At 60.4% G+C, this 56,882-nt stretch carries 50 protein-coding genes and 1 riboswitch; of the genes, 24 read left to right on the top strand and 26 right to left on the bottom strand.

Features of this window, described 5'->3' with window-relative positions; all coding sequences use genetic code 11:
• Positions 1-5 precede the first annotated feature (5 nt).
• The 9 genes from TQ39_RS10305 to TQ39_RS10265 form a co-directional block, all read right to left on the bottom strand.
• Positions 6-1,379 carry a V-type ATP synthase subunit B gene (locus TQ39_RS10305; RefSeq protein ID WP_050005495.1) on the bottom strand — a complete coding sequence of 458 codons (1,374 nt, stop codon included), beginning with the start codon at positions 1,377-1,379 and terminating at the stop codon, positions 6-8.
• Between the two features lie 20 nt (positions 1,380-1,399).
• On the bottom strand, positions 1,400-3,172 hold the full coding sequence (locus TQ39_RS10300) for a V-type ATP synthase subunit A (RefSeq protein ID WP_009324545.1): 1,773 nt from the start codon (positions 3,170-3,172) through the stop codon (positions 1,400-1,402).
• A 112-nt stretch (positions 3,173-3,284) separates the two neighbouring features.
• Entirely contained in the window at positions 3,285-3,902 is a 618-nt protein-coding gene (locus tag TQ39_RS10295) for a V-type ATP synthase subunit E family protein (RefSeq protein WP_009324544.1), read from the bottom strand.
• 10 nt (positions 3,903-3,912) lie between these two features.
• A complete protein-coding gene (locus tag TQ39_RS10290; RefSeq protein WP_009324543.1) occupies positions 3,913-4,221 on the bottom strand; it encodes a V-type ATP synthase subunit F in 309 nt (102 codons plus the stop codon).
• A gap of 3 nt (positions 4,222-4,224) precedes the next feature.
• Positions 4,225-4,569: an ATP synthase subunit C gene (locus TQ39_RS10285; protein WP_009324542.1), complete on the bottom strand. Its 345-nt coding sequence runs from the start codon at positions 4,567-4,569 to the stop codon at positions 4,225-4,227.
• A 266-nt stretch (positions 4,570-4,835) separates the two neighbouring features.
• Complete coding sequence (locus tag TQ39_RS10280) at positions 4,836-6,788, bottom strand: V-type ATP synthase subunit I (RefSeq protein WP_050005465.1); 1,953 nt, start codon at positions 6,786-6,788, stop codon at positions 4,836-4,838.
• A gap of 86 nt (positions 6,789-6,874) precedes the next feature.
• On the bottom strand, positions 6,875-7,927 hold the full coding sequence (locus tag TQ39_RS10275) for a V-type ATPase subunit (protein WP_050005464.1): 1,053 nt from the start codon (positions 7,925-7,927) through the stop codon (positions 6,875-6,877).
• Positions 7,928-7,963: 36 nt separating this feature from the next.
• The gene (locus TQ39_RS10270; protein WP_050005463.1) at positions 7,964-8,278 is read right to left on the bottom strand and encodes a hypothetical protein; all 315 of its coding nucleotides are present in this window, start codon (positions 8,276-8,278) and stop codon (positions 7,964-7,966) included.
• Between the two features lie 358 nt (positions 8,279-8,636).
• The gene (locus TQ39_RS10265) at positions 8,637-9,329 is read right to left on the bottom strand and encodes a hypothetical protein (RefSeq protein ID WP_050005462.1); all 693 of its coding nucleotides are present in this window, start codon (positions 9,327-9,329) and stop codon (positions 8,637-8,639) included.
• A 217-nt stretch (positions 9,330-9,546) separates the two neighbouring features.
• Between TQ39_RS10265 and TQ39_RS10255 the strand changes: the two genes are divergently transcribed.
• Positions 9,547-10,050 (top strand): hypothetical protein, encoded by a 504-nt coding sequence (locus TQ39_RS10255; protein WP_009324537.1) that lies wholly within the window; start codon positions 9,547-9,549, stop codon positions 10,048-10,050.
• Between the two features lie 61 nt (positions 10,051-10,111).
• On the opposite strand, the gene TQ39_RS10250 is transcribed toward TQ39_RS10255, so the two are convergent.
• The gene (locus TQ39_RS10250; protein WP_158555353.1) at positions 10,112-10,984 is read right to left on the bottom strand and encodes a phosphatase PAP2 family protein; all 873 of its coding nucleotides are present in this window, start codon (positions 10,982-10,984) and stop codon (positions 10,112-10,114) included.
• A gap of 164 nt (positions 10,985-11,148) precedes the next feature.
• Between TQ39_RS10250 and TQ39_RS10245 the strand changes: the two genes are divergently transcribed.
• Positions 11,149-12,162: an aldo/keto reductase gene (locus TQ39_RS10245; protein ID WP_050005459.1), complete on the top strand. Its 1,014-nt coding sequence runs from the start codon at positions 11,149-11,151 to the stop codon at positions 12,160-12,162.
• An 80-nt stretch (positions 12,163-12,242) separates the two neighbouring features.
• On the opposite strand, the gene TQ39_RS20295 is transcribed toward TQ39_RS10245, so the two are convergent.
• Positions 12,243-12,995, bottom strand: coding sequence for a CRISPR-associated endonuclease Cas3'' (locus TQ39_RS20295; protein ID WP_156146266.1), 753 nt, complete (start codon positions 12,993-12,995; stop codon positions 12,243-12,245).
• 300 nt (positions 12,996-13,295) lie between these two features.
• Complete coding sequence (locus TQ39_RS10235) at positions 13,296-13,550, bottom strand: sporulation transcriptional regulator SpoIIID (RefSeq protein WP_050005457.1); 255 nt, start codon at positions 13,548-13,550, stop codon at positions 13,296-13,298.
• 347 nt (positions 13,551-13,897) lie between these two features.
• Here TQ39_RS10235 and TQ39_RS10230 point away from each other — a divergent pair, with 347 nt between their 5' ends.
• From TQ39_RS10230 to TQ39_RS10190, 10 genes are all read left to right on the top strand, one after another.
• Complete coding sequence (locus TQ39_RS10230) at positions 13,898-15,574, top strand: hypothetical protein (protein ID WP_050005456.1); 1,677 nt, start codon at positions 13,898-13,900, stop codon at positions 15,572-15,574.
• 215 nt (positions 15,575-15,789) lie between these two features.
• Positions 15,790-15,959, top strand: a riboswitch (Lysine riboswitch).
• A gap of 128 nt (positions 15,960-16,087) precedes the next feature.
• Positions 16,088-17,860 (top strand): Na+/H+ antiporter NhaC family protein, encoded by a 1,773-nt coding sequence (locus TQ39_RS10225; protein WP_050005455.1) that lies wholly within the window; start codon positions 16,088-16,090, stop codon positions 17,858-17,860.
• Between the two features lie 255 nt (positions 17,861-18,115).
• Positions 18,116-19,486 (top strand): carboxylesterase/lipase family protein, encoded by a 1,371-nt coding sequence (locus tag TQ39_RS10220; protein WP_050005454.1) that lies wholly within the window; start codon positions 18,116-18,118, stop codon positions 19,484-19,486.
• Between the two features lie 21 nt (positions 19,487-19,507).
• Positions 19,508-20,536, top strand: coding sequence for an NAD(P)/FAD-dependent oxidoreductase (locus TQ39_RS10215; RefSeq protein ID WP_009324529.1), 1,029 nt, complete (start codon positions 19,508-19,510; stop codon positions 20,534-20,536).
• A 160-nt stretch (positions 20,537-20,696) separates the two neighbouring features.
• Positions 20,697-22,979, top strand: coding sequence for a glycoside hydrolase family 3 C-terminal domain-containing protein (locus TQ39_RS10210; RefSeq protein ID WP_050005494.1), 2,283 nt, complete (start codon positions 20,697-20,699; stop codon positions 22,977-22,979).
• Between the two features lie 320 nt (positions 22,980-23,299).
• Positions 23,300-23,452: a FeoB-associated Cys-rich membrane protein gene (locus tag TQ39_RS20870; RefSeq protein ID WP_117460374.1), complete on the top strand. Its 153-nt coding sequence runs from the start codon at positions 23,300-23,302 to the stop codon at positions 23,450-23,452.
• Positions 23,453-23,481: 29 nt separating this feature from the next.
• Complete coding sequence (locus tag TQ39_RS10205; protein ID WP_040910326.1) at positions 23,482-23,844, top strand: metal-dependent transcriptional regulator; 363 nt, start codon at positions 23,482-23,484, stop codon at positions 23,842-23,844.
• A gap of 116 nt (positions 23,845-23,960) precedes the next feature.
• Positions 23,961-24,587, top strand: a complete 627-nt coding sequence (locus tag TQ39_RS10200) for an HdeD family acid-resistance protein (RefSeq protein WP_009324526.1) — start codon at positions 23,961-23,963, stop codon at positions 24,585-24,587.
• A gap of 298 nt (positions 24,588-24,885) precedes the next feature.
• A complete protein-coding gene (locus TQ39_RS10195) occupies positions 24,886-25,656 on the top strand; it encodes an HAD-IIB family hydrolase (protein WP_050005453.1) in 771 nt (256 codons plus the stop codon).
• A gap of 208 nt (positions 25,657-25,864) precedes the next feature.
• Positions 25,865-27,634, top strand: a complete 1,770-nt coding sequence (locus TQ39_RS10190; protein ID WP_009324523.1) for a glycoside hydrolase family 3 protein — start codon at positions 25,865-25,867, stop codon at positions 27,632-27,634.
• 555 nt (positions 27,635-28,189) lie between these two features.
• Here the strand turns inward: TQ39_RS10190 and TQ39_RS10185 are convergent.
• Positions 28,190-29,443: a hypothetical protein gene (locus TQ39_RS10185; RefSeq protein ID WP_009324521.1), complete on the bottom strand. Its 1,254-nt coding sequence runs from the start codon at positions 29,441-29,443 to the stop codon at positions 28,190-28,192.
• Positions 29,444-29,892: 449 nt separating this feature from the next.
• Here TQ39_RS10185 and TQ39_RS10180 point away from each other — a divergent pair, with 449 nt between their 5' ends.
• Entirely contained in the window at positions 29,893-31,200 is a 1,308-nt protein-coding gene (locus TQ39_RS10180; RefSeq protein ID WP_050005452.1) for an alpha-amylase family glycosyl hydrolase, read from the top strand.
• A 115-nt stretch (positions 31,201-31,315) separates the two neighbouring features.
• Here TQ39_RS10180 and TQ39_RS10175 read toward each other — a convergent pair whose 3' ends face one another.
• The 8 genes from TQ39_RS10175 to TQ39_RS10140 form a co-directional block, all read right to left on the bottom strand.
• Positions 31,316-32,401, bottom strand: a complete 1,086-nt coding sequence (locus tag TQ39_RS10175; protein WP_242853483.1) for a DMT family transporter — start codon at positions 32,399-32,401, stop codon at positions 31,316-31,318.
• An 11-nt stretch (positions 32,402-32,412) separates the two neighbouring features.
• Entirely contained in the window at positions 32,413-33,765 is a 1,353-nt protein-coding gene (locus TQ39_RS10170; RefSeq protein WP_050005451.1) for an amidohydrolase family protein, read from the bottom strand.
• The gene (locus tag TQ39_RS10165) at positions 33,758-34,621 is read right to left on the bottom strand and encodes a nucleotide-binding protein (RefSeq protein ID WP_050005450.1); all 864 of its coding nucleotides are present in this window, start codon (positions 34,619-34,621) and stop codon (positions 33,758-33,760) included. The genes TQ39_RS10170 and TQ39_RS10165 overlap by 8 nt, the downstream gene beginning before the upstream one ends.
• Positions 34,621-35,922 (bottom strand): amidohydrolase, encoded by a 1,302-nt coding sequence (locus TQ39_RS10160; protein WP_050005449.1) that lies wholly within the window; start codon positions 35,920-35,922, stop codon positions 34,621-34,623. The genes TQ39_RS10165 and TQ39_RS10160 overlap by 1 nt, the downstream gene beginning before the upstream one ends.
• Before the next feature lie 104 nt (positions 35,923-36,026).
• Complete coding sequence (locus tag TQ39_RS10155; RefSeq protein ID WP_050005448.1) at positions 36,027-37,139, bottom strand: polyamine ABC transporter substrate-binding protein; 1,113 nt, start codon at positions 37,137-37,139, stop codon at positions 36,027-36,029.
• A 40-nt stretch (positions 37,140-37,179) separates the two neighbouring features.
• On the bottom strand, positions 37,180-38,022 hold the full coding sequence (locus TQ39_RS10150) for an ABC transporter permease (protein WP_009324506.1): 843 nt from the start codon (positions 38,020-38,022) through the stop codon (positions 37,180-37,182).
• Positions 38,019-38,786 (bottom strand): ABC transporter permease, encoded by a 768-nt coding sequence (locus TQ39_RS10145; RefSeq protein ID WP_242853484.1) that lies wholly within the window; start codon positions 38,784-38,786, stop codon positions 38,019-38,021. Before TQ39_RS10145 ends, TQ39_RS10150 begins: the two co-directional genes overlap by 4 nt.
• A gap of 109 nt (positions 38,787-38,895) precedes the next feature.
• Positions 38,896-39,981 carry an ABC transporter ATP-binding protein gene (locus tag TQ39_RS10140; protein WP_009324502.1) on the bottom strand — a complete coding sequence of 362 codons (1,086 nt, stop codon included), beginning with the start codon at positions 39,979-39,981 and terminating at the stop codon, positions 38,896-38,898.
• A gap of 590 nt (positions 39,982-40,571) precedes the next feature.
• Between TQ39_RS10140 and TQ39_RS10130 the strand changes: the two genes are divergently transcribed.
• From TQ39_RS10130 to TQ39_RS10105, 6 genes are all read left to right on the top strand, one after another.
• On the top strand, positions 40,572-41,108 hold the full coding sequence (locus TQ39_RS10130) for a PglD-related sugar-binding protein (RefSeq protein WP_050005446.1): 537 nt from the start codon (positions 40,572-40,574) through the stop codon (positions 41,106-41,108).
• A complete protein-coding gene (locus tag TQ39_RS10125; protein ID WP_050005445.1) occupies positions 41,101-42,723 on the top strand; it encodes a phosphotransferase in 1,623 nt (540 codons plus the stop codon). The genes TQ39_RS10130 and TQ39_RS10125 overlap by 8 nt, the downstream gene beginning before the upstream one ends.
• A gap of 18 nt (positions 42,724-42,741) precedes the next feature.
• On the top strand, positions 42,742-44,010 hold the full coding sequence (locus TQ39_RS10120; protein WP_050005444.1) for an O-acetylhomoserine aminocarboxypropyltransferase/cysteine synthase family protein: 1,269 nt from the start codon (positions 42,742-42,744) through the stop codon (positions 44,008-44,010).
• 147 nt (positions 44,011-44,157) lie between these two features.
• Positions 44,158-44,667, top strand: coding sequence for an RNA polymerase sigma factor (locus tag TQ39_RS10115; RefSeq protein WP_050005443.1), 510 nt, complete (start codon positions 44,158-44,160; stop codon positions 44,665-44,667).
• The gene (locus TQ39_RS10110) at positions 44,664-45,242 is read left to right on the top strand and encodes a zf-HC2 domain-containing protein (RefSeq protein WP_050005442.1); all 579 of its coding nucleotides are present in this window, start codon (positions 44,664-44,666) and stop codon (positions 45,240-45,242) included. The genes TQ39_RS10115 and TQ39_RS10110 overlap by 4 nt, the downstream gene beginning before the upstream one ends.
• Positions 45,220-46,167, top strand: a complete 948-nt coding sequence (locus TQ39_RS10105) for a hypothetical protein (protein WP_050005441.1) — start codon at positions 45,220-45,222, stop codon at positions 46,165-46,167. Before TQ39_RS10110 ends, TQ39_RS10105 begins: the two co-directional genes overlap by 23 nt.
• Positions 46,168-46,234: 67 nt before the next feature.
• Here TQ39_RS10105 and TQ39_RS10100 read toward each other — a convergent pair whose 3' ends face one another.
• Positions 46,235-47,134 (bottom strand): LysR family transcriptional regulator, encoded by a 900-nt coding sequence (locus TQ39_RS10100; protein WP_069955732.1) that lies wholly within the window; start codon positions 47,132-47,134, stop codon positions 46,235-46,237.
• A gap of 104 nt (positions 47,135-47,238) precedes the next feature.
• On the opposite strand from TQ39_RS10100, the gene TQ39_RS10095 reads away from it, so the two are divergent.
• Both TQ39_RS10095 and TQ39_RS10090 read left to right on the top strand, forming a co-directional pair.
• On the top strand, positions 47,239-47,829 hold the full coding sequence (locus TQ39_RS10095; protein ID WP_009324492.1) for a chromate transporter: 591 nt from the start codon (positions 47,239-47,241) through the stop codon (positions 47,827-47,829).
• Positions 47,826-48,521, top strand: coding sequence for a chromate transporter (locus tag TQ39_RS10090; protein ID WP_420865183.1), 696 nt, complete (start codon positions 47,826-47,828; stop codon positions 48,519-48,521). Before TQ39_RS10095 ends, TQ39_RS10090 begins: the two co-directional genes overlap by 4 nt.
• 142 nt (positions 48,522-48,663) lie before the next feature.
• On the opposite strand, the gene TQ39_RS10085 is transcribed toward TQ39_RS10090, so the two are convergent.
• Positions 48,664-49,578 carry a LysR family transcriptional regulator gene (locus TQ39_RS10085; protein ID WP_009324488.1) on the bottom strand — a complete coding sequence of 305 codons (915 nt, stop codon included), beginning with the start codon at positions 49,576-49,578 and terminating at the stop codon, positions 48,664-48,666.
• Between the two features lie 200 nt (positions 49,579-49,778).
• On the opposite strand from TQ39_RS10085, the gene TQ39_RS10080 reads away from it, so the two are divergent.
• The 3 genes from TQ39_RS10080 to gltA all read left to right on the top strand — a co-directional run bounded on the left by TQ39_RS10080 (position 49,779) and on the right by gltA (position 53,412).
• Positions 49,779-50,990 carry an iron-containing alcohol dehydrogenase gene (locus tag TQ39_RS10080; protein ID WP_009324487.1) on the top strand — a complete coding sequence of 404 codons (1,212 nt, stop codon included), beginning with the start codon at positions 49,779-49,781 and terminating at the stop codon, positions 50,988-50,990.
• 179 nt (positions 50,991-51,169) lie between these two features.
• Positions 51,170-52,012, top strand: coding sequence for a sulfide/dihydroorotate dehydrogenase-like FAD/NAD-binding protein (locus TQ39_RS10075; protein WP_009324486.1), 843 nt, complete (start codon positions 51,170-51,172; stop codon positions 52,010-52,012).
• 2 nt (positions 52,013-52,014) lie between these two features.
• Entirely contained in the window at positions 52,015-53,412 is a 1,398-nt protein-coding gene (gene gltA / locus TQ39_RS10070; RefSeq protein WP_009324485.1) for an NADPH-dependent glutamate synthase, read from the top strand.
• A gap of 89 nt (positions 53,413-53,501) precedes the next feature.
• On the opposite strand, the gene TQ39_RS10065 is transcribed toward gltA, so the two are convergent.
• The 3 genes from TQ39_RS10065 to TQ39_RS20290 all read right to left on the bottom strand — a co-directional run bounded on the left by TQ39_RS10065 (position 53,502) and on the right by TQ39_RS20290 (position 56,739).
• On the bottom strand, positions 53,502-53,870 hold the full coding sequence (locus TQ39_RS10065; RefSeq protein ID WP_050005440.1) for a DUF2500 domain-containing protein: 369 nt from the start codon (positions 53,868-53,870) through the stop codon (positions 53,502-53,504).
• Positions 53,871-53,912: 42 nt separating this feature from the next.
• Positions 53,913-54,701 carry a sugar phosphate isomerase/epimerase family protein gene (locus TQ39_RS10060; protein ID WP_050005439.1) on the bottom strand — a complete coding sequence of 263 codons (789 nt, stop codon included), beginning with the start codon at positions 54,699-54,701 and terminating at the stop codon, positions 53,913-53,915.
• A gap of 139 nt (positions 54,702-54,840) precedes the next feature.
• On the bottom strand, positions 54,841-56,739 hold the full coding sequence (locus TQ39_RS20290) for a type I phosphomannose isomerase catalytic subunit (protein ID WP_082052199.1): 1,899 nt from the start codon (positions 56,737-56,739) through the stop codon (positions 54,841-54,843).
• Between the last annotated feature and the right edge of the window lie 143 nt (positions 56,740-56,882).

Here is a 56,882-nt window from a genome sequence, read left to right as displayed (position 1 = left end):
CCGGCTCAATGCTTGCGGTAATGCTGTTCCAGCACGGCTTCGTCCACACGGTCCAGCTCCTCGCGGGGCAGGATGGAGAGCAGGCGCCAGCCAAGGTCCAGGCTCTGGTCGATGGTGCGGTCCTCATTGGGGCCCTGGCCCAGAAATTCCTTTTCGAAGTGGGCGCCGAAATCCAGATACAGTTTATCGGTCTCGCCAAGCTCCTCTTCGCCGATGACGCTGGCCAGGTCCCGCGCGTCGTTTACCTTGGCGTAGCTGGCGAACAGCTGGTTGGAAACGTCCGCGTGATCGGTACGGGTGTAGCCTTCGCCGATGCCGTCCTTCATCAGGCGGGACAGGCTGGGCAGAACACTGATGGGCGGATAAACGCCCTGCTGGTCCAGGTAGCGGTCCAGCACGATCTGCCCTTCGGTGATATAGCCTGTCAAATCGGGGATGGGGTGTGTGATATCGTCGTTGGGCATCGTCAGAATGGGAATCTGCGTTACGCTGCCCTCCCGCCCCTCGATAACGCCCGCGCGCTCGTACAGGCTGGCGAGGTCGGAATAAAGATAGCCCGGATAGCCCTTGCGGCCCGGGATCTCGCCCTTGGAGGATGAGAATTCGCGCAGCGCTTCGGCGTAGCTGGTCATATCCGTCATCACCACGAGGATATGCATGCCCTGCTCGAAGGCGAGGTATTCGGCCGCTGTCAGCGCGCAGCGCGGCGTGAGGATGCGCTCTACGATGGGGTCGGACGAGAGGTTCAAAAACATTGTAACACGGGACAGCGCGCCGGATTCTTCAAAGCTGCGGCGGAAATATTCCGCCACGTCCTTGGTCACGCCCATGGCGCAGAACACCACGCCGAAGTTGGCACCCTCATCCTCACTCAGCTTGGCCTGCCGCACGATCTGCGCGGCAAGCTTGTTGTGGCTCATGCCGCTGCCGGAGAAGATGGGCAGCTTCTGGCCGCGGATCAGCGTAATAAGGCTGTCGATGGAAGAAATACCCGTGCGGATGTAGTTGCGCGGATAACTGCGGGAGACAGGGTTGATGGCGCTGCCGTTGATATCCTCGAAGTGCTCGGCGTAAACAGGGCCGAGGCCGTCGATGGGTTCGCCCGCGCCGTTGAAAATGCGGCCCACGATCTCGGGCGCGAGCGCCAGGCGCATGGGGCTGCCCGTAAAGCGGCTGGCCGTGCCTGAAAGCGTCATGCCGCTGGTGCCCGCAAACACCTGGATGACGGCGCGCTCGCCTTCCAACGCCGCGATGCGGCCCAGGCGCGTGCCGGTGGCGGTTTTCATCTCCACCATTTCCTCGAAGCCGACGCCTTTTACGCCGTCCACCGCGACAAGCGGGCCGTTGATGTCAGAAAGGCCCAAATATTCCATTGCCATATGCAAACGCTCCTTTCCGTTCAGCCCGCCGCAGGGGTCTGCTTTGCAAGCAGCTGCGCGCACATATCGTCCAGCTCCTTGTTGTACTCGCCGAACATTTCCGGCTTGTCGTTGGGAATCTCATACTTTACCTTTACCAGCTTGTCGAACAGCCCCGCTTCGGCCATGGCACTGACGGGAACGCCCTTGTCCACCAGCTCCACGGCGCGGTCATACAGGTGGAGAATGGCCTCCATCATCCACATCTGTTTGTCCAGCGGCACATAGGTGTCGTTTTTGTGGAAAGCGTTCTGCTGCAGAAAGCCCGTCCGGATGACGCGCGCCGTCTCAATGACGACCTTCTGGCTGTCGGGCAGCACATCCGAGCCGATGAGCTTGACGATCTCCATCAGCTTGTTTTCCTCGCTGAGCAGGCCCAGGATGCGGCCGCGCATGGTGCAGAACTTTTCACCCAGATGCTCGGTGTAGTAGGGGTCCAGGTCTTCGTAATATTCGCTGTAGCTCATGGTCCAGTTGATGGCGGGGTAATGGCGCGCGTAGGCGAGGCTTTTGTCCAGCGCCAGAAAGCAGCGCACAAAACGCTTGGTGTTCTGGGTGACGGGCTCCGAAAAATCGCTGCCCTGGGGCGAGACCGCGCCGATGATGGACACGCTGCCCGCCGCGCCGGAAAGGGACTGCACGCAGCCCGCGCGTTCATAGAACGCGGCCAAGCGGCTGGGCAGGTAGGCGGGGAAGCCCTCTTCGGCGGGCATCTCCTCCAGACGGCCGGAGATCTCGCGCAGCGCTTCTGCCCAGCGGGACGTGGAATCCGCCATCATGGCCACGTCGTAGCCCATGTCGCGGTAGTATTCCGCCAGCGTGATGCCCGTGTAGATGGACGCCTCGCGTGCGGCCACGGGCATATTGCTGGTATTAGCGATGAGCACCGTGCGCTCCGTCATGGGCTTGCCGCTTTTGGGGTCGATCAGCTCGCGGAATTCGTTCAGCACCTGCGTCATCTCGTTGCCGCGCTCGCCGCAGCCCACATAGATGATGATGTCCGCGTCGCTCCACTTGGCAAGCTGGTGCTGCGTCATCGTCTTGCCGGTGCCGAAGCCGCCGGGAATGGCGGCCGTGCCGCCCTTTGCAATGGGAAACAGCGTGTCGATGACGCGCTGGCCCGTGATGAGCGGACGGCCGATGGGCTCCCGCGCGGCCACGGGACGGGGCGTGCGGATGGGCCACTTTTGTGCCAGACAAACGGTCTTTTCCTCACCGGAGGCCGTCGTTATCTTACAGATGGGGTCCGTCACGGTATATTGGCCGTTTTCAGCGGCCCAGGTAACGACGCCGGAAATATCCGGGGGCACCATGCTTTTGTGGGTGATGATGCTGGTCTCCGGGCAGGTTGCGACGACGGTGCCGCCCGAAACGCTGTCGCCGGGCTTGACGGTGACGGTCACATCCCACCTGCGGGCCATATCCAGGCTGTCCACATGGACGCCCGTGGCGATGAACGCGCCGTTTTTTTGGGCGATATCCGTGAGCGGACGCTCGATGCCGTCAAAAATATTTTCCATGATGCCGGGCCCGAGCGTGGCGGAGAGCGGCGCGCCGGTGCCCTTGACGGGCTCACCCACCAGCAGGCCGGTGGTGTTCTCGTACACCTGGATGGTGGTGCGCGCTTCGCTGACGCTGATGACCTCGCCGATGAGGCCCGCGTTTCCGACGTACACCATCTCCGCCATGCCGAACGTGCTGGTATCCTTCACCGTGACGACAGGCCCGTTGATCGAATAAATTACATCTTTCATAGGCTTGCTCCTAATTCCAGGCCGTCCGGAAAAAACGCTTGAAAAAACGGCTTTTCCGGCAGCGGCCCATACTCGTTTGCGCGCCTGCGCGCCCGGATGGGCGCGGCGCGCGTTACTCCACCCGCAGCTTGCAGCGCGTCAAAAAGGCGGCGCGCTCGGCTGCGGCGGCGAAATCCAGCGTTTCGTCGTACAGGATATGCTGTGTTTCCAGCTTGACGCCGCCCAGACGGATGGAACCGTCCACGGCGATATCCGCCGAGGGCAGGGCCTTTTTCACCACGGGGGCCAGCAGCGCCTCGTCGGCACGGCGCAGGCGCACCGTGCATTTGCCGGAAATTTCCGGTGCACGCCTGGCCAGCGCGTCCGCCACGCGCTGGGCATAAGCGGGTGTCCCGGTGTACTCCTCCAGCGCTTCTTCCATTTCGGCAAACAGGCCGTTCACAAGCTGGCTGCGGTACACCAGCAGCTTTTTGCGGTTGTCCTGCTTGACCGAGGCCATTTTGCGGGCCAGACGGTTCTTGGCCTCTTCCCGGTAGGGGATGAGCGGGTCGCCCCGGTGGCCCTCCATCAGCTTGTCAAAGTTGGCGTCCCCCTGGCGCCTGGCGTCGTCGATGATGCGCTGCGCCTGCGTTTTTGCCGCTTCAATGACAGAGTCCTCGAACTCGGAGTATTGCTCCGGCGTTTCCATGCTGCGCACGGCGCGCTGCTGCTCGGCTGCTTTCTTATTCATGCTCGTCACCTCAAATTTTAACGCCCACGACCTCGGAGATATAGCGTTTGATGCTGTCGCCGGGGTTCGAGTCGCTGTGGCGGTCCGGCATTTCGACGATGAGCGGCCGCTTGCGCGTGAGCTTGTATTCAAATACGACCGCGGAGCATTTCGCGACCAGCTTGTCGGTGATGAGCACAAGGCCGATGTCCGGGTCCGCACAGGCCTTGTCCAGCGCCGCGCGCACTTCGTCCTCTTCGTGCACCACGACGCCTCTGACGCCCACCAGCCGCATGCCGGCCAGCGTGTCCACGTTGTCGCTGATCAGGAAATATTTCATGGCTTAAAACTTGGTGATGATGAGGATGGCGATGAGCATGCCGTACAGCGCGATGCCTTCGCCCAGAACCACGAAGATCAGCGCTTTGCCGAAGCTCTTCGGGTCCTCGGTGAGGGCGCCGATGGCGGCGGGCGCGCCGGAACCGACGGCAATGCCGGCGCCGATGCCGGCGACGCCCACGGCCAGGGCGGCGGCGATCATGCCGATGCCCATATTGTTGTCGGGAGCGGCGGCTGCGGTCTCGCCGTCGGCGGCGAAGGCCATGCTGGAAAAGGCGCACGCCAGTGCGAATACGGCAATCAGTACCAGAAAGGTGCGGGCAAACTTTTTAACATTCATCTTTTTCATAACAGATACTCCATTCTGCCGCAAAGCGGCGTTGTGTTGATATAAAAAATAATAGCGCAGCTACTATTTTTTACACGCACCGGGGCACTTTGTGCCCGGGCGCTTGAAATCTTAGGCCGTGAGCCGGGACGGCCCACAGGACCGTTTTTTATAGCTTTGCTGTGCAAAGCTATAAAAAAATCTATTCACAAACCCCGGAGCCGTCCGGGCGGGGTAGCAGAAAAGAAGCTGCGTACGGCAGCGGTGCGGCCCATGCGCACAGAGGTTCATTCGGCCTTGTCCGCGGCTGGGTCCAGAGAGATTCTGAGCGGAGCGAAGGGAACGCCGTTCGCGTCGAAAAAGCGGCTGAAGATCTCATAGAACTCCAGGCGCAACACCTGAATGCCTACGAACAGCGCCTCCAGCGCCATGACGAACACGTTGCCTACGGCGACGATGAGCACATAAAATACACCGCCCGTCATATTGGCCAGCGTGAACACGACGGTCATCATGCCCGCGTGAACCAATACGAACCCGCCCACACGCAGAAAGCTCATGGTGTTGGAGGCAAAGCTCAGCACGGTGTCGAACATCTCAAAAAAACCATTGAGAAGGATATCGCCCACCGAACCCTCGGGCTTTTCGCCGGCGCACAGCGCGCTCAGCGGCTCGGCAAAGTACATCAGGAAGAACGGCACCGCGATGCACAGGATAAGATACGGCACGCTGCCCACGAAGGGAAGCTCCATGCCCAGCATCGGCAGCAGAAGCGCGATGAGACTGACGTAAAACACCAGCCCGGAAACGCCGTTTACGGAAAAGATGGTCTTTGCAATGATGTGCTTGCGCAAATTGGAAATGATGCCCGTGACGATGGCGGAAACGATGATGAGCACGCCCGCCACCACGCTGGCAATGAGGATGTTGTTGATGCCTTCGGGAGCCAGTACTTCCAGCGGCTTTTCAGCAAAGCCCAGCGCGTGGAACATCGGGTCCAGCACATGCTCGTAGCCGAACACGCTGCCGTACAGAAAACCGAAAATAACGCTGAAAACGCTGCACCGTGCTACCACGCGCCCAAGCTCCATGTGCATTTTTTTCCACATGACGAAATAGGCGATAAGGCCCAGCAGCACGCCTTGGCCGACGTCGCCGAACATGATGCCGAACAGGAGCGCATAAGTGACGGCCACAAAGCCGGTGGGGTCCAGATCTCCATAGCCGGGCAGGCCGTACATGGTGATGAACATTTCAAATGGCCGGGCGAACCAGTTGTTTTTCAGCTTGACGGGAGGCTGGCGGTCCGGAGCGCCGTCCACGGCATCGGCTTCGTCGTCCTCGCAGGCTTTCACGCCGTGCACCATCAGCAGCCCCTGCTTCAGGCGTTCTACATCGCTTTCCGGCACATACCCGCTGATATAATACGTGTGCTCCAGCGTGATGACATACTTGCGCATGTCGAAGACCTGCATCTCATAGTTGAGCCAGGAGGCGTATTCGCGCAGGCGCTCGATGTCTGCGGGCGCGGCGATGTCGCTCATGTTGTCCAGCTCTTTCTGCTCGGCCTGCAGTTCGCTTTCCTGCGTCATGATCTGCGCCAGCGCGTCCTGAGGTGTGCCGTGCACAAAATCCGGCACCCACATGCGCTCGAAGTACAAGTTGGCGAAGATATCGTCCACTTCTTTGGCGTGGCTTTCGGGCACGAAGTACATACCCCAGTAATACTCGCCGTCAAAGTCGTACTCACTGAAGGTGAACGAGTGGTCGTCGTAATACGGCAGCTTCAGGTAGCTGTCCTTGGGGATGCGCCCGAAGCGCACCTTCAGGTATTTGCAGGCGAAGATCTCGTCCACGCTTGTATGCAGGCCTGTCAGATGGTACAGCTGCGTTTTTGTCTGGGCATAGGTGGCCAGCTTTGCGCTGATCTCAGCCTGGCGCTTGCCGCGCTCAGCTACCTGGGCGGAAAGCGCCTCCACCTCGTCCTTCACCGCGCCGTATTCGAAGAACCTGCCGCGGTATTCCTGCAGAGCAGGATCTCCGCCCACGTCCTTGATGAGCCCGAGCGTGCTGGCCAGCAGCGGCGTATACAGGTTTTCCGCCGCGCCCGCCGCTGCGTTGATGCGCTCGGCGTCCTTGTCGGGGTGGAAACACGCCAGCTTGGCAAGCACTTCAAGCGTCTGCTGGGGGTCCTGCTCCGGCCCGTAGATGTTAATGTGCTTCATTTTTACCATGCCCATGCTGTGGTACCTCGCTTCTTTTCAATTGCTCCCGCGCCCCGGCGCGGGGAAGGGGATGGCCGCGGCGTCCGGCTGCCGCGATACGGTCAGTATTTCAAGAAGGCACTGATCTGCTCCGGCGAAAGGCCGTAGCGCACGCCCTCGATGACGTTGATGATATTGCTGCGCTCCAGATTGGCCAGGCACAACAGCGCGGCAAGCACCGTCTGCGGCGTGCTGGAAAAATGCAGCAGCTTCTGCGCGGCGCGGTACAGAGCGCGCGTTTCGGATACTTCGGAGGCATCCGCCGGGTCTGCCGAGCGGGCGCCGTATACCTGTCCCGCGCGGCCCGCGTTGTACAGCTTCAAAAATTCGTCCAGCCCCCGGGTATCGGCCAATGCGTTCATGTTTTTTGCCGAGAGCACGCCGTACACCGGTATAAGGAGCTTTTTCAGGTCTTCGGGTGTGAGCTGGGGGCTGAAAAACGCTTTGGCGCGGAACAGGAGGTCCAGGTTGTAGATCTCCGCTTCCATACGGAACAGGCGCTTTGTGTCCGCTGCGCTGCGGCCGGAGAGGTCGCGGTCGATCTGCGCCAGAACAGTGGTGTAGAAGTAAGACTGAAACGCATGCTCGCATTTCAGATAATCAAGCTTCTGGCCCGCGGCGGGCAGCACGCCGGCCAGCACCTTGGCGTAGGGCGTGCCGGCCACTACCTCAAGGCAGTCCTGCGCGCTTTCGGCCTTGGCCAGCCTGAGCAGGCTGAAGCTGGTTTTGGGCATCAGAAAGCCGGGCACCTGGATGATATAATGATGCCGGAAGCCCATGGACAGAAGCCGCAGCTTGGCAAGAAGCTCGTTGATCTCGCTGCGCATTAAAAAATACGCTCCGAACTTGCCCTTGCGGAAGCTGTAGCGCATCAGCGATTCGTATTTGTAATAAACGTCCTTGCTGAGTGCCTCTTCGATCTGCGCGCGGTGCAGGTTGGTTTGGGAAAGCCCTTTCAGGCTGTCCTTAAAATAGGGATGGCTCTGCAGCGCGGCCGTCACCTCAATGACGCTGCGCTTGCGCATCAGCTCCAGGTAATCGCTGTGCGAAAGGCGGCGTGCGGCGATGGCCTTGGCCTTGGGTACGATGGCAAGCGCGGACAGATTTTCAAGCATGGCCTTTTCGCCCCTTTCTGTTATGCGTAGCGCGCGTCACAGCGCGGCCAGCGTATTTTGTGTGATCTCGGCCAGCCATGCGTCATGCCCGTCCTCAAAGGCGTTGTCCAGCGCATGCTTGGCGTCCAGATAGGCGGCGTCCATACGCTCGCTCTCGCGGGCCTCGCGCTGGGCGAATTCCTCATCGATGGCGGCGCGTCCCTTATCGGCCTCGGTTTCGCGGCGGGCGATCTCAGCATCGGCGCGTTTTTTGGCATCTGCCAGAACAGCCTGCTTTTCCTGCTGGGCCTGCTCGATGATCTCGCGGGCCTTGCGGTCTGTTTCAATGATGCGGTCTACAAATTTTTCCATGATATCCCTCCCGCAATGTTGTATACTATATAAATAGGAAATAAAGCGATATTACTTACCTACTTTACTCCCATTCTTCGGAAATATCAATATTATACATCTGCCAAAGTTTTGTCAACCCTTCCTGGCAGATGTTGCCATTTTGTACAGTATTTCTGTAGGAATGTTTTTGAACGAAAAACAAATGTGTTTTGAATCCTGCCATCTGTGTGTGGAATGCGGGCATTTTTCCGGCTGAAAGCACGCAGCTAAAAAAATGGAACGAACGCAAACGCCCCCGAAACGCGCGCGGCGTTTCAGGGGGCGTGTCCTTTGCGGGATGTGCGTCCGTATATACGGTGCGGCAGGCGCGTTCTTCTTATGCGGGATTCGGTCGTTCCAGCCGGAGCGCGGGCTGCCCGTCCGCGCCCTCGTACAGGGCGGTCCCGCAGAAGCCCTGTTCCAGCAGGCGGGAGACCGCCAGCGTGTCCGCCAGAGGGATGTGCACACGCCGTACGGCGTCTTCATCCGGCGTTCCCGGGGCAGGCTGCCGAAGGCCGGGCGGCGTCAGCAGGTAATGCGGGCGCAGCGCCGCCAGCGGGCGCACGAGGAACAGCGTAAAGCCCGCCTCGAAAAAGCCGTCCAGCAGCAGGCCGCCCGTTTTGACGGGGACTGCGGCGGCGAGCCTTTTTTCGGGGGAGGCACAGGGCGGCCAGAGGCGTTCGCCCAGCAGGGAAAGAAAGCGCCCGGCAAAGGCCCGGCCCTCGGGCGTGGCGGCGGGCGGCAGCAGAAAACGGGCCGGAAGGCGCGCGGGCGCCAGCGCGCCGCGCAGAGCGGCAGCCTGGGGCGTGGCGGAACGGGCGGGTACACAGGCGCAGCAGACAACCAACTCTCCGCCCAGAAAACCGCCCCACCATTCGCCTTCGCCAAACAGCGCGGCAAGCGTTTCGCGTGTGCCCCAGGCGGTGTCGCGCCCGCAAGCGCCATACAGCGTGCAAATAGCCGCAAGGTCCATCAATACCAGCCGCCGCACAGTGAAGCGCGGCGGCACAGGATACAGTGAATGCTCCATAAAATGATTCCTCCCAGTTGAAAATGACGGCAGGCCCTTTTGTGCCGCTCGCCGTGCCGCGCGGGAGCGCCGGGACGGAAAACTGCCGCGGGCAAGCGGGCGCAGCCCGGTGCTATAACCCATATGCGTGCCGCTTTTGTTTTATGCGGGTGGATTTTTACACGCCGGCATGCTACAATAAGAAAAACGACAGGTTTGCCCCGCCGGGAGGAAACGTATGAAACTGCCAAAGATTTTTTTCCGCAAGCTCATCATCGGCGCTGTGCTGTTGGCCATCGCCACCGGTATGACGGCGTTTATTAAGGAATCCCTCGATACGCAGGACCCGGAATCCGCGCTGCCCATCATTACAGTTCTGTATGGGGATGAGGAGCTTGTTCCGGACAAGGAGGTGCGCCGGGCGGGTTGGGAATGGAATTTTTTCCTGACACAGGAAAAAACGCCGCTGCTCTCGCCGGAGGACGTGCCGCTGCAGCCTGTGGACGTGATGCCGGGCGCACAGATGCGCATTCTGTTCACCAAGGAACCTTCGGAGCTGCGGGTGATGCGTGCCGTCAGCGATAAGCCGACGGAATATCTGGAGCTTTCGGATGCGGGCGGCGGCCGTTTCAGCACACCCACCACGCCGGGCCTCTATTTTTATAAAGTACGGGCGGAATGGTCCGGCCGGGGCTTTATCCAATATTATTTTGCTTTGCAGGTGCGTGAGCTGCAAATATAATGAAAAGGCCGTTCCCGTGGGAACGGCCTTTTCACGGCTTTTGCGGAATGGCATGCCATACTTATGTGCCGGGAGCCGTCAGCTCACGTGCGCCTGCGCGGTACCATTTTGTTTTGCGCATGCCCAGGTAGAGCAGCAGCATCACAAAGGCCGCGGCCAGCGTGTCGCTGAGGTAATGCCGCCCGATGACGAGCCTGCACAAGGCCATAAAGGCCACATAGGCCCAGCAAAGCGCCCATACCAGCGTGCGGCGGCGGTTCCACTTGAGGCAGACGTCACAGGCCAGTGTCAGGATGAACACACTGCACGCGGCAGCCGTGTGGCCGGACGGAAAGCTGGAACCGCCGTTGCCGAACGGCTGCATCCAGCTTGTAAACTGTGCGAACGCGCCCTCGAAGCCGCCGCCCGCGGCGGTGAGCATGTCGTCAAAGCGCGTGCGCTGCCAGACAGCCTTGATAATGTTGATGGCGGCAAGCCCGGCCAGCAGATACACCGTGCCCCAAAGGCATACGAATTCCAGCTTTTTGCGCCCCCCGCTGCGGGAGCGGTACAGCGCCAGTGCGCATATACCCAGCGAAAGGCCGCCCAGCAGGACGGTCCACAGTGTGATGGAAGGGCCGGACATCCCGCGCTTTACAAGATGGTGCGCGCCCATATACAGCAGGATGCCGCTGCCGGCAACCGCCAGCAGGCCGCCCGCGGCGCGCAGCGGCATGCTTCGCGCACCGTCCAGGGCAATACAGACGCACAGCACGACGGCGGGCAAATACTGAGGAAACCAGCCGAAGGCCTCCATCAATACGGCGGGCAGGAACCCGGGTGAATACAGCGCGAGGTCGATCTCCAGATCCCAGAGTGCCGCGGCGCCCAGCCCCGCACACAGCAGCGCGGCGCCCAATGCCAGGAACCAGCGGTTCGTTTTTTCTTTCAGCATGGCATGCTCCCCTCCGGCGGGCCGCTTCCGGCCGCGCCTCATTCTCAACGTTTTGCTCTATCATATCACAAAAAGAACTTTGCAACAAACCGGCGCGGGTGTATAATCGGGGTTGACAGGCAACGCCGCGCCTGCGGCAAGCGGCAAAAGGAGGAAACTGCGTTATGCAATACAGAATTTTGGGAAAGACAGGTTTGAAGGTATCTGCTGTGGGTTTTGGGGGCATTCCCATCCAACGCATCGACGCACGGGGAACCCGCGCACTGATGGAACGCCTTGTGGAAAAGGGTGTGAACTACATCGACACCGCGCGCGGCTACACTGTGTCGGAGAGCTATCTGGGCGAGGCATTGTCCGGCGGTCTGCGGGAGAAGTTCATTCTTGCAACGAAATCCATGTCCCGCGGTTACGCGGACATGGCGCGGGACATCGGCATCAGCCTGAGCAACCTGAGGACGGATTATATCGACCTGTATCAGCTGCACAATATAAAGTCTGATGCTGATTTTGAGCTGGCGTTTTCTGCTGAGGGCGCCGTGGCTGCCATTCAGGACGCCATCCGGGCGGGCAAGGTCGGACATCTCGGCGCAACAGCTCACTCGGTGGACAGCTTCGAGCGGCTGCTCTCCTATCCGGAGATCGAGACCATCATGTTCCCATATAATATCGTTGAAAGCCAGGGTGAAGCGTTGATGGAGCGTGCGGCCGCGCAGAACGTGGGGGTCATTGCGATGAAGCCGCTGGCGGGCGGCAACATCACCGACGGTACGCTGGCCATGCGGTACATTCTGCAAAACAAGACCTGTACGCTGGCCATCCCCGGAATGGCCACGTTGGAAGAGATAGAGCAGAACACAGCTGCGGCGGAGCAGGACGGCCCGCTTACACCGGAGGAGCTGGCCGCATGCGAAGCCATCCGCGCCGGGCTTTCGGGCAATTTCTGCCGCAGGTGCGGATACTGTGCGCCGTGTACGGTGGGCATCGATATCCCGGGTATCTTCACGCTGGAAAACTATCTCAAGCATTACGATCTGGCGGACTGGGCCAGATCGCGCTACGAGTCTCAGACGGCAAGGGCGGGGGACTGCATCGGCTGCGGTAAGTGCGAGGCGCGCTGCCCTTACGAGCTGCCCATCCGTGAAAAGCTGAAGGGCGTGGCCAAGGCGTTCGGCGCGTAGCCGCTTTACAGGCTGCTGCAGCCGGTGATAAAAGAAAAAGGCCGGAGTTCTGATTGAAAATGCAATCGGAGCTCCGGCCTTTAAACTCGAATCCCCTCCGTGAGGGGGAGCGACCGCCGGCGCAGCCTCCTTGATTGCCAGCAGCGCGGTTTCAATCCACGCTCCCCGGGAAGGGAGCGGCAGCTTTCAGCATGCGGCGAATCCCTTTCCGTCGGCTTTGACGGTGGGCGGGGTACATCAGAGTGGCCGGATGGAAGGCGCCTTCTTTTTCCAGCAGCCTGAACAACTCCCGCGCGGCTTCCCGGACATGAAGGCCTCGGTATCCAGAAAATCCGCGTCCACCAGGCAGGAATAAAGCATGCAGGTAAAGAACATGCCCGCTCCCGGGTTCTGCTTTGCGAAGGGGGAGGTTGTCCGCCGGGCAGGGATACCTCCCGGACCCAGGCGCCGTAAGGCTCCAGCCCGCCGCGGCCCGCCCGGTTGATCCGTCCCCAAAAGGTGGCGGCTTCCGGGCCGTCTCCGCGCCCGCCGCCATCCGGAAGGCCGCCGTGATGGCCTGCCACGGCGAAGGCGGCGAAGGGCTGGCCGCGCCCCATACATTCAAAAGCGCCGGCAGTGGCGTGATCCACCCGCCTGGAATCGCCCGTCAGCCGCCGCTGAAACGCAGCAGAGTATTTTCCAATGTCATGGGCCGTCCCGGCCAGCAGCCCCTGTGCCTCGCCGCCGAAAGGGCGGGAAAACTCCGCCGCCAGCGAGGCGGCGCCCGCCAGATGCTCGAAAACCGTTCGTTCCCGTCCGTCCTCCGCGATGTGTGCAAGAAATTTATTTTCCATAGCCGCTCCTTTCTTGGCAGCCCGGCACGAGCGCCTTGCGGTGGGCCGCAGGGATGGGTGAACAAAACATGTGGCTGAACAGAATCGCCTGTATTTGTTGTTATTTCCAGTATGTATTAGTATTTGTTGAAATTAAAACGGCAAAATAGGGAAATAAATTTGAGAATTTTATCGCTTTTTACAAAACACAGGTCGGCCCTGTCTGCCGTGGGGGCGTTGCTTGAAGGCTTGCATGCGGTGGAAAAGGCAAAACAGAGCGGCAGCCCGTTCCCTGCCGACGGCCTGCCGCTGTATTGCCGGTTATTCTATTTCCGGATGGTATTTCTGCCGTGTGGCCGCGCCGCCGCGCAGATGACGCTCCTCTTTATTCACGCGCAGCACCTTCTGCACCTCGTCGTACAGAGTGTGATTCTGCTTTTCCAAACGGTATGTAATATCCTTGTGCACTGTAGATTTGCTGATGCCGAACGTTTTGGCCGCGCTGCGCACGGTGGCGCCGGTCTCCGTGATGTATTCGCCCAATTGCACCGCCCGCTCCTCCGGATTGCCCTTCATGCCGCAACAACTCCCTATTTGTGTTTGTTGTATATATATGGTGGCTTCGGGCGGTTTATGCGGACAAAGCGGAGAGAAAGGCCGGCGCACAGTAAAATGTGAACCGTCCGCCGCGGCAGCAGCGGCCTGCCATAAGCGGCCGAAGTGCAATGTGCAGCCGCGGTGGTACGGATTTTGGAATTTTAAGCAAAATATGCAATGCTTCTTTTGGAAGCGGACAAAACCTGTGTTGTTTTTTATAGATAAAAAAACTATGATAATAACAAAGCACAAGCCGCGGCGGCACGCCGCGCGGCGCACAAGCACCGGCTTTTGCCGTCACTTTTATTTGGAAAGGGAGCCCCCATATGAAAGAGCATTACAACAAGGTCCTGCGGGACAGCGACGCCCGTGTCGCACGCTTTATGGAGATTCAGATCCTGGACCGGAACGACCCGTTTTTTGGCGGATTCCCCTCGGCGGACAGCATTGCGGAGCCGAAGGTGGCCATCTATCATCTGACGACCATGACGGCCTGCTGCCTGAACGCGGACAGCAAATGGCATCTGGACGCAGAGGTGCTCCGGCGCATTTTGCTGGCGCTGGATTATGTGCGCCGCTCCCAGCGGCCGGGCGGCTATTTCGACCTCGTCAACTGCAACTTTTTTTCCGGCCCGGACACGGCTTTCTGCACGAAGCGGCTGCTGCCCGTGTACGTATATCTGCGCCGGATCGCGGAGGGTGCGCAGGCGGCGGACGCGGCGGAAAAAGATGTGTGCGCGCAGCTGCTGCCGCTGTATGAAGCCATTGTGAAAGATGCCGCCGAAGCACTGACACACTGCGGTTTTCATACGCCGAACCACCGCTGGGCCATCGCATCGGTACTGATGATGTGCCACAGGCTGCTGGGCGGCGAGGCGTACAAAAAGGCCGCGGACGCTATTTTGCTGGAAGGCAGCGACTGCAACGCAGACGGCGAATATGCGGAGCGCTCGGCGGGCAATTACAACCGGATCAACAACGACGCGATGATCATGCTGGCCGTGGCCACGGGCGACGACGCTTATTACGAACCTGTGGTGCGGAACCTGACCATGATGCTCACCTATGTCGAGCCGGACGACAGCATCTTTACGAACAACTCCACCCGGCAGGACCGGGGGCGCAAGATCTATCCCAAAGACTATTACTTTGAGTATCTGTATATGGGCGACGTGCTGCAGAAGCCGGAATTTCTGGACGCGGCGAATGAGATCATGGCGGCAGTGGACCGCCACGGCCTGAAGGCTATGGATTGCCTGATCCAGTTCATGCTGCAGCCCCGTCTGGCCGCGCTGGAGCACGCGGGCAGCGGTTTCCCGGCGGATTACCACAAATTTTACAAGGGCAGCGAGATCGTACGCTGCCGCCGGAAGGGGTATTCCTACACCATCATCAACCACAGCGCGGGCTTTTTGTATTTCCAGAACGGCGATTTTACTGTGAGTATGCACATCGGCGCCAGTTTCTGTGAGCACCGCAGCTTCATCCCCGAGACGCTGGCCTCCACGGGCGAAAACGCCTATGCGCTGCACCAGACCATGACGGGCTGGTATTATCTGCCGTTTGAAGAAAAGCCGGAGACCAGCGACTGGTGGAAAATGGACCACACGAAGCGCGCGCAGCTTCACGGGCCGGATATGATATTCGATGTGGAGGTCACCGAGGCGGAGAACGGCATTGACGTGCACATCGTCAACACCGGGATCGACCGTGCGCCTCTGCGTGTGGAGCTTGCGTTCGACGCGGGCTGCCGCGTGGAGACGGAGCATTTTGCCGCGGATGGCGCGGAGGGCGGCGGTATCGTCGCCAAATCCGGAACGCTGACGGCCTCCAGGGGAAGGTATGCCATCGAGGCGGGCCCGTGCTTCGGCGCGCACGGCTTCACAGCGGGTAAGTTTGGAAGCATGAAGCGCACCGAGGGCTGCTATACTGTGTATTTGACGGATTTCAGCTGTTTTGAGCACACCATCTCTCTGCGGGCGAAACCCAGCCTTCACGATTGAGACCCCTGAAAAAAACGAAACGCATTGCCCCGGCGGATGCCGGGGCGTTTTTTGAAGAAGCGGAAAAGCCGTGTGCATCCGGAAAAATTTTTTGTGTAAAAAATGGCGGATCCGCTTGCTATTTTGGAGCAGCCGTGCTAATTTATAAGTATCATTCGAATGTTCCCGGGCGCGTTGTGTGCTTCGGGAAGGCCGGAAAGGTCTTTTCAACTGAATACGCGGATAGAGGCGCGGGACTCATGCGTACCCGGAACAATGGCCAGGCAGCCGTTTCGGGGAGAGGGGGAACCGCCGAAGGAGCAGCCGCCTGCCTGGGCGGCGTATCCTGGGCCGTGGGAGAATATCCTGCGGACTGTCACAAAATTTGTGGAGCGCTATCCAGACGCATCTTCCAGCGGAGGCTGCGTCCGGTTGCCCTGTGCGCTCTATGCGCACAGGGCTTTTTGTTTTTTCCAGCCTGTGTCCGTGTGTCGGAGCGGAGGGCCTGCGGCAGAACACAGGAGGAGGAACAGTATGAAAAAAAGGATTCGGCTGCTGCCCATGCTGGCGGCGGTGCTGGTGCTGGCGGTTTTGTGCGCGGCGCCGGCTTTTGCGGAAAGCGGCGCGCAGGACGAACCGGGTTCGCGCATGGTGGAATGCGCGGAATGCGGCGGCTCGGGCGCTTGCATGGAATGCCTGGGCAAGGACGCGGCATGCGGGGCGTGCGGCGGGAAAAACATCTGCGGGGCCTGCGGCGGCTCCGGCAGGACAGAGGCGGAAAGCCGGTTTTACAATACGGCATGGTCCCTGCTGCCGCCGCTCATTGCCATCACGCTGGCGCTCATCACAAAAGAGGTGTATTCTTCACTGTTTATAGGCATTGCTGCGGGCGGCCTGCTGTATGCGAATTTCAGCTTTGAGGGCACGGTGCTGCACGTATTTCAGGGGGGCATCGTCTCGGTGCTGTCGGACGCATACAACGTCGGCATCCTGGTGTTTCTTGTCGTTTTGGGCACGATGGTCTGCATGATGAACAAGGCCGGCGGTTCTGCGGCCTTCGGACGATGGGCACAGACACATATCAAATCCCGCGTGGGCGCGCAGCTGGCTACGGTAGCGCTGGGCTGCCTTATTTTCATCGACGATTATTTCAACTGTCTGACGGTGGGCTCCGTGATGCGGCCCGTCACCGACAAGCACCGGGTATCGCGCGCCAAATTGGCGTATATCATCGACGCTACGGCGGCACCGGTGTGCATCATTGCGCCTATTTCGTCCTGGGCGGCGGCTGTGTCCGGTTTTGTGGAGGATGGAAAGGGCCTGTCCCTCTTCATCCGGGCCATTCCCTATAATTTCTATGCACTGTTCACCATCGCCATGATGGTGATGCTTGTTGTGCTGCGGGTGGATTACGGCCCCATGGCGAAAAGCGAGGCGCTGGCCGGCGGGGGAGACCTGTTCGGCGGCGGGCCGGACCCCTATGCGGGCGCAGGGGAGGCCCCGGCGGACAAAGGGCGTGTGGTTGACCTTATTGCACCCATTGCAGTGCTTATTATCTGCTGCGTGGTGGGCATGGTGTATTCCGGCGGCTTCTTCGCAGGCGGGGAAGGCGGCGTGCTGGCGCGTTTCAGCACCGCGTTCTCAAACTCCGACGCGTCGGTAGGGCTGATGCTTGGGTCCGCATTCGCTCTGGTGTTCAGCTTCGTTTATTATATGCTGCGCCGGGCAATGTCCTTCCGCGAGATGATGGGCTGCATCCCGGACGGCTTTAAGGCGATGGTGCCTGCCATTATGATCCTCACATTCGCATGGTCGCTGAAAGCCATGACGGATTCTCTGGGCGCGAAATACTTTGTGCGGGACCTTGTGAAAAGCGGCGCGGAAGGCATGCAGATGTTCCTGCCGGCCATCGTGTTCCTGATCGGCTGCCTGCTGGCTTTTGCGACAGGGACAAGCTGGGGAACGTTCGGCGTGCTCATCCCCATCACCATGGCGATCTTCCCTCTGGACGACCCCATGGGCATCGTGTGCATTGCCGCATGTATGGCGGGCGCCGTGTGCGGCGACCATTGTTCGCCGATCTCCGACACAACGATCATGGCCTCTGCGGGCGCCCAGTGCGACCATGTCCAGCATGTCTCCACACAACTGCCCTATGCAATAACGGCGGCAGCCGTTTCCTGCATCTCTTATGTGGCGGCGGGTCTGCTGGTGCATTTCGAGCTGCCGGGTCTGCTGGCGCTGCCGTTCGGGTTGGCTCTGATGGCCGGTTTCCTGCTCTGGAAGAAAAAAAGCGGCACACGCTGACACATATTGGAACGAAAGGCCGTCCGCGGCGCATACCGCGGACGGCTTTTTAATTGCAGAGCGGTGAAAAGGCTGCCCAAACGGCTCGCCGGATGGCATGAAAAACGGCGGGGCTTTTGATGTGCAAGAAATACAATGTACTTGATGCGCGTAAGAGGGTATTCTTTATTGTAATGGAATTGCTGGAAAAGGCCGGGCGGAAAGCGCCCTGCCGGAGCCGCACCGTCAGGAAAGAAAGCAGGGAGGAAAGCCGGTATGAAAAACCATTTTGTACATACGCCGTGCGGGCCCGTACAGGGCGCGGCGGGCGGAGCGGACGGCGTGTCCGTATTCCGCGGCATACGGTACGCCACGGCAGGGCGCTGGGAATATCCCCGGCAGGTGACGCATTGGGACGGCGTGTATGACGCCGCCAATTTCGGTGCGTGTTCGTTTCAGCCGCGCGCGTTCTACAACGAAGAAGACGTGCCGGAAAAGGCGTTTTATTACAACGAATTCCGTCGGGGCGAACACTACGATTACAGTGAGGACTGCCTGTTTTTAAACATTTGGGCTCCCGACGACGCAAAAAACGCGCCCGTGCTGTTTTATATTCACGGAGGCGGATTTTTGGGTGGGTGCGGCCATGAAAAGCATTTTGACGGCACGGCCTGGTGCAAAAAGGGCGTTGTTGCCGTCACCATCAATTACCGTCTGGGCCCTATGGGCTTTTTGTGCCTGCCGGAGCTTGCCGCCCGGGACGGGCATACGGGCAACTACGCAATGTTTGACCAGATGGCCGCGCTGTGCTGGGTGCGGGACAATATCGCCGCTTTTGGCGGCGACCCGGGCCAAGTTACTCTTATGGGCCAGTCCGCGGGCGCGATGAGCGTACAGCAGCTTTGTGTTTCGCCCATGACGAACGGGCTGTTCCGCGGCGCGGTGATGATGAGCGGAGGCGGCGTTTCCAGACTGCTGGGCGCGGCGCAGAAAGCGGAAGAAGCGTATCCGTTCTGGCAGGCGGTGCGGCAGAAGCTGGGCGCGGCAGATTTTGCGGCGCTGTGCGGCGCAGAACCGCAGGCGCTGTTCGCGGCGTTCGCCGAGGCAAGGAAAGAACAGAAGAACCCCATGGCCGGGTGCGGCCCGGTGGTGGACGGCGTATTCCTTACGGAAAGCGCGGCGGAAGCTGCAAAAGCAGGGCGGCAAAAGAACATCCCGTACCTGATGGGCTCCACCAGCGAGGACGTTGTGCCGCCCATCGTGCATAAAATGGCAAAGGGCTGGGCGCGGTTGCAGGCGGACCAGGGCAAACAGCCCAGCTATGCCTATTTCTTCAGCCGTCAGCTGCCCGGAGATGAAAAAGGTGCGTGGCATTCGGCAGACCTGTGGTATGCGTTCGGCACGCTGGACAGCTGTTGGCGGCCTTTCACGGAATGGGACCGGGCTTTGTCCGAAGCGATGGTGTCGTACCTGACGAATTTTGCAAAAACGGGCGACCCCAACGGGCCGGGATTGGCGGAATGGCTGCCTGTGAAAAAGGGCCAGACGCAGGTGCTGCGGTTTGGAGACAGGGATATCACCATGGGCGGCGTCTCTGTTGCCAGGCTGACGCACACCATGCTCACCAAGCCAAACGTGGGCGAATGACGGGAGAGCGAGGTGCACGGTATGTATGACGCCGTCGTCGCAGGAGCGGGCCCCGCGGGAGCGGCAGCGGCCAAGGCGCTCTGTGAAGCGGGCCGCCGTGTGCTGCTGGTGGAGCGGTTTCGGCTGCCGCGATACAAATCCTGCTCCGGCATATTGATCAAAAAGTCGTTGGGGTTGGTGAAGCAGTATTTTGGCGAGGAAGTACCGTCGGCTGTCTGCTGTGCTCCGGTGGAAAACCGGGGGATGATCTTTACCGATGACAAGGGCGGGGAATATGCTTTCAGGCAGGAAGGGCGCAATGTGTGGCGCGGCGCTTTTGACGGCTGGCTCGTGGCGAAGGCGGCGGAAAGCGGAGCGGAGCTGCTGGACGGTACCGCCGCGATTGCCTGTGAAGAAGAGAACGGCGCTGTTTGGGTCACGCTGCAGAACAGGGAACGCTGTAAAGTGCGGGCAAGGTATCTGCTGGACTGCGAGGGCGTGACGGGCGCGCTGAAACGGAAGCTGGCGCCGGGCCCGGCGCAGTATATCACAACGTTTCAAACCTTTAACGAGGGCCGCATCGCGCTGGACCCGCATTATTTTTACGCCTATCTTCAGCCGGAGCTTTCGGAGTACGACGCATGGTTCAATGTGAAGGACGGCTTTCTGGTGCTGGGCGTGTCGGTGCGGGATGCGAAGCGGGCGGAATATTTTTATCGGCGTTTCCTTTCCTACATGGAGGAGCGGCACGGCCTGTGCACCGGCCGGGAGGAAAGACGCGAGAAATGGCTGATGCCCCGTATTCCGCCCGGCTGTCCCATCTATTATGGACAGGGACGCGTTTTGTGCGCGGGCGAAGCGGCGGGGTTTCTGAACCCGATGGGCGAGGGTGTCTCGGCTGCGCTGGAGAGCGGACATCATGCAGCCGGCGCGCTTATGGAGCATTGGAATGAGCCGGAGCGCGCCCTGGCGCGCTACCGGGAACGGACGAACGCCCTGCGGGCTTACATGCGGCGTCAATGGAGTTTTACCGCAGGCATGGCGGAGACGTTCCGGGAGATGAGGACGTAAGGAGACCGCCTGAACGCCGAATGACGGGAAAAACGGCAATGAACGCCTCAAAAACAGACGGCCGCTCTTGACGGCCTGCCTGCCGCCGCGTTATGCTGAATACAGCAAAGCGGTGCGTCCGGGCTGCGGCCGCACCGAAAAATGAGAGGATGTGTTTTTTTTGGAACGCAATATAAACGAGCTTGTGGCGCAGATGACGCTGGAGGAAAAGGCCGGGCTGTGTTCGGGCGCGGATTTCTGGCATTTGAAGGGCGTGGAACGGCTGGGCATCCCGGGCGTGATGGTGTCGGACGGCCCGCACGGGCTGCGCAAGCAGGACCAGGAGGCGGACCATCTGGGCATCAACGACAGCATCAAGGCGGTGTGCTTCCCGGCGGCATGCGCGACGGCGGCCAGCTTCGATGAGGCGCTGCTGGAACGGATGGGGCGGGCGCTGGGCGAGGAGTGCCGCGCGGAGGATGTGTCTGTGCTTTTGGGGCCGGCGGTGAACATCAAGCGCAGCCCGCTGTGCGGGCGGAACTTTGAGTATTTCAGCGAGGACCCGTATCTGGCGGGAAAGCTGGCGGCGGCGCAGGTGCGCGGTGTGCAGAGCTGGGATGTGGGCACGAGCGTGAAGCATTATGCTGCCAACAACCAGGAATACCGGCGCATGACGTGCTCGTCCGACATGAGCGAGCGGACGCTGCGGGAAATTTACCTTGCGCCGTTTGAGACGATCGTGAAAGAGGCGCGGCCCTGGACGCTGATGTGCAGCTACAACAAGATCAACGGGGTGTTTGCCAGTGAAAATCCGCACACGCTCACAGAGATCCTGCGGGATGAGTGGGGGTTTGACGGATATGTGATGAGCGACTGGGGAGCGGTGAACGACCGCGTAAAGGGCCTGGCCGCAGGGCTGGAGCTGGAAATGCCATCGTCCAACGGCGTGCGGGACGCGCAGATCGTTGCGGCAGTGCGCGGCGGTACGCTGGAGGAAGCGGTGCTGGACAAGGCGGTGGCACGCATTCTGAACATCGTGTTCCGCTATGCGGATGTACAGCATCCGGAGGCGAAGTTTGACCGCGCGGCACACCATGCGCTGGCGGCAGAGCTGGAAAAAGAATGCGCGGTGCTGCTGCAGAACAAGGGCGCGCTGCCGCTTGCACGGGCCGCGAAGATTGCGTATATTGGCGGCTTCGCGGAAAAGCCCCGGTATCAGGGCGGCGGCTCGTCGCACATCAATGCCAGCGCCGTGACCAGCGCGCTGGATGCGGCACGTGTGAACGGCACGGACGTTGTATACGCCGAGGGATTCCCGGCGGACCGGGACGAGACGGACGAAGCGAAGTTTGCCGCGGCGGTGGAAGCGGCGCGGGCTGCGGACGCGGCCATTATTTTTGCAGGCCTGCCCGACAGCTTCGAAAGCGAGGGCTACGACCGCAGCCATATGCGTTTGCCGGAATGCCAGGACAGGCTGATCGCGCGCGTGGCGGCGGTGCAGCCCAATACAGTGGTGGTGCTGCACAACGGAAGCCCGGTGGAATGCCCGTGGGCGGAGAGCGTGAACGCGGTGCTGGAAATGTATTTGGGCGGCCAGGGCGTGGGAGCGGCCGCGGACGCACTGCTGTACGGAGATGCAAACCCCAGCGGCCGACTGCCGGAGACGTTCCCGTATCAGCTGGAGGATAACCCCAGCCATCTGAATTTCCCGGGCGACGGTAAAAATGTGGAGTATGCCGAGGGCGTATTTGTGGGCTACCGCTACTACGACAAGAAAAAGATGGCCGTGCGCTGGCCCTTCGGCCACGGGCTTTCCTACACCACGTTCGAGTATTCAAACGTGCGCGTTTCGGCGGATGTGCTGAATGACGGCGGCACGGTGACGGTGTATGCGGACATAAAGAACACGGGTGACCGCGCGGGCAGGGAAGTGGTGCAGCTTTATGTGGCGGACCGCACCGGCACGGCGGGACGGCCGGAAAAAGAGCTGAAGGGCTTTGCAAAGGTAGCGCTGGAACCGGGCGAGACAAAAACAGTTGAGCTGAGCGTGGACGCGCGCAGTCTTTCCTGGTACAGCGAGGCGTTGGGCGGCTGGTATGCGGCACCGGGACGCTACGAGCTGCTGGTGGGGCATTCGTCCCGTGATATCCGGGGTGCGGCAGCGGTAGAGTTCCGCACAGAAAAGCTGCTGCCTTTCCATGTGGATGAAAATACCACTGTCGGAGAGCTTTTGGCTGATCCGCGCACCGCATCTTCGGTACGGCAGATGGCGCGTCAGTTTATGGACACAATCGCGCCCGCGGCGGAAGATAGCGCAGATGCCGCAAAAGAGGCGGTTTCCGACGAGATGGCCCGCCAGATGATGGACAATATGCCCTTGCGCGGCCTGCGCAGCTTCGGCGCGTTCCCGGAGGGGGCGCTGGAACGGATGATCGCAGATCTGAACGCGAAGATGGCGCAATAAAAGAGCGGGCTGCTACCCGGCCGCTTTGCTCTGGCCGCGGCCATTGAGACAAGCTTTTCATTGCGGTTCAGGAAAAGACATTCGTGGAACGATGAGCAAAAGCCTGCCGTGCCTTTGGGTGCGGCGGGCTTTTGCTGTACAGAGTGTCTGCAGCCGTTACGGTAAGCGGGCAGCCTGGTTGAATGTACCTTGGCTTTTCAGGTGAAGCTCTTGACATTTGGGGTTAGCAGTGATAAACTTTCAATTGCGATAGGTTAGCCTCGACTAACTATAACGGTGAGGCCGTTCGCAGAATAAGACAGAAAGAGGGAGGGTCAGCCATGAATTTTCCAACAGCATTGCTTGCCGCCGCAGTTGCGGCAGTATTTATTTCGATCGTCGTTTCCGGCGTGCGCAGAAGGAAAAGGGGCGGAGGCTGTTCCGGCGGCTGCGGTTGTTCCGGCTGTGCGGGAACGTGTCATCTGGAAAAATGAGCGGCGCGCCGCCGGGAAAGGAAGCTGCGGTGGAATTGACGAGTGGGCAGGCACGGTATCTTCTGGCCGTCTACCACCTGGGGCTGGGTGCGCGCGGCGTGCGCTGCGCAGATATCGCGCGGATGCTGGATGTAACGCGTCCCTCGGTTGTAAAGATGCTTTCCTTCTTTTCGCAAAGATGTCTTATCGCCCGGGAGCGATATGGGAAGGTGTATCTGACGGACACCGGTTGTTTGCTGGCGCGGTGTTATGCCCGGCGGCTGGAGAAGGTTGAGCGCATGCTGGCGGCAGAGCTTGCGCTGACGCGGGAGGAAGCGCAGCTTGCCGCCTGCGCGCTGCTGGACGTGCTGCCGGAGCGCTGCTTCACGCAGGGGGAGGTGCCCTCTGCTTAGACAAAATTGCCTGGATGTAAAAAAATGCGACAACCGTCCGGGATTGCATATCCCGTTGTTGTACAGGGTATGATACAATAACGGCAGATCCTGCAAAAAAGGAAGGGACGTTTATCATGAAGGGCATCAAATCATTCCGGCGCACGTTTTTATTGATTGCGGCGCTGTATCTGGCGTGCGGCATTTCGCTGCTGGTCTGGCCCGCGCAATCCGGCCTTGTCATATGCTATGTGTTCGGCGGCATATCGCTGCTGTATGGGGCGGTACAGATCATCCGCTATTGCTGCAACGCTGCCGTTTCCATTTTCCGCTATGAACTTGTCACAGGCATTCTCTGCTGTGCGTTTGGCCTGTTTGTTATCCTGCGTGCGGACATGGTGCTGGCGGTACTGCCGTTTGTGTTCGGCTGCGCCATCGTGTTTGACAGCGTCATGACACTCCAGAACGCCATTGACCTGCGCCGCCTGGGTTTTTCCCGCTGGTGGCTGATTCTGCTGCTGGCGGGCGTTACCGGCGCGTTCGGCGTGCTGCTGTTTTTCGAACCGTTCGCGGCGCTGGCCATGGTGCGCTTCATCGGTGCGGTGTTGGTGCTGGACGGCTGTGCGGATCTTGTCAGCGTGCTGTGTCTGACCTACTGGGTAAAAAAGGCGAAGCGTGGCCTGGAGGCGATTTATGACGAAGCCCGTTACGAAGCGGCCGCCATCGAGGCCGAGGGCCGCATCCAGGACGAGTCCGAGCCGTGAGGCAGAGCAGAACAAAAAAGCGGCCGGGCCGCCCTGCGGGGCGGCCTGTTTTTGTGTAAAAAGAGGCGGCGGCAGGCTGGGACCCCCTTGTGCACCAATGCTGTCCGGTGTAAAATCAAAGAAAGCACAGAGCGCGAACGCGCCGTGTGAGACCAGGCGATAGAGAAATAACGGATGGCGCGGGTCTGTACGCTCTCCTGCCACTGCGGCCCCAATTGTATGGGCGTCCTGCTCATCCGCAGTGCATAACACAGCGATGTGCTTCTGCGCGTCCGGTATCAAGAAAGGGAATTTTTATATGATACGTTTGGTGGCGAGCGACATCGACGGCACGCTGCTGCAGGGCGGCGCGCGAGCGCTTTCGGACGAGCTGTTCGGCCTTATCCGGGTGTTGAAGAAGCGCGGGATTCTGTTCTGCGCGGCCAGCGGGCGGCAGTACCGCAGCATGCGGGCGCTGTTTGCACAGGCGGAGGATGATATCGCTTACCTTTGCGAAAACGGGGCCATTGTGTACCGGGGCGGGAGCGTGGTGTCCAAGCTGGCCATGGAGCGCGCCGATGCGCTGGCGCTCATTGGCCAGATTCAGGCGCAGGAGCAATGCGAGGTGCTCATCTCCGGCGCGGACACCAGCTATCTGCTCCCCAAGCATCCGGATTATGTGGACCATATCCGCTATTTTGTGGGCAATCACATTACGCGGGTGAAGCGGGCGCAGGACATCCCGGAGGATATCCTCAAGGTGTCGGCTTACTGCCGGGATGGCGCGGCGAGCCATGCACAGACGCTGGGCGCGCCGTGGAAAGCGGCGTACAGCGTGGCTGTGGCGGGGGAAAAATGGCTGGATTTCACGCGCGCAGACAAGGGCACGGGCCTTGCTGCCCTGTGCGGGGAGTTGGGTGTGCGCCCGCAGGAGGTCATAGCGTTCGGTGACAATTTCAATGATGTTCCCATGTTGGACCTTGTGGGCAGCCCCTATATCATGCAAGGGGCCGTACCCGCGCTGCTGGAGCGGTACCCGATGCAGTGTGCCCGGGTGGAGGATGTGTTGCGAAAACTTGCAGAGGAGTAGCACTCGCTATTTTTTTGGCTTGTTTGGATATTGGAATAAAAAAATTACGAAATATATAAAAAATATACTAACGCTTTGCGGCAATGAGATGATACAATAAAATTGATATCCACAAGAGAAGCCGCGGTATGGTGCTCCGGGCGGAGTGTTCCGGGGGCGGACGGGCTTCGGATAAAAGTTGTTTTGCCTGAAAGAAAGGAAGATTGCCATGGTCGATCTGAAAGCGAAACCTTATTGCCTGCCGGACGAGGATGTGCGCTGGGTGGAGGAAACCATCGCCGGGATGACGCCGGAGGAAAAGGTAGGCCAGCTGTTTTTTCAGCTGACGGCCTCCCAGGATGAAAATTATCTGCGCGAGCTGATGGAAAAATACCATCTGGGCGGCTGCCGCTATAACCCCATGCCCGGCGCGGCCGTGCAGCAGCAAAACCGCACGCTGCAGAAATACGCCAAGGTACCGGTGTTCATTGCCTGCAACACCGAGGCCGGAGGCGACGGCGCCTGCGCGGACGGCACCAACATCGGCTCTGGCATTAAAATCGGCGCTACCCGCAACAACGATTACGCCTATGCGCTTGGCAAAATGGCCAACGAGGAGGCTGCGGCCATCGGCTGCAACATGGCTTTCGCGCCGGTGTGCGACATCCACTACAACTGGGAGAATACCGAGATCGTGACCCGCGCTTTCGGCAACGACCCCGTCCGCGTGGCGCAGATGAGCAAGGCGTATATGGACGGCCTGCACACCATTCCGGGCTTTGCCTGTACGGCGAAGCATTTCCCGGGCAACGGCCTGGATTTCCGCGACGCGCATCTGTCCAACAATGTCAACACCTTCAGCGTGGAAGAGTGGGACAAGACCTACGGGATGGTGTATAAAACGCTTATTGACGGCGGTCTGGATGCCATCATGGGCGGGCATATCATGCTGCCGGAGTACGCGCGGGCCATCAATCCCGCGCTGAAGGACGAGGACATGATGCCCGCCACGCTGAGCCCGGAGATCATGACCACGCTGCTGCGCGGCAAGCTGGGCTTCAACGGCATGGTAGTAACGGATGCCTCCCATATGGTGGGCATGACGGACCGCATGACCCGCCGCGAGATGCTGCCGGCATCCATCAATGCCGGATGCGATATGTTCCTGTTCTTCAACGACCCGGACGAGGACTTCAATACCATGCTGGATGCATACAAAAGCGGCGTCATCAGCGAGGCCCGCATGACGGAAGCGCTCACGCGTATCCTGGGCCTGAAAGCGCATCTGGGCCTGAACAAAAAAGCGAAGGAAGCGCTTGTGCCTGCGCCCGAAGTGCTGGCCGGGGCGCTGGGCAAAGAGGAATACAAGGAGATGCACAAGGCCATCAGCCGGGACTGCATCACACTGGTAAAATACAAGGACAGGGATGTGCTGCCCATCACACCGGAGCGTTATAAACGTATTATGATCGTGCATGTCAAGGGCGCCGAAAGCGGCATGGGCATGCTGATGAAAGCCATGGGCATGGGCGGCGGTAAAAACCCGGCCGAGATGCTTAAGGAGCGCCTGTGTGAAAAAGGCTTTGACGCGTTTATCTACGAAAGCCCGCTGGACGCGATGAAAAAACAGATCGCAGCGGGCGAAAAGCCCAACATCAACCTGTATTTCGCGGGCAAGAACGCCATCGACGACTTCGTTTCCGGCATGGACCTTGTCATCACGCTGTGCGACGTTTCCAGCGGGCGGCCCAGCTTTGGCCTGTCCAAGGGCGGCGGAGAGATCCCCTGGTATGTATTCGAGCTGCCGGTGGTCGTCATCGGCTGCGGGCAGCCCACCATGCTGGCGGACGTGCCCCAGGCCCGCACCTACATCAACACCTACGATGCAAAGCCGGCCACTTTCGACGCGCTGGTGGACGACCTTATGGCGGGGCCGGACGCGTTCAAGGGGCGGGACCCGATCGACAGCTTCTGCGGCCTGTTCGACGCCCGGCTGTAATTTTACTTTTTCGGTAACACACAAGTTCCCTCCTGCAGGTGGACCGTCCCCAATTGTGCAGACAGTATTAAAAGGATCCCCTGTGAAAAAACTCCCAGGTTTTGGCAGGAGCGGCGCGGCGGCGCCGCTCCTGTTTTGTATTAAAGACATTCCCGGTTGTAAAAGTAAACATAGGCCGGTCATATGAAGGCAGTGGAGGCTTTGTACGAAAATGCGCTTTGCTCTCAAAACAGGGAAGGCTTTCTGCCATTGTGTAGACGCGTGAGCGTGATGGTTTTCTTTCGTTTGTATCGTTGACGGCCTGCGCGGGCCTTTACCGCATATGCATTTCCAGAGTCCTGTACATTTAGCTGTTTTCTTCCGGAATTTCCGTAATTTATTCCTGTCTTTAATTTTTGGCAATAATTCCTGCCTATGTATGCAATTCCTTTTGTCCATAGAAAGCCCCCTGATGTTTTGGTTTTCTGCATCAGGGGGCTTTTTGTCTGTTGTCCGTTTTTTTATTGGTGCGGTCCGTTTGATTCAGGCTGAGAAACGCTTTTTTGCGGGCGAGCGTTATTTTGTGCAGCTGCGGGTACGGCCCACGCGGGTGTTATCCTTCTCGCGGTCCTGCAGCGCCTTCACAGGATGCGGTGCGTCCTCATAGCGGTAATCGCGGCCGTATTCGGCCAGATAATCCTCTATGACAGCGTGGCTGGGAACCTGCGCGGTGCGTGCGTTTACAGTGCGCTGGTAATTGAAGAAGCGGAAGTCTGCGGGCAGCGTGCGCACGTCGGTGAACTCCTCGCCGTCCGCCGTCCATTCCACTGTGCCGGCCAGAACATCGCGGATATATTCCTTCTGCGGGCCGAATTTCAGCAGCTCGGGGAATTCGCCGTCCGGAATGACCTGCCGCCACTCTTTCTTTTCATAGGTCTGCAGCAGGCGCGCGGCGGCGTGCAGGTGGGAAAGCTCCTGATGGAAATGCTGTTCCCAGATTTTTTTCACAGGACGGTCCGTCTCGTCGTTGAAGCACGACCAGTACAGGTAGCATTCGGTATATTCGTGCATCAGCAGGCTTTCCAGCCAGGTGCACTTCGTATCCAGCAGCGCGCCGTACTGCGTCACGTGCTGCTCTTCGATCATGCCGATCTCCTGGTAGAGCTTCCGGCCGCGGTCGCTTTTGTAAAACGCGGCGATGTTCATATAATAGTTCATGGTCTGCTGCTCGGCGGCGGTGATGATGGAGGTGTTCAGTTTCGTGATGGGCGCGGCCTTTTTGAAGCTGCAGGCGCGGCGCACGCTGTCAAAGGGATGGCGGTGCTCCGATATGGTGGGGCGGCCGGGCATGATCTCGGTATAGCTGCCCACAAGGCGCTCGGCGTGGACGCCGTCCTCCATGTCCAGCAGGTCCGCGTAGCGGTACAGATGGTCGAAGTCCTCCAACAGCGCGAACTGCATCACCTTTACAACGTATGGGTCCGGCTCCCGCTGGGCCAGGATTGCCGTCAGGTCCACCGCGAGCTGTTCGTAGCCGATGGTCGTTTCCAGCGGCGTTTCGTCGATGGGCTTGAGGCAGGAGATGCGCTTTTGCTGCTGCTGCTCTACCCGGCGCGCCAGCGCCAGCTCGCGCCGCAGGTCGTTGTTCGGGCAGTGGCGGTGGAACTGGTGGCTGAACCACACGGCCTCATATTCGGTGCCGTTCATCAGGATGATACGCACCTTGGTGTAGGGGTCCACCTCGTTTTTGTCGTAAGAGCGGGCGTATACGGTGCTCCAGTCCATCAGGCCCGCGTCCACGGGAGACGGTTTTTCCAGGAAGGGATTCATACGGTCAGTCCTTTCTTTTTCGCGCGGAAAAGCGCGGCTTCGTCTGCCGCTATTATTTCCGGAGAAAGGCATGTGTATGCGCGGGTTCGGAAACATGGTATAATAACCTCAAAGCCGCCGCTGGCGCGGCTGCGCGTGTGCAAGGCACACGCTTCTGTGCCGGCGCACAGGGCTTTGAGAACATTGAACCATGCAAAACCGCAATGGATGCGGTTTTGTTGAGGCCGCTTCGCGGCGTTATGGTATAATATGTCCGGTTAACGAATGCGGGCCGCAGGCGAAGCATGAGTTTAGCGGCATAGATACCCTGTTTCTTAGTGAACACGAGCGGTACGCGAAGTGTGAGCTTAGAAATATGGTATACTAAAGAACAGGCTGTCCCGTGAACCGGAACGGCAAAGCGCGCCCCATGCGGAGCGGGCGGCGCGAAGAAAAGGAGTGACCCCGTGATGTGGTTTGAAGAAAGCGCGTTTTACCAGATCTATCCGCTGGGCCTGTGCGGCGCGCCGCGGGAAAACGATGGCGGAACGGAGCCGCGTATTTTGAAGCTGCTGGACTGGGTGCCCCATATCAAAAAGCTGGGGGCGGACGCGGTGTATTTCTGCCCGGTGTTTGAATCCGACGCTCACGGCTACGATACCCGGGACTATACGAAGCTGGACGGCCGCCTTGGTACGAACGCGGATTTTGCGCGCGTGTGCGCGGCGCTGCACGCGGCGGGCATCCGGGTGGTGCTGGACGGTGTGTTCAACCATGTGGGGCGCGGCTTTTGGGCCTTCCGGGACGTACTGGAGAAGCGGGAGGCCAGCCCGTACCGGGATTGGTTCCACATTGACTTCGGCGGCAATTCGGGTTACAACGACGGCCTGTGGTACGAGGGCTGGGAGGGCCATTACGAGCTTGTAAAGCTGAACCTGCGCAATCCGGCTGTGGCGGAATACCTGTTCGGCTGTATTCGCGGCTGGGTGGAGGAATTTGGCGTCGACGGCCTGCGGCTGGATGTGGCCTATTGTCTGGACGAGGATTTCGTGCGCCGTCTGCGCGCCTTTACCGGCGGCCTGAAGCCGGCATTCGTGCTCATCGGCGAAATGCTGCACGGCGATTACAAGCGCATGGTGAACGGCGCCATGCTGCACAGCGCCACCAATTATGAGTGCTACAAGGGGCTGTATTCCAGCTTCAATTCCATGAACCTGTTTGAGATCGGCCACAGCCTGGCGCGGCAGTTCGGCCCCGAGGCGTGGACGCTGTATAAGGGCCTGCCTCTGCTGTCCTTTGCGGATAACCATGATGTAACGCGCGTGGCCACGATTTTAACGAACAAAGAGCATCTGTGGCCGTTGTACGGGGTATTGTTCGGTATGCCCGGCGTGCCCTGCGTTTATTACGGCAGCGAGTGGGGCATGGAGGGCGGCAAAGAGGACGGCGACGCGGCGCTGCGCCCCGCGGTGGACATGCCGCAGAAAAACGGGCTGACGGAGTATATTGCCCGGCTGGCGGCGGCGCGCCGGGGCAGCCGGGCACTGTGCCATGGCGCCTACCGCACGGTGCTGCTGACGAACCGGCAGTACATCTTCGAGCGCGCGGCGGAGGGCGAGCGCGTGCTGGTGGCCGTGAACGCGGAGGGCGAACCGTTCGACGCGCACTTTGACGCGGGCGCGGGGCGGGCGGTGGACCTTGTCACCGGAAGGCCGCACGATTTCGGCGGCGGCAGCCGTCTTGCGCCGTACAGCGCGGCTTATTGGCGCGTGGAGTAAACGGACGAGGAAAATGGCGGAGAAAAACGCGGGCGTCCGGCGGATAAGGCCGGACGCCCGCGCTGTTTTGCGTTTTTTGAAAAGAACGAATGCCTGATAATTTTGAATTTGTCTATTAGCCTGCATGTGAATGATTATGTATGTGCATAGGATTATATACAAAATGTCTATGCTCGTGTGTGTGTACTATGCGCCCATGTTTATGTTGATGGATATGGACGTAACCATTATATAATTTTTCATTGCCAAGCGTATCCTTTATCATAAGCAATGTACTGATTATCATAATTCCAAGAGCAATGTAAAATTGAAATGTCGGTCTTTCGCCTAAAATAATAAAACTAAATCCAACTCCTAAAAATGGTGCAACAGAATAAAAGGCACTTGTTTTTGCGGCACCTAAATTTTTTTGTGCCATAATGTAAAAGTTAATGCTCAAGCCATAGGAAACGAAACCAAGTAACATAGCGGCAAGCATATAGGTGATTTCAGGCGGTTTTTCCCCAACAATAAATGCAATAAGGATACTACCGATACCAGAGAAAATTCCTTTCACCAAAACGATTTCTTCTGAACTCTTATCACTTATACTCCTTGTGCAATTATTCTCCACGCCCCAGCATATACAAGCGCACAATACAAACAATGAACCCTTGTTAAATACAAATGCCTCTGTTCCCTCAAAACCAAGAATTGCACTGGATAGCATTACAAGGATAATTGCGGCCCATAACCTCCTGGAAATTTTTTCTTTAAAAATTACAAGAGCAATCACAGAAGTTGCAACAATTTCAAAATTATTAATCAGCGAAACATTAGCGGAATTTGTATTAGCAATGCCAAGCATTAAGAATATAGGTGCTGCTATGTCGAGACCAATCATTGCAATCGTATAAGGCAAATCTTTTTTATCCAGCCATTGTTCGTCAGCCAGCCTGTTCTGTGTTTTCCTTATTCCAAGAAGTACACCAATACCAACACCTGCTCCTAAATATAAAAATCCTGCGAGCATTCTGGGCGACACATTTATCAGTAAAAGTTTTGATAATGGCACATTAATTGCATATAGTGCCGCAGCCGAAATTGCAAAAACCGTAGCTGTCTTGTTTTTACTCAACGTCATCGCACCTTTTATCAAATCTAAATTTACCACAGCCGAAACAGCAAAGGGCGGCATGGCGAAAAGAGAGCGGAATACCACAGTGCGTCCGCTCAGTACCGGATGACGCAGCCGCTGCGGGTGTTTTGGAACACGCCGTCATCCACGGCGAACACACCGTTCACCATCACATAGGGGATGCCGTCGGGCGGGGCGTCCGGCTCGCCCTTGTCGGGCATTTTGGCGTTGTCGCGCACGGCGTCCCGGTCAAAAAGCACAAGGTCCGCGTCATATCCCGGCTCCAGCACGCCCTTGCCGGGAATGTGGTATGTTTGGGCGGGCAGCAGCGTGCATTTGTACACGGCTTCCTCCAGCCCCAGCAGGCGCTTTTCCCGCACCATCTTACGCAGAAAACGCGGATAGCTGCCCGCAATCTGCGGGTGCCCCTCGCCGGGGGCGTAAGCGCCCGCGTCCGTACTCATCATGGCATAGGGCTTTTGCAGCGCCTCGTAGATCTCGTACGGCTCGCCGGAATAGCAGATGATGGACTCGTCCGGATATTTGTGGCGCAGAAGCTCGTACAGCTCCCGGTTCAGGCGCGTGCCCGTATACTTGCCCGTGGCGGCGACCATATCGCCGAAGCGCAGGGAGTTGTCCTTGATGGTCTGCTCGTCAAAGGTGGCGGTGCCTGCATAGGTGGCCCAGTCGGTATACATGCCGCTGTCCATCCATACGTCCATGCCCTTGGCGCGGGCGGCGTCCACAACGTCCAGCGCCGGGCGCAGCGTGCCGAAGCCGCTGTACTGGTAGACGAAATGGCTCAGCAGCAGCCGCCCGCCGCTGCGCTTGGCCGCGGCCAGCATCTCGTACAGGGAATAAAGGTCGTTTTGGGTGAACAGGCGTGTATGCACGGGCAGGCAGCGCCCGTATTCTGCCGCTATGGCGGCCATGGCGTCTATCTCGGCCAGGCCGCTGCCCGGGGCGTAGTCCAGCCCCAGGGAAACGCCCGCCGCGCCCGCGCGCAGCGCCCTGTCGGCAATGCGGACCATCGCGTCCGTCTGGGCGGCGCTGGCCCGGGCATTCACATCCTCGATGCCCACGGCCCGGCGCATGGAAAAGCTGTGGCCCACCAGCTCCGCCTGGTTGATCACATAGCCTGTGCGCGCCTGTCCGGCGAACCAGCCCTCCAGGTCCAGCGGGGAAAGCCCGCAGTTGCCGCCGACAGTGGTGGTAATGCCCTGCATGGCGGAGAGTTGCCCCGCATAGGCATGGCCGTCCAGATGGCCGTGCACATCGATAAAGCCCGGGGCCACAACAAGGCCCGCCGCGTCCACCACGCGTTTTGCAGGAAGCTCATGCGCGGAGATATCCACGATCTTGCCGTGTTCCACGGCGACGTTTGCGATACGGGACGTGCATGTCCGCACGTCTACCACGCGCCCGCCCGTGAATACCACGTCAACCATCGCACGCCTCCGTGTCTGCCAAAGCAAGGCGGCGGGCGAGCTCGCGCCGCTGCCAGCAGCGCAGCCAGGTGACCAGTTCCCGGCGGGGGAAAGGCGTGAGGCTCGTGGGGATGGTGGAGAGCAGAAGATCGTCCGCAACGGCGCGCAGGTGTGCGGCGCAGGCGCTGTCGGGCGCGGTGTCGAACACCGTTTTGCCGGCAAGGGAGCTGTATTCCAGCTCTTTGCAGTAATCCAGACTGGCCAGAATCTCGATGGTGGCGCGCCGGGCATAGCTGGCAAGCTCCTCTTTCGTCTCCTCACAGGAGGCATTGTTCACGATGAGCTGCACGGGGAAGTTGTCCGCGCCCGCGGCGCGCAGGATGGCCTGCAAAATGCTGTTGGCCGTGGTGACGGAGGCAAAGCTTCCGTTGGTGACAATGATGCACCGCTGCATCACGCCCTCGCGGATGGGAAGGATGTAGCCCGTGCAGGGCGTTTCCCCGGAGATATCATAGAGGATGAAGTCGAGCTGCAGGGAATTGGAGACGCCCTGAGTATCCAGCATCTCATCAATGAGCGTGACGCCGCGGGCCAGGCATCCCACGCCGGGGTCGATGCTGCCCAGCTCCAGGCAGTATACGCCGCTGGGCGTGGGGATGACGTAGTCGTTCAGGTCGATCTCGTAGTGTTCCCGGTAATCCTCCAGCGCGGGGGAGATATCCGCTTCTCCGCGCAGCAGCACCGTGGAGGAAAGGCTGATGTCGTTGCCCACCAGCAGCACGTGGTACCCTTTGAGGGCCAGCGCGTGGCCCAGGTTCTGCGCGACGGTGCTTTTTCCGCTGCCGCCGCGTCCCAAAAAGCAGATGCGCTGTGCCATCAGCCCTGCCTCCTTACTGTTTCGATATAGCTTTCCCGTGTGAACACGGGGGTGAATCCGTCCATTGTCCGGCGCGCCAGCACCGCGCCGTCCTTCAGCAGATGATAGGCCGTCAGAGCCATCATCTTGGCGGGAGCGATATAGGCCTTGTCCACGTCCGTGACGGCAAAGTCCGCGCTGTGGAGCGCGCCCGCCGTACCGCCGTGGGTAAAGTTCACCACGGGTATCACCTGGGAGAGGTCGCCTACGTCGGTGCTGGCAATGTTCTGCATACCCGGCTCGGCGCATTGGGCCGAAAGCCCGGGCAGCGCGGCGGCCGCCGCCAGCAAAGCGGGGTCCGCCGGGGCCGGGCGCACAGGCATGTAGCCCTGATAGGTCAGAATCTCGGCGTGCGCGCCCAGAGCCTCGGCCGCGTGGGTGCAGGCCCGGTCGAATTTTCGGGCCGCGTCGTCCAGCGCCTCCAGTGTGGCGGCCCGCACCATGGCCTCCATTACCACGGTCTCCGGCACCACATTCAGCGCCGCGCCGCCCTCGCGGATGTTGGTGTGGATGCGCACCGTGTCGCATTCGCGGAAGGTCTCCCGCAGAAGCCCCACGGCGTTCAGCGCCAGCGCGGCCGCGTTGAGGGCGTTTACGCCCGCGTGGGGCGCAGTGGCCGCGTGGGCGGCCTTGCCGTGAAAGACGACCGTTTTGCTGGTGAAGCCGTTGCAGGCCACGTTGCCCAAAAGGAGGTCGCTTTCGCAGGGAATCATATGTACATGCGTGGTCAGCGCAAGGTCCACGCCGTCGAAGCCGCCCGTGCGCAGCAGTTCGGATTTGCCGCAGCAGAATTCCACGCCCTGCTTTTGCAGCGCCTGCCGCGTGCCGATGGGGACATATTCCTCGGCGGGAACGGCAAAAAACGCCACGCTGCCCGAAAGCGCCTCGGCCACCCCGGGCGCGCTCAGCGCCAGCGCGGCGCCCACCAGCGCGGTGAGCTGCGCATTGTGCCCGCAGGCATGGGCAACGCCGTTTTCGGGATTTGCGGCGGGGTGCGCGGGGCAAAGAATGCCGTCCAGCTCGCCGATGACGGCCGCGCAGGGGCCGGGCGTGCCCCCCTGCAAAACGGCCTTTACGCCTGTGCGGGCCAGACCGGTTTGCGGCGAAAGCCCGCAGCCGCGCAGCAGTTCGGCCACACGGGCGGCGGTGCGTGTTTCAAAAAAGCCCGGCTCGGCGTGCGCGCCGATATCCTGTGCAAAGGCAAGCAGCGTTTCACGCTGGGCGTCAACGGCGGCAAGGATCTTCTGTTCAACAGCATCCATGGTTTTGAACCTCCCCAATACGGGAACAAGGGCCGTCAAAAGACGGCCCCCATTTCCCGGAGTTTTTTTATCCGGCGCACGGGCCGGGGATATTCAGACGCGCTTCATTGGCCGCAGGCCGTGCGGAACTCTGTCCACACTTTGGTGTGGGCTTCCATGGCTTCGGCGGAAATATTCTGGATCATTTCCATGTTGTCAGCGCTGAAATCCTCGGGCAGCGTCAGGAAGGACTGGTACGCGTCCTCGATGAGCGCGTCCGCAGCCTGGTTGGTGCAGTAATAGCCGATATACTCAAAGCACTGCTTGGAGACCTCCGGCCGCAGGATATAATCGATGAACGCGTGGGCGGCGTCGGGGTTGGGGGCGTTTACGGGAACGAACTGGGCCATGATGCCGAAGCCGATGCCCTCGGAGGGGTAAACGACCTTCAGGTCGGGATTGGCGAGGCAGGCCATGGTCACCTGGCTGGTGTACATGACGCCGGCGCTGATCTCGCCGGAGATCAGGTCATCCTGCAGGTTGTCGTCCTTGATGAGGCGGATGTTGGGGGCCAGCTCAAGCAGCTTTGCGCCCGCGGCCTCGATGGCGGCCACGTCCTCGGTGTTGTAGCTTTCACCCGCGATCTTCAGCGCCATGCCGTTCATCACGCGGAAGTTGCTGGTGATGCCCAGGCTGCTTTCCAGCGCGGCGTCCCACAGGTCCTCGTAGCCGTTGATCTCAATATCCACCAGATCGGGGTTGTAGACGATGGTCTGCACGCCCGCGCCGTAGGGAACGGTGTAGGCGTCCTCCGGGTCAAAGAACTGGCCCTGGTATACGGGGTTCACGTTGCCGATGTTGGCGATCTTGCTTTTGTCCAGCTCCATCACCAGGCCCTCGGCGATGGCCGTTTCAATGATGTAGTCGTCGGCGATGACGACGTCATAGTCGCCTCCCTTGGCGGTCTCCAGCTTTGCCAGCATGGTCTCGTCGGTATCGAAGCTGGAATAGTTCACCTTGATGCCGGTCTCGGCGGTAAAGGCGTCCAGCACCTCCTGGGGGAACATGCCCTCCCAGGTGTACAGGTTCAGCTCGCCGGAAGCGGCCGTGCCTGCGGAGCCGGCCGTGCTGCCGGAAGCCGCGGACGGCGTGGAAGCGGAAGCGGACGTGCTGGAACAGCCCGCGAACGCGGTGAGCGCCAGCGCCAGAGAGAGTGCCAGTGCAAAGAATTTTTTCATTGGTTTTCCTCCTTATGGTGTTGCTGCGGCGGCTGCAGAATCACTGCGGCTGCGCCGGGACGGGAGCCGCGGAACGCTCCGCGGTCTCTTTATGCTGCTTCCCGGTCCGGGGCTTTCCCACTTTACCCAGGACATTCGAGAGAACAACCAGAATGATGGTGGCGCCCAGCATCAATGTGCACAGGGCGTTGATCTCCGGTGTGACGCCGGTTTTGATTTGCGTATAAACCTTGATGGGCAGCGTGTTTACGTTGACGCCCGTGACGAAGATACTGATGATGACGTCGTCCAGGCTCATGGCGAAGCTGAGCAGCATGCCGGACAGAATGGCAGGCACCAGCAGGGGCAGCGTGATATCGAAGAACACGCGCACCTCGCCCGCGCCCAGGTCCCGCGCAGCTTCCGCCAGGCTTTTGTCCATGCCCACCAGGCGCGCTTTCACCAGCATATAGACATAAGGGACGCAAAAGGCAGTATGGGCGAGGATGAGCGTCGTCATGCCGAAGGGCAGGCCGATGAGCGCGAAGAACGTCATGAACACCATGCCCAGGATGATCTCGGGGATCATGATGGGAAGCATGGACACATATTCCACGGCACTTTTGGTGCGAAGCTGCACCTTGGTGAAGCCGTAAGCACCCAGCGTGCCGATGACCGCCGCGCCGAGGCTGGCGCACAGCGCCAGAACGATGCTGTTGCCCAGCGCCTCGAACATGGCGGCGTCCCTGAACAGCGTTTCGTACCATTTGAGAGAAAAGCCGCCCCACACCGAGCTGATCTTGCTTTCGTTGAACGAATAGATGATAACGAGCACGATGGGCAGATACAGAACGGCCGTGACAACGCCGATATAGATGTTGGGCAGTTTTGTACGGTTTTTCATAAGATGCCCTCCAGTTCCGTGGTGTGTGTCACACGCTTGTACAGCGAGATCATCAGGCTGGTCAGGATCATCAGCACCACGCTCAGCGCGGCCGCAAAGGGCCAGTTGTGTGCTTTCATAAGCTGGTCCTGAATGAGGCTGCCCACCAGCACCACCTTGTTGCCGCCCAGGATGTCGGCGATGAAGAACAGGCCCATGGAGGGGATGAACGTAAGGATAACACCCGAGAGCAGGCCCGGCAGCGTCAGCTTGAGCGTGACGGTAAGAAAGGCCTTCAGCGGCGTAGCGCCCAGGTCCCGCGCGGCCTCCACAAGGCTCCAGTCCATTTTTTCCGCGCTGGAGTAAACGGCCAGGATCATGAACTGAAGCAGCGCGTATACCATGCCCACCACCACGGCGGGGTAGGTGTACAGCAGCTTGAGCGGGCCGTCGGTAAGGCCCAGGCCCATCAGCAGCTTATCCAGCGTACCGTTTGCACGGAAAATGATGATCCATCCGTACAGCCGGATGAGCGAGCTGGTCCAGAACGGGATCATGAGCAGCAGCATCACGCGCTTTTTCCACTGCGCGGGCAGCTTTGCCATAAAATAGCCGAAAGGATAGCCGATGGCGCAGATGAGCAGCGTGCTGGTGAGCGCCAGCTTGAAGGACTCCACAAAGGTGTTCAGGTACACGGGCTGAAAAATATTTTTGTAGTTGTCCAGTGTGAACTGGTTCACCACACCCCATACCTCGGCGCGCGTCTGGAAGCTGAGTACGAACATATACACCAGAGGCCCGGCCACGAACACCAGCGTGAACAGGTAGAGCGGCAGCAGCGTCAGCCAGACGCCGCTCTGCTTTTTTTCTTTTTAAAAGGGGTGGAGGCTGCTTTCATTTCGCTTCTTCCGCCTCCACGTCCACGGGCACGGCGCTGGCCGGCGCCCAGGTCACGCGCACCGCGTCGCCCGTCTGCACATCCATATCAATGCCGTGGCGGCTGGCGATGAGCGTCGTGCCGTCGGAAAGCTCCAGTGCGATGCGCAGCATGCCGCCGGCAAACGTCTTTTCCCGGATAACGGCCGCGATACCGCAGGCAGCGGGGTCCTTTGTGAATTCCACGTGCTCGCTGCGCACGGCCAGTGTGATGGGCGCACCGGGGGCAAAGGAATATCCGCGGCGCAGCGCGCCCGCGCAGCCGCCTGCGCAGGCTACCTTCAGCACGTCGTCCTCCACAGCCTCAACCGTGCCCGTCAGCACATTGGCGGTGCCCACAAAGCGCGCCACATAGCTGGTGCGCGGGCTGTCATACACCTCCGCCGGAGTACCGAGCTGTTCGAACCGGCCGTCTTTCATCACGGCGATGCGGTCCGACATATTAAGGGCTTCCTCCTGATCGTGGGTGATGTAGATGAACGTGATGCCCAGTTGTTTTTGCAAAGCCTTCAGCTCCAGCTGCATTTGGCGGCGCAGCTGCAGGTCCAGCGCGCCGAGGGGTTCGTCCAGCAGCAGCACGCTGGGACGGTTCACCACGGCGCGGGCAATGGCGACACGCTGACGCTGCCCGCCGGAAAGCTCCGCAGGCATGCGCTTGCCGTAGCCGGAGAGCTGCACAAGGGCCAGCGCGTCGTCCACGGCTTTTTTTATCTCGTCCTTGGGACGTTTTTTCAGCTTCAGACTGTAGCCGATGTTCGCGGCCACTGTCATGTGCGGGAACAGGGCGTAATTCTGGAACACGGTGTTCACGTCGCGTTTGTTGGGTTCGGAGTCCGTCACGTCCTGCCCGTTCAGAATGACGCGGCCCTCGTCGGGCGTTTCCAGCCCGGCAATGATGCGCAGCGTCGTGGTTTTGCCGCAGCCCGAAGGGCCGAGCAGCGTGATGAATTCGCCTTTGCCGATTGAGATGCTGATACCGTTCAGCACGTCGGTATCACCGAAATGCTTTGCGATGTTTTGCAGTTCCAGAATTGTTTCTCCCATTTTCCTCTCCTCATTAAAACCGATTGGCCCGGGCGCGGGCCGGAAAAGCGGGCCGCAATACAGCAGCCCGCCGCCGCAAAGCGGCACTTTAGAGCGATTATAACATGATGTCGCCGCGAAGCGGCCACAACAAAACCATGCGCGTCATGGTTTTGCATGTTACAAAAGCCGAAAGGAAAGCGCAGCGCGCTTTCAGGGTCTGCCGGGCAGGCCCGCCGCAAAGCGGCACTTTAGAGCTATTATAACAGAAATGCGCATTTTTCAAAGAGCTTTTGCCAAAAAAATCCTTGCCGCGCCGCCAAATTTTTGCCCTCTGTCCCGCGCAAAGTTGTGTAAGTATACGAATTTCGTGGGTTTTGCCCCCGCCGAAGCATTTTGCGTCGCCCCACGAGGGTGCAATGCACGGGGAGCCGCAGCTCCGCAGCGGCGCTTCGTCTGCTGCCCCTGCGGAGTTTTCCGGGAGGGGGCTGCGAAAGGTTTTGAAGAAGCGGTCTGTTTTTTTTAGTATAAATATGGTATGATATTCTATCATATACAAGAATGTGAATGCCTCCGGCCGCGCGGTGCGGAGGCGGTATGGGAGGCTGCGGATGGAAAACCTGATCATCCTCGGCGCGGGTGGCTACGGCCGCACGGCGGCTGAAACAGCGCGGGCTATGGGCGTTTTCGGGCGTGTGGCGTTCCTGGACGACGGATGCACGGGAACGGATATCCTCGGCCCGTGTACGGACTATATACGCTTTGCGGGGAAATTCCGCTGGGCGTATCCGGCCTTTGGCGCCAACGCGCTGCGCGCCGCCTGGCTGGAAAAACTGGCCGCGGCGGGCTACAGCCTGCCGGCGCTGGTGCATCCGAGAGCCTATGTCAGCCCCACGGCGGATATCCGTCCCGGGGCTGTGGTGCTGGCGCTGGCCGCTGTGGGAGCGTGTGCTGTCGTGGAGCAGGGGGCCATCGTGAACATGGGGGCGATCGCGGACCACGACTGTGTGGTCGGCGCGTGCGCCCACCTTGCGCCCGGGGCCATTGTCAAGGCCGGCAACACCGTGCCCGCGCAGATGAAGATAGAATCCGGCACCGTGCTCGAACGGGGCGCGGCATTTTTACCATTGGGGGGACAGCATGTCTAAACTTTTGATCTTGGGCGCCGGCGGCCTTGGCCAGATGGTGGGGGAAGTGGCGCGCGCCGCAGGGAACTGGGACGGCGTGGCGTTTCTGGACGACGCCGTCCGCGGCGCGGACGTTGCAGGCAAATGCATGGACTACACTTCGCTCACGGGTGAATACCCTGAGGCCGTGGCGGCGTTTGGCGACAACCGCCTGCGCCTGGCGTGGACGCGTCGCCTGCTGGACGCGGGTTACCGTGTGCCCAGCGTGGTGCATCCCACAGCCATCGTCAGCCCGTCCGCGGTGCTTGGGCCGGGCTGCCTTGTGCTGCACGGGGCCATCATCAACACCAATACTGTGCTGGGCGCGGCATGCCTTGTAAACAGCGGCGCGCTGGTGGACCACGATAACGTCCTGGAAGACGGCGTGCACGTCAATCTGCACGCCACCATCAAGGCCTGGTGCCACATGGAGCCGTGCGCGCGCACCGAGGCGGCCACCGTGCTGTATTCCACCCGCCGGCACATTGACGGGGTGGAGGACCACAACCTGGAGGACGCGCTGTTCGCTTTCAAGCTGGGCGAGACGGCCAGCTATGTAAAGCCCTTCGGCGCGGGACACATCAACGACACCTATGCCGTGTACATGGCGGCGCAGGGCGGCGACGAGCTGCGCTATGTCATCCAGCGCATCAACACGGGTGTGTTTAAGGACCCGCGCGCCGTCATGGAGAATATTTTCGGCGTGACGGAATACCTGCGCCGAAAGATACTGGCGCGCGGCGGCGACGCGGACCGCGAGACGCTGAATTATATCAAGACGAAAACAGGCGACAACTATTTTGAGGACGCGGTGGGAAGCGCGTGGCGCTGCTATAACTATATTCCGGATTCCGTGTGCATCGAAAGCGTGACGGACCCGATGGACTTCTACCATTCGGCCAAGAGCTTCGGCGGCTTTTTGCGCGCGCTGGAGGATTATCCGGCCGGGACGCTGCACGAGACCATCGAGAAATTCCATGATACCCGCAAGCGTCTTGCAGACTTTGACAAGGCGCTGGAGCGCGACGTGAAGAACCGCGCGCGGACCTGCCGGGAGGAGATTGCCTTTGTGCAGCGGCGCAGGGCGGACTGCGCGGTGCTGATGGACTTGCTGGACGCGGGAAAGCTGCCGCTGCGTGTGACGCACAACGACACGAAGCTGAACAATATTTTGTTTGATGCCCACACCGGCGAGGCGCTGTGCGTCATCGACCTCGACACCATCATGCCGGGGCTTGCGCTGAACGATTACGGCGATTCCATCCGCTTCGGCGCGTCCACGGCAGCTGAGGACGAGCCGGACGTTTCCAAGGTGCATTTTGACCTGTACCTGTTTGAGCTGTATACCCGCGGTTATCTGGAGGCCGCGGGCGTCGCGCTGACGGACACGGAAAAAGAGTACCTGCCCTGGGGCGCCAAGCTGATGACGCTGGAGTGCGGCATCCGTTTTCTGACGGACTATCTGCAGGGCGATACCTACTTCAAGGTGAGCCGGGCGCGCCAGAACCTGGAGCGCTGCCGCACCCAGTTCAAGCTGGTGGCGGACATGGAAAACGTTTGGGACGAAATGGCGTCCATCGTGAAAAAGTATTCGTGAGAGGGGAAGAAAAACACCATGCACATCGAAACAAAATGCCTGCATGAGGGCTACAAGCCCGGCAACGGCGAGCCGAAGGCCCTGCCGATCTACCAGAGCACCACCTACACCTATGATTCCACCGAGCACATCGGCCAGCTGTTCGACCTTTCGGCGGACGGCCACATGTATTCCCGCATCTCCAACCCCACCGTCGCGGCGGTGGAACAGAAAATCGCGGCGCTGGAGGGCGGCGTGGGCGCGCTGTGCACCACCAGCGGACAGGCGGCCAGTCTGCTTGCGGTTCTGAACATCTGCACCGCGGGCGACCATTTTGTCGCCGCCTCCACCATTTACGGCGGTACGGTGAACCTGTTTGCGGTCACGCTGAAGAAGTTCGGCATCGAATGTACCTTCGTGGACGCGGACGCGCAGGAGGAGGAGATCGAAAAGGCGTTCCGCCCCAACACAAAGGCGTTGTTCGGCGAGACCATCGCCAACCCTGCCATCGCTGTGCTGGACCTTGAAAAATTCGCGCGCACCGCCCACAGAAACGGCGTGCCGTTTCTTGTGGACAACACCTTTGCCACGCCTGTGCTGTGCCGTCCCATCGAGTGGGGCGCGGATATCGTGGTGCACTCCACCACGAAGTACATGGACGGCCATGCCATCCAGGTGGGCGGCGTGATCGTGGATTCCGGCAATTTCAACTGGGAAAACGGAAAATTCGGCGAGCTGTGCACGCCGGACGAGAGCTATCACGGCGTGACCTATACCAGGGATTTCGGCAGGGCTGCGTATATCACCAAGGCGCGGGTGCAGCTGATGCGCGATTTCGGTATGTACCCCTCCGCGCAGGATGCGTTTCTGCTGAACCTTGGGCTGGAGACGCTGGCCGTGCGCATGGAGCGTTACTGCCGCAACGCGGAACAGGCCGCTGCCTTCCTGGCAAGGCAGCCGGAGGTGGAGTTTGTCAATTATCCCGCGCTGTCCGGCAGCCCTTATGCCGCAGCCGCAAAAAAATACCTGCCCGACGGGTGCAGCGGGGTGATCTCGTTCTCCATTCGCGGCGGGCGCGAGGTGGCCGTCAAGTTCATGGACAGCCTGTCCCTGGCCAACAAGGTGGTGCATGTAGCCGACATCTGCACCTGCGTGCTGCATCCGGCCAGCAGCACCCACCGCCAGCTCACCGACGAACAGCTTGTGGCCGCGGGCATCACGCCGGGGCTTATCCGCCTGTCCGTGGGGCTGGAGCACATCGACGATATTCTGGACGATCTGAAAAAAGGCTTCGCGGCCATCCGCTGAACGGCTCGCGGCCTGTTGGGATGAAACGCGGCGCAGAGCATTTTTTGCTCTGCGCCGCGTTTTGTTTTGCAAGGAGGCAAAAAGTTTTCCGAAAGCTGAAACAAAATGTCTGCGCGTGCGTCTAACATGCTGAAAGGAGGCGTCCCGATGCAGGAGATCGAACAGATCTATACCCAGTGCCGGCAGGATGTGTACCGTTACCTGTGCAGCCTGACGCGGGACGCCGCCCTTGCGGAGGACCTGCTGAGCGAGACGTTCCTGCGGGCGCTCACAGGGCTGAGCGGCTTTCGGAAGGGCGCATGTGTGCGCACCTGGCTGTTCAGCATTGCACGGCATGTTTGGATCGACGGGCTGCGGCGCAAACGGCATGTACTTTCCGGCGATGAGCTTTTGGCCCGGTATGTGGAGGAGGGCGGCCCGGGCGCGCCTCCGTTTGAAACGCAGGTGGACGCCCGGGCGCTGGCCGCGCGGGCAAAGGAACTGCTGCAAACGCGCCGCCCGCCCGCCGGAGAGGTGCTTTGGCTGCGGGCGCAGGGATATTCGTTCGCGGAGATCGCACAGAGGTGCGGCGTCAGCGAAAGCGCGGCCCGCACGTTGGATTTTCGCACGCGCCACTGGCTGCGGGAGCAATTGCAGAAGGAGGGGGCAGAGCTATGAAAACACAAACAGAGCGAGGGATACGCTTTGACATTTCCTGCGAGGTATGCCGGGACCTGATGCCGCTGGTACGGGACGGCGTGGCCAGCGCGGACAGCGAAGCGCTGGTACGCGCGCATACGGAGCGTTGCGGTGGCTGCCGCACGATGCTGGAAAGCGAAACGCCGCCCGAGCACAGCATGCCGGATGATGCGCGGGTACTGCGCAGGCTGCGCTGGAGGCTGCTGGCGCAAAGCGTGCTGTTCGCGCTGGTGGGCGTGCTGGGCGCGCTGTGGCTCACCTCCCGCGCGGGCGACGTGTATCTTACATGGTGGCTGCCGCTGGTGGGCGCGGCGTGTTATTATGTCCTGCGGCGCAGGTGCTGGCTGGTGCCGGCTGCAGCGGCGGCGTTTGTGCTTTTGTATTTTTTTATCCCAAACATGCAATCGCTGCAGTGGGGTTCAGTGGTGCTGTATGCGTCTATGGCGCTGGCGGTTGCCGGGCCGCTGGCCATAGGCTGTGCAATCGCGGGGCTGCTGCATTTTGCGTTTGGAAACAGGAAGGAGGAAAAATATGCAGACGGCAAAAAGCATTGACGAAAGAGCGGGCGAGACGCACAAAGGCAGGACTCGCGTTCCGCGTACGAAAACAACACGTGCGCTGGCGCTTCTGTTGGCGCTGATCCTTTTGGGAGGACTTGTATGGTGGACATGGCGAAAGACGGGGAATCCTCTGATCGCCTGGTATACAGAACAGAAAATTACCGCGCATTATAGGGCTTACCATCCGGGTGAAGGCTACATTGTCGGGCCTGCCCGTTATCAGTGGGTCGTCCGGGCGGACAAATCGGCGGGCATGGATTATGTGTGTACGGTTCGCAAAGAAGCAAGCGAGGATGTTGAATTTCCGGCATATTTCAGCGATGGAGCAGTGTTCAGCCAAATAGGCGGAGCAGTCCGTTCGGGTTGCAACACCTACGAACGGTTCAAAAATCTTTTGAACTCGGAGCTGGAAAGCGGCGCAACGGCGGCGCGGCTGAGAGCGCTGACGGGAGAAGCCGAAGTTCATGCAGGCTTTTACACAACGCAGGAAGGCCCTTTGTTTGACCCGGACGCGCCGGTCTTTCGGACAGACGAGGAATACGACCGTGCCGGGCTTCCGCTTCCGATAGAGCTGAGCGTAAGCTTTTCTGCGGTTGGCGCGCCGGCTCCTGCAGATGCGGAATTGGCGGACTACCTGCTGAAAACAAAGGCTGTCTGCGAAGAAACGGGCCAGCCCTTTGCATATTATTCCGTGGCGCTTGCCTTCAAGCCGACAGAACAGAAGGACCCGGTTTGGTGGGCGGCAGAGCATATCCCGTCGGAAGAGATCACGGAGGAGAAGATTCTGGATTATCTGGCAGCTTTGGACTGCGGGGTAAAGGCAAACTGCGGCCAGAGCCTGAACGGCCGGAATGAAATTATAGAGGAGAGAAAAAACGCGTGGCTGATTTCCCACGGGTACGAGCATTGCGCCCACTGAAAGAACAGGATATAGATACATCAAAGCCGCCGCGCGGCGGGATGTCTCCACGCCGCGCGGCGGCTTTTTACACCCTTTCCCGCGCAGCGTCGCCCTGGGCGCGGCACAGTGCCAGGAATTCCCGCGCTGACGCCGTAAGAAATTTATCCCGGTGGTGCACCAGGCGGAATTTGCGGGAAAGGTCCAGCCCATCCACGCGGAATACCGCCACCTGTCCCTTTTCCAGCGCGTCCGCTGCCATGCGCAGGGGCAGCACCGCCACGCCAAGGCCGCGGGTGGCCGCATTCACCAGCGCCAGCGTGCTGGTGGATTCCCATACCGGCGCGACCGTGAAACCCGCGGCCGCGGCCGCGCTGTCGAATTGCTCGCGGGTGCCGCTGCCTTTTTCGCGCAGCAGAAAGCGCTGGACGCGGAAGGCGTCCAGCGGCACGGTCTGGCCCTGCGTAAAGGGACGGCCCGGCGCGCAGACGACGGCCAGAGTATCCGCCATATATTCCTCCGCTGTCAGCGCACTGCCGTGGACAGGCCCTTCCATCAGAGCGACGTCCAGCGTGTTGTGCAGCAGCTTTTCCTCAAGCTGCTCCGACGGCCCCACCCAGACGCGCACATCCACCCCGGGGTGTGCCGCGCGGAATGCGTCCACATAACCGGGCAGGAACTGGGAGCCGATGGTAATGCTGGCTCCTACGCGCAGCACGCCCTGTTCGTCCCAGCCGCGCAGGCCCTTTTCCAGGTCGTCGAACAGGCCGCAGATGTGCACCGCGTATTCCCACATGCGCCGCCCGGCCTCGGTGAGATACAGGCGGCGGCCGATACGGTCGAACAGGCGCACACCGTAATATTCCTCCAGCTCGGCCACGGCGCGGCTTACGGCCGGCTGCGCCAGGTACAGCGCCCGCGCCGCGCGGGTGGTGTTGTTGCCGTTTTCGCACACGGCCAGAAAAATGCGGATGTGCCGCAGCGTCATGCCAAAATCTCCTTATAACAAAAATAATATGATATTTATAATATAATAGTATTTTTATTATTAAATTGCAAGGCGTATGATGATAGGGAAGGGGGAAGCGAGGTATGGAACAACAGCCAAAACACAGCAGGAAGGATTATCTGACGCTGTTCACCTCTACGTTCACGCTCAGTGCGTTCACATTCGGGGGCGGATTCGTCATCATCCCGCTGATGCGCAAAAAGTTCGTGGAGCAGCTGCACTGGATCGACGAGGAAGAGATGATGGATCTGACGGCCATTGCACAGTCCTCGCCGGGAGCCATCGCAGTGAACGCATCCATCTTAGTAGGCTACCGCGTGGCCGGCGTGCCCGGGGCGCTGGTCACGGTGCTGGGCACTGTGCTGCCGCCGCTCATCATTTTATCCATCATTTCTTTTTTTTACACTGCGTTTCGGGATAACCGCATCGTCGCGCTGGTCATGCGGGGGATGCAGGCCGGCGTGGCCGCCGTCATCTGCGACGTGGTGCTGACGATGGGGCGCTCCGTTCTGGGGGAAAGGCGCGTCCTGCCTGTGGTGATGCTGTTGGGCGCGTTTGCTGCGGCGCGCTTTTTCGGTGTGAACGTAGTGGCCATTATCCTGGTGTGCGGCGCGGTGGGCGCCGCTGACCTGTGGCGCAGGCAGCGCACCTCGAAAGGAGGCCGCGCGCAATGATCCATCTGGAACTGTTCTGGAGCTTTTTTCAAATCGGGCTGTTCAGCATCGGCGGCGGCTATGCCGCCATGCCGCTCATCCAGCACCAGGTGGTGGAGCTGCATCCCTGGCTTACGCTGGAGCAGTTCAGCGATATCATTACGATCTCGCAGATGACGCCCGGCCCCATCGCCATCAATTCGGCCACGTTCGTGGGCCTGCAGTTGGGAGGGCTGCCCGGCGCGCTGGTGGCCACGGCGGGGTGTGTCCTGCCCTCCTGCATTATTGTGCTGACGCTGGCTTATGTATATTACCGCTACCGGGGCCTTTCCATGGTGCAGGGGGTGCTGGCGGGCCTGCGCCCGGCTGTGGTGGCGATGATCGCCTCCGCGGGCGTGACGCTGGTGAACCTTTCATTTTTCGGTGCGGACGCGCTGCCCGCAGGGCTCGCGGATGTGGACCTCATTGCCGTGCTGCTGTTTGCCGCCGCGCTGTTCGTGCTGCGGCGCTGGAAAAAAGGACCCCATCCTTGTGATGGCGGGCGCGGGCGCGGCGGGGCTTGTGCTGTACACGCTGCTGTAAGGCATTGCGCCCGAATGGCAAAAACCGCCCGGACGGCAAACCGTCCGGGCGGTTTTTGCATTGTATGGCAGCGGAATGCCGCAGGAACGGCCGGGGCGGGCCTCTCAAAAAACGTGCAGGGAAGCGCCTGACGTACCGTCTGTGCCGAGGCTTCGCGCGTTCTGCAATTCCATTGCATGCAGCGTATTCCCTTAAAAGAGCCAACCGAAAAAAGCGCAAACGCTGCAAAAAGGAAACTTTTAACACGGAATGGAACGCTTGAGGGCGCACAGATCATGTCTGCACCAGCCCTGCGATCTCGCGCCGGAGCTCGTTGATGAAGGCAACTTCCGCCGCGCTGAGCGCGCCGGGACGGCGGCGCACAAGCACGTCGCGGTAGCGCGAGGCGCTGCGGCAGGGCTTCTGCACCAGCTCCTGCTGGGCCAGGATCTCAAAGGGAACGGGGCTCACCCACATATAGCTGCCCGGCACATTCCGCAGAATGTCAAACTGGCCGCCGCGGTCAAATACGGCGATGCGGCCCTGCCTGCCGCCTGCCGCCTGCGCGGGCTGTTCGGCGGGCAGGACGGGCGTAAGGTCTCCGTGGACGATCTCGGGATAATCGCCCAGCAGGTGGTAGGGGATATCCCCCAGCGCGGCCAGGGGATGGCGTTCGTGCAGCAGTACCACCATGCTGAACTCCCAGAGCACCTCACCGGAGAGCGCGTTTTCCCGCAGGAGGTTGTCCAGCGTGGCCGCATGCTCCGCCTGCCAGCGCACGACGCCCAGATTGGCGGTGCCGGAGGCGACGTCGCTGATAACGGCGGCAGCGCTGGTCTCGCGGTACTGCACCTGCAGCGGGGCGCGCCCCTCCGCACCAAGGTACCGGCTGAACGCCTGCGCAACATAGCTGGCACGCGGCGCACAGACGGAGAGCTGCGTTCCGGTCTCGGTATGGGGGCCGAACATCGTCTCCAGGCTTTCCATCTGCGCGATGATGCTGCGGGCATAGCCCAGAAAATCCTCGCCGTTTTTGGTGGGCGCCACACCGCGGGCCGTGCGCTCGAACAGTGTGATGCCAAGCTCCGCCTCCAGCTCCCGGATGCTCTTGCTCAGGTTGGGCTGGCCCATATACAGATTTTTGGCTGCGGCGGTTATGGACCCCGTTTTGGCGACCTCGACGGCGTAGCGCAGCTGCTGCAGGTTCATGACGTGCACCTCCGAAACAGATATGTGAAAATAGATATAGGTACCATTCCTATTATACATTACCCGGCGGGAAAAGAAAGTGATAAAATTTTAACAAGGGATAAGGGCACGGCGGCGCCGGCGCTCCTGCCCCAACAGCCGGACCCCGGCGCGTTGCCGCCGGACAACATAATCCATCAAACTTACTGGAGGTTTTCGTTATGGCGCGTTTTACATTACCGCGTGATCTGTATCATGGCAAGGGCTCTATCGCGGAGCTGGCCAACCTGAAAGGCAAAAAGGCCATCGTCGTTGTTGGCGGCGGCAGCATGAAGCGCTTCGGCTTTCTGGACAAGGTAGAGGGCTACCTGAAGCAGGCCGGCATGGAAGTGCGCCTGTTTGAAAACGTGGAGCCGGACCCCTCTGTTGAGACTGTGATGCGCGGTGCGGCGGCCATGCGTGAGTTTGAGCCGGACTGGATCGTTGCCATGGGCGGCGGTTCCCCCATCGATGCTGCGAAGGCCATGTGGGCGTTTTATGAATATCCCGAGGTCACCTTTGAGGACCTGATCACCCCGTTCAGCTTCCCGACGCTGCGCACGAAGGCGAAGTTCTGCGCCATTCCGTCCACGTCCGGCACTGCCACCGAGGTCACCGCTTTCGCTGTTATTACCGACTATGCGAAGGGTATCAAGTATCCTCTGGCGGACTTCAACATCACACCGGATATCGCCATTGTGGACCCGGACCTGGCCGAGAAGATGCCCCCGAAGCTGACGGCCCATACCGGCATGGACGCCATGACACACGCCATTGAGGCCTATGTGTCCACACTGCATTGCAATTATACCGATCCTCTGGCGCTGCACGCCATCAAGCTCATCCACGAGAACCTGAAAAAATCCTACGACGGCGATATGGCTGCCCGCGATACCATGCACGACGCGCAGTGCCTGGCCGGCATGGCGTTCTCCAACGCGCTTCTGGGCATTGTGCACTCCATGGCGCACAAAACGGGCGCCGCATATTCCGGCGGCCACATCATCCACGGCGCGGCCAATGCCATGTACCTGCCCAAGGTCATCAAATTTAACGCCAGAAATGCCGAGGCGGCCGGGCGTTATGCCGAGATCGCTCGCTTTATCGACCTGCCGGGCAGCACCACTGAGGAGCTGGTGGACGCGCTGATCGCGGAGCTGCGCAAGATGAACAAGGAGCTGAATATCCCGTACGCCATTCAAAATTACGGCGAGGGCGGCGTCATCGCGGAGCAGAGCATCATCGACGAAAAGGAATTCAACGAGAAGCTGTCCGAGGTCGCGAAGAACGCCATTGCCGATGCCTGTACGGGTTCCAACCCCCGTATCCCCACGCAGGAGGAGATGGAAAAGCTGCTCACCGCTGTATACTATGACAAGGAAATCGACTTCTAAGAGCCGATTTTTGGTAGCAGCGCACAATTTGATGGGAAGCATAAAATTTTGAACACTCCCGTTTGTGTTTTATGCTATACTATACCCAATGGCGCAGCCGCCGGCCAGCGGCTGCGCCTTTCTTGAATGGTTCCCCCGCGCGTCCGCACGAGGGCAGAATGAGGAGGAGTGCGTGAAGTATGTATAAGATTTTGGAAAAGACGCCGCTGAACCCGACGGTGACAAAAATGGTCATCGAAGCGCCGCTGGTGGCGAAAAAAGCGGAGCCGGGACAGTTCATCATCTTCCGTGCGTCGGAGGACGGCGAGCGGGTGCCGCTGACGATCGCGGATTATGACCGTAAGGCCGGCACCGTGACGATCATCTTCCAGATCGTGGGCGGGGCGACGATGGAATTGAACGCCCTGAACGCAGGGGACAGCCTTGTGGACTTTGTGGGTCCGCTTGGCACACCCAGCAAGCTGGAAGGGCTGAAAAAGGTAGCCGTGGTGGGCGGCGGCGTTGGCTGCGCCATCGCGTATCCCACGGCGAAGAAGCTGCACGAGCTGGGCGCGGAGGTGCACAGCGTGGTGGGCTTCCGCAATAAGGACCTGGTGATCCTGGAGAAGGAGTTCGAGGCTGTCTCCGCCCAGGTGGTGAAGATGTCCGACGATGGCAGCTGGGGCGAAAAGGGCCTTGTGACGAACGCGCTGGAGGCGCTCATCAACGCGGGCAACCAGTACGATGAGGTAATTGCCATCGGGCCGCTGGTGATGATGAAATTTGTGTGCCAGCTGACGAAAAAATACGGCATCAAAACGACGGTGTCCATGAACCCGATCATGATCGACGGAACGGGCATGTGCGGCGGCTGCCGCCTGACCGTAGGCGGCAAGACAAAGTTTGCCTGCGTGGACGGGCCGGATTTTGACGGCCACGAGGTGGACTTTGACGAGGCGATGCACCGCGGCACAATGTACCGCGACTTTGAGGCGCACGCCCGTGAGGCGGAGTGCGAGCTGCTGAAAAAGGAGGTCGAATGATCATGCCGAATATGGACCCGAAAAAGTGCCCTATGCCGGTGCAGGACCCGGACGTGCGCAATAAGAATTTCAAGGAAGTGGCACTGGGCTATACCTATGAGATGGCTGTGAACGAAGCAAAGCGCTGCCTGAACTGCAAAAACAAGCCCTGTGTGAGCGGCTGCCCGGTGAATATAGATATCCCCGCCTTTATTGCGAAGGTGGCCGATGAGGACATGGAGGGCGCGTACGCCGTGCTCAGCGCGTCCAGCGCGCTGCCGGCGGTGTGCGGCCGCGTGTGCCCGCAGGAGAACCAGTGCGAGGGCAAATGTGTTCGCGGCATCAAAACGGAAAGCGTGGGCATCGGCCGTCTGGAGCGGTTTGTGGCCGACTGGCATCGGGAGCACAGCACCGAAAAGCCCGCCATGCCCGTGCCCAACGGGCACAGGGTGGCGGTCATCGGCTCCGGCCCGTCCGGGCTGACGGCGGCCGGTGACCTTGCAAAGCTGGGCTATAAGGTGACGGTGTACGAGGCGCTGCACACCGCGGGCGGCGTGCTGGTGTACGGCATTCCGGAATTCCGCCTGCCCAAGGATATCGTGCGCCAGGAGATCGACGGCCTGAAGGAGCTGGGCGTCGACATCGAGACCAACGTGGTCATTGGCAAGACGATCACCATCGACGAGCTGTTCGAAATGGGCAACGAGGCGGTGTTCATCGGTTCGGGCGCGGGCCTGCCCCGGTTCATGGGCATTCCGGGCGAGAGCCTGAAGGGCGTGTACTCGGCCAACGAGTTCCTCACGCGCATCAATCTGATGAAAGCGTACAGGGAGGGGGCGAAAACGCCCATCCAGCATGCAAGGAACGTGGCTGTTGTGGGCGGCGGCAACGTGGCCATGGACGCGGCGCGCTGCGCCAAGCGGTTGGGCGCGGAAAATGTGTACATCGTGTACCGCCGCAGCATGAACGAGCTGCCCGCCCGTAAGGAAGAGGTGGAGCACGCGGTGGAAGAGGGAATCATTTTCAAGACCCTCTCGAACCCGGTGGAGGTGCTGGGAGACGCAGACGGCAGTGTGTGCGGCATGCGCTGTGTGGAGATGGAACTGGGCGAGCCGGACGCAAGCGGCCGCCGCCGTCCGGTCGTGAAGGAAGGCAGTGAATTTGTGCTGGAGGTGGACTGCATGGTCATGTCCATCGGCACCAGCCCGAACCCGCTCATCCGCAGCACGACGCCGGGCCTGGAGACAAACAGCCACGGCTGCATCATCACCAACGGCGACGACGGCCTGACGACGCGCAACGCGGTGTACGCGGGCGGCGACGCCGTGACGGGCGCAGCCACGGTCATTCTGGCCATGGGAGCAGGCAAGCACGCCGCCAAGGCCATTGACGAGTACATCAAAAGTAAGGACAATGCCTGACGGATAAAAGGCAACAAAAGACGGGCTGCCGGCAGACGCCGGCAGCCCGTCTTTTGTGGGTGCCATAGAGGAAAGAAAGGGCAGGCGCCTTATTCCCGTTCAAAGGAAAGATAGCGTGTGCCCTGAAAGGTGAGCCTGCCGCGGTCGCCCTCGGCCAGCATGCCGTATTCCGCGCCCGAAAGGCGCAGTTCCATGCGGTCGCCGCTTTCCACCTGGAACGTGGCGTAATAAGTGGTGCTGGAGGTGACGTGCGCCGCGCCGCCTGTATTGTGGTGGGAGTGCGTGGTGGCGGTGCGCTTCGCCGCCACGACGGCGGGCACGGTCAGGCGCGGGGAATGGTTGTTTTGGTTCCATTGCAGCAGGCCGCGCACCGCAGTAACAAGGATGACGGCCAAAACCGCGAAGAATGCGAGGGAGAACAGAATTTCAAATCCACCGCCGAAGAAAAAGAAATCCATCAGAAAAAAACTCCTTTCACGTCCGAGCCAGGTGGGAGGACGTCACGGCTCAAAGCCCCAGGCGCGCATGGCGTCCAGGCTCTCCCGCATACACAGGAAAGCGTCCTTTTCCCAGCGCTCCTGCTCGGCAAAGGCCCAGCGCACGCCGGTTTCCCGGCAGGCGTCCACGGCGGCGCTCCAGTCCGTCACGCCCTGTCCCACGGGCACCAACGTTTCCGAGCCGTCGGGGGCGATGCAATAATCCTTGAAGTGCACGAATTCCACACGCCCGGCCCAGCGGCGCAGCAGTGCGTCTGGCGCGAGACCCGCTTTGCCGGAGTGGTACAGGTCCAGCCCGAGCGTTACGTTTTGAGGCGTGTGCTCCAAAAGCAGTTCCGTGCAGGAAAGGCCCGGCTCGGCCGTGTCTGCGGGCGCCCATTCCCGCGCGCGTGGATGAAACGCCAGCGTCATGCCCAGCGGCGCGATGCGCGCCGCCATGGCGGCCAGCTCCGCCGAAAAGGCAAGCACGCTCGCAGTGTCCGGCACCGGAGCGGGGATGCCGCTGACGCAGACGCAGGTGCTGCCGCACAGCACGTTCAAGCGCACGGTGCGCTCGAAATCATCCCGTACGGCTGTGTAGAGGTCTTGCGTGGAAACGCAGGTAAGCCCGGCGTCCCGCACGGCGGCGGCAACAAGCTCCGGCTCGAACTCCGGGTTCCACCACTGCATCTGCACCGTGCGGTAACCCATGTCCGCCAGCTTTTGCAGGGATGCGCGCAGCTCCTGGGGCGTTTGCAGATAGGGGCGCAGACTGGAGACCTGCGCGCCCACGATGTTTTTTTTATTGCTCATTACAGATTCCTCCCGGTTCGGTTTTGAGAAAAAAGCCCCGCTGTGCGCGGGGCTTTTGCGTGCGGTCCACACCCGCCGCGCGGCCCTGTGCAAACGGAGCCGCGCGTTATTGTTTTATACGGGGTGAAAAGGCGCTTTATTACAGGGTTGTCAAAACAAGCTGTGCGCGGCCCGCGATGGTATACGCGCCCAAGCCTGCGGGAAGGAACAGGCTGTCGCCCTTGGCAAAAGACACAGCCCCGCCGCCGCAAATGACTGCGCCGCTGCCGGACAGGCACAGCAGGGAATGGAAGCTCTCGCCGTCCGCGCACAGCGGCGCGCTGCCCGCTACGTCCAGCAGGCGCGCGGTGAAATAACCGCACTTGGCCAGCAGCGTGGAAGTGCAGTCCCCGTTCTGTTCCGGTTTCCCCATGGGGCCTGCCGGACGCTCGGGCGGGCACAGGCGTGCCACGTCCAGGGCCTTTTCCACGTGCAGTGCGCGGGGCTTTCCGTCCGCGCCCAGACGGCCGTAATCGAACACGCGGTAGGTGGTGTTGGAATTCTGCTGGATCTCGGCGATAAGGATGTCCGCGCCGATGGCGTGCACGGTACCGGCGTCAATGAAAAATACGTCGCCCGCTTTTACGGGCACGGCGTTCAGTACATCGGTGAGCGTGCCGTCTGCGATGCGCCGGGCGGCCTCCTCACGGGTGAGTTCCCGCTGGAAGCCGTAATAGAGCTGTGCGCCGGGCTGTGCATCCACCACATACCACATCTCGGTCTTGCCCGGTTCGCCCTCCACGCGCTGGGCGTAGGCGTCGTCCGGATGCACCTGCACAGAGAGCGGCCTGGCCGCGTCGATGAGTTTGATGAGCACGGGGAACACGCCGTCTGTATGCCTTGTCCCCACACATGCGGGGTGCCGGGCCGCATATTCCGCCAGCGTCCGGCCGGCGTCCGGCCCATTGACAATGGTGCTGGGGCCGTCCTTGTGGCAGCTCAGCTCCCAGCTTTCGGCCAGGGGCGACAGTCTGGTATGCTTGCCGTATTCGCTTTTCAGGCGTTCGCCGCCCCACAGGTAGTCCTTGAACGCGGGCGCGAGCTTGAGCGGCATTGCGGCAGGGGCGGAAAGACACAGCGCAGCCGCGCCGATGATGCCCGCCTTGTTGCCCAGCGTGGCGGTGTCCACACGTGTGACAAAGCTCTTGTCACCGCCGAAGCAATGGGCTTTCACGTATTCGTTCATCGGGTCCGTCAGGGCTTTGCCTTCGCCGGAGATACCGCCGCCCAGCAGCAGCATTTCAGGCCGAAAGATATTCACCATGTCCACAATGGCCTCGCCGAGATATTCCTCGTACTGCGCCACGACGGCCTTTGCGGCATCGTCGCCCGCGCGCATGGCGTCATATACGGATTTTGCGGTGATGCGTTCTTTGTTCAGCAGGCTTTCAGGATGCGCGGCCGCAGCCTCTGAAGCCTGGCGGATGAGAGCCGTGGCGGAGGCATAGCTTTCGATGCAGCCCCTGCGCCCACAGGTGCATTCCACGCCCCCGGAGATGAGCGTGCAGTGGCCCAGCTCTGCGCCCGCGCTGGCCTGCCCCTCATAGATATTCCCGTCGATGACAACGCCGCCGCCCACGCCTGTTCCCAGCGTGAGCAGTACGGCTGTTTTGCAGCCTTTGGCCGCGCCGGCGACCACCTCGCCCAGGGCAGCGCAGTTGGCGTCGTTGCTCAGGCGGCAGGGCAGGCCCGTCAGGCGCGTCAGGGTGGGGCAAAGGGGCACGTCGTCCCAATACAGGTTGTTGGAATAGACGACCTCGCCTGTGTCGCCGTTGCAGATGCCCGGGCTGCCCACGCCGATGCCCGCACAGTCGGCCCTGGAAAGGCCCGCCTTTTCCACAAGTTCCATCGCCAGGCGGGCCATATCGGCCGCGACCTCCTGCCACGGGCGCTGCGCCTTTGTGGGAACGCTGCCCTTTTCCAACAGCTTATAGTCCTCTGTAACGATGCCTGCGGCGATATTTGTACCGCCCAGATCAATGCCGATCGCATAACGCATTGTAGTGATGTCCCCCTTGTTTTCCGCGCTGGTCACACGCGCGTTTTACTACTGTAAAGTGTAAGGCAGGGGCCGGGGCATGTCAAGAGAACACGCGCGTTTTAGACGGAAAATTTCTAGTGGCGTACAGGCTGGGAAGATGG

Origin of the sequence: Ruthenibacterium lactatiformans, from assembly GCF_000949455.1 — a bacterium.
Lineage (GTDB): Bacteria > Bacillota > Clostridia > Oscillospirales > Ruminococcaceae > Ruthenibacterium > Ruthenibacterium lactatiformans.
This window is presented reverse-complemented; position numbering and strand designations above follow the sequence as displayed.

Bases quoted from the DNA above. Each gene is read 5' to 3' on its own strand.
- TQ39_RS10060 (WP_050005439.1), bottom strand. From the start codon at position 54,701: ATGAGCAATAAAAAAAACATCGTGGGCGCGCAGGTCTCCAGTCTGCGC.
- TQ39_RS10285 (WP_009324542.1), bottom strand. From the start codon at position 4,569: ATGAAAAAGATGAATGTTAAAAAGTTTGCCCGCACCTTTCTGGTACTG.
- TQ39_RS10305 (WP_050005495.1), bottom strand. From the start codon at position 1,379: ATGGCAATGGAATATTTGGGCCTTTCTGACATCAACGGCCCGCTTGTC.
- TQ39_RS10295 (WP_009324544.1), bottom strand. From the start codon at position 3,902: ATGAATAAGAAAGCAGCCGAGCAGCAGCGCGCCGTGCGCAGCATGGAA.
- TQ39_RS10220 (WP_050005454.1), top strand. From the start codon at position 18,116: ATGAAAAACCATTTTGTACATACGCCGTGCGGGCCCGTACAGGGCGCG.
- TQ39_RS10120 (WP_050005444.1), top strand. From the start codon at position 42,742: ATGCACATCGAAACAAAATGCCTGCATGAGGGCTACAAGCCCGGCAAC.
- TQ39_RS10300 (WP_009324545.1), bottom strand. From the start codon at position 3,172: ATGAAAGATGTAATTTATTCGATCAACGGGCCTGTCGTCACGGTGAAG.
- TQ39_RS10065 (WP_050005440.1), bottom strand. From the start codon at position 53,870: ATGGATTTCTTTTTCTTCGGCGGTGGATTTGAAATTCTGTTCTCCCTC.
- TQ39_RS10160 (WP_050005449.1), bottom strand. From the start codon at position 35,922: ATGGATGCTGTTGAACAGAAGATCCTTGCCGCCGTTGACGCCCAGCGT.
- TQ39_RS10105 (WP_050005441.1), top strand. From the start codon at position 45,220: ATGCAGACGGCAAAAAGCATTGACGAAAGAGCGGGCGAGACGCACAAA.
- TQ39_RS10280 (WP_050005465.1), bottom strand. From the start codon at position 6,788: ATGGGCATGGTAAAAATGAAGCACATTAACATCTACGGGCCGGAGCAG.
- TQ39_RS10265 (WP_050005462.1), bottom strand. From the start codon at position 9,329: ATGGAGCATTCACTGTATCCTGTGCCGCCGCGCTTCACTGTGCGGCGG.
- TQ39_RS10180 (WP_050005452.1), top strand. From the start codon at position 29,893: ATGTGGTTTGAAGAAAGCGCGTTTTACCAGATCTATCCGCTGGGCCTG.
- TQ39_RS20290 (WP_082052199.1), bottom strand. From the start codon at position 56,739: ATGCGTTATGCGATCGGCATTGATCTGGGCGGTACAAATATCGCCGCA.
- TQ39_RS10085 (WP_009324488.1), bottom strand. From the start codon at position 49,578: ATGAACCTGCAGCAGCTGCGCTACGCCGTCGAGGTCGCCAAAACGGGG.
- TQ39_RS10115 (WP_050005443.1), top strand. From the start codon at position 44,158: ATGCAGGAGATCGAACAGATCTATACCCAGTGCCGGCAGGATGTGTAC.
- TQ39_RS10130 (WP_050005446.1), top strand. From the start codon at position 40,572: ATGGAAAACCTGATCATCCTCGGCGCGGGTGGCTACGGCCGCACGGCG.
- TQ39_RS10095 (WP_009324492.1), top strand. From the start codon at position 47,239: ATGGAACAACAGCCAAAACACAGCAGGAAGGATTATCTGACGCTGTTC.
- TQ39_RS10145 (WP_242853484.1), bottom strand. From the start codon at position 38,786: ATGTTCGTACTCAGCTTCCAGACGCGCGCCGAGGTATGGGGTGTGGTG.
- TQ39_RS10190 (WP_009324523.1), top strand. From the start codon at position 25,865: ATGGTCGATCTGAAAGCGAAACCTTATTGCCTGCCGGACGAGGATGTG.
- TQ39_RS10245 (WP_050005459.1), top strand. From the start codon at position 11,149: ATGCAATACAGAATTTTGGGAAAGACAGGTTTGAAGGTATCTGCTGTG.
- TQ39_RS10225 (WP_050005455.1), top strand. From the start codon at position 16,088: ATGAAAAAAAGGATTCGGCTGCTGCCCATGCTGGCGGCGGTGCTGGTG.
- TQ39_RS10155 (WP_050005448.1), bottom strand. From the start codon at position 37,139: ATGAAAAAATTCTTTGCACTGGCACTCTCTCTGGCGCTGGCGCTCACC.
- TQ39_RS10140 (WP_009324502.1), bottom strand. From the start codon at position 39,981: ATGGGAGAAACAATTCTGGAACTGCAAAACATCGCAAAGCATTTCGGT.
- TQ39_RS10170 (WP_050005451.1), bottom strand. From the start codon at position 33,765: ATGGTTGACGTGGTATTCACGGGCGGGCGCGTGGTAGACGTGCGGACA.
- TQ39_RS10250 (WP_158555353.1), bottom strand. From the start codon at position 10,984: ATGCTGAAAGAAAAAACGAACCGCTGGTTCCTGGCATTGGGCGCCGCG.
- TQ39_RS10185 (WP_009324521.1), bottom strand. From the start codon at position 29,443: ATGAATCCCTTCCTGGAAAAACCGTCTCCCGTGGACGCGGGCCTGATG.
- TQ39_RS10165 (WP_050005450.1), bottom strand. From the start codon at position 34,621: ATGGCACAGCGCATCTGCTTTTTGGGACGCGGCGGCAGCGGAAAAAGC.
- TQ39_RS10075 (WP_009324486.1), top strand. From the start codon at position 51,170: ATGTATAAGATTTTGGAAAAGACGCCGCTGAACCCGACGGTGACAAAA.
- TQ39_RS10270 (WP_050005463.1), bottom strand. From the start codon at position 8,278: ATGGAAAAATTTGTAGACCGCATCATTGAAACAGACCGCAAGGCCCGC.
- gltA (WP_009324485.1), top strand. From the start codon at position 52,015: ATGCCGAATATGGACCCGAAAAAGTGCCCTATGCCGGTGCAGGACCCG.
- TQ39_RS20870 (WP_117460374.1), top strand. From the start codon at position 23,300: ATGAATTTTCCAACAGCATTGCTTGCCGCCGCAGTTGCGGCAGTATTT.
- TQ39_RS10275 (WP_050005464.1), bottom strand. From the start codon at position 7,927: ATGCTTGAAAATCTGTCCGCGCTTGCCATCGTACCCAAGGCCAAGGCC.
- TQ39_RS10090 (WP_420865183.1), top strand. From the start codon at position 47,826: ATGATCCATCTGGAACTGTTCTGGAGCTTTTTTCAAATCGGGCTGTTC.
- TQ39_RS10080 (WP_009324487.1), top strand. From the start codon at position 49,779: ATGGCGCGTTTTACATTACCGCGTGATCTGTATCATGGCAAGGGCTCT.
- TQ39_RS10200 (WP_009324526.1), top strand. From the start codon at position 23,961: ATGAAGGGCATCAAATCATTCCGGCGCACGTTTTTATTGATTGCGGCG.
- TQ39_RS10235 (WP_050005457.1), bottom strand. From the start codon at position 13,550: ATGAAGGGCAATCCGGAGGAGCGGGCGGTGCAATTGGGCGAATACATC.
- TQ39_RS10230 (WP_050005456.1), top strand. From the start codon at position 13,898: ATGAAAGAGCATTACAACAAGGTCCTGCGGGACAGCGACGCCCGTGTC.
- TQ39_RS10100 (WP_069955732.1), bottom strand. From the start codon at position 47,134: ATGACGCTGCGGCACATCCGCATTTTTCTGGCCGTGTGCGAAAACGGC.
- TQ39_RS10290 (WP_009324543.1), bottom strand. From the start codon at position 4,221: ATGAAATATTTCCTGATCAGCGACAACGTGGACACGCTGGCCGGCATG.
- TQ39_RS10125 (WP_050005445.1), top strand. From the start codon at position 41,101: ATGTCTAAACTTTTGATCTTGGGCGCCGGCGGCCTTGGCCAGATGGTG.
- TQ39_RS10110 (WP_050005442.1), top strand. From the start codon at position 44,664: ATGAAAACACAAACAGAGCGAGGGATACGCTTTGACATTTCCTGCGAG.
- TQ39_RS10215 (WP_009324529.1), top strand. From the start codon at position 19,508: ATGTATGACGCCGTCGTCGCAGGAGCGGGCCCCGCGGGAGCGGCAGCG.
- TQ39_RS10255 (WP_009324537.1), top strand. From the start codon at position 9,547: ATGAAACTGCCAAAGATTTTTTTCCGCAAGCTCATCATCGGCGCTGTG.
- TQ39_RS10195 (WP_050005453.1), top strand. From the start codon at position 24,886: ATGATACGTTTGGTGGCGAGCGACATCGACGGCACGCTGCTGCAGGGC.
- TQ39_RS20295 (WP_156146266.1), bottom strand. From the start codon at position 12,995: ATGGAAAATAAATTTCTTGCACACATCGCGGAGGACGGACGGGAACGA.
- TQ39_RS10150 (WP_009324506.1), bottom strand. From the start codon at position 38,022: ATGAAAAACCGTACAAAACTGCCCAACATCTATATCGGCGTTGTCACG.